40 protein-coding genes and 1 tRNA gene are annotated in these 43,248 nt (G+C 59.7%); 23 read left to right on the plus strand and 18 right to left on the minus strand.

The window, feature by feature from the left end:
• Positions 1-421: 421 nt before the first annotated feature.
• From AEAC466_RS42560 to lgt, 4 genes are all read right to left on the minus strand, one after another.
• Positions 422-1,357: a ribose-phosphate pyrophosphokinase gene (locus tag AEAC466_RS42560; RefSeq protein ID WP_023460122.1), complete on the minus strand. Its 936-nt coding sequence runs from the start codon at positions 1,355-1,357 to the stop codon at positions 422-424.
• A 123-nt stretch (positions 1,358-1,480) separates the two neighbouring features.
• Positions 1,481-2,257, minus strand: coding sequence for a peptidoglycan editing factor PgeF (gene pgeF, locus AEAC466_RS42565; protein WP_023460123.1), 777 nt, complete (start codon positions 2,255-2,257; stop codon positions 1,481-1,483).
• A 155-nt stretch (positions 2,258-2,412) separates the two neighbouring features.
• A complete protein-coding gene (locus AEAC466_RS42570) occupies positions 2,413-3,483 on the minus strand; it encodes a class I SAM-dependent methyltransferase (protein ID WP_023460124.1) in 1,071 nt (356 codons plus the stop codon).
• A gap of 1 nt (position 3,484) precedes the next feature.
• Positions 3,485-4,372, minus strand: coding sequence for a prolipoprotein diacylglyceryl transferase (lgt, locus tag AEAC466_RS42575; RefSeq protein WP_155913895.1), 888 nt, complete (start codon positions 4,370-4,372; stop codon positions 3,485-3,487).
• Between the two features lie 196 nt (positions 4,373-4,568).
• Between lgt and AEAC466_RS42580 the strand changes: the two genes are divergently transcribed.
• The 3 genes from AEAC466_RS42580 (at position 4,569) to proC (ending at position 6,252) form a co-directional block, all read left to right on the plus strand.
• Positions 4,569-4,832 (plus strand): accessory factor UbiK family protein, encoded by a 264-nt coding sequence (locus AEAC466_RS42580; protein ID WP_023460126.1) that lies wholly within the window; start codon positions 4,569-4,571, stop codon positions 4,830-4,832.
• Positions 4,833-4,855: 23 nt separating this feature from the next.
• Positions 4,856-5,383 (plus strand): YbjN domain-containing protein, encoded by a 528-nt coding sequence (locus AEAC466_RS42585; RefSeq protein WP_023460127.1) that lies wholly within the window; start codon positions 4,856-4,858, stop codon positions 5,381-5,383.
• A 65-nt stretch (positions 5,384-5,448) separates the two neighbouring features.
• A complete protein-coding gene (gene proC / locus AEAC466_RS42590) occupies positions 5,449-6,252 on the plus strand; it encodes a pyrroline-5-carboxylate reductase (protein ID WP_023460128.1) in 804 nt (267 codons plus the stop codon).
• 7 nt (positions 6,253-6,259) lie between these two features.
• On the opposite strand, the gene AEAC466_RS42595 is transcribed toward proC, so the two are convergent.
• Positions 6,260-7,234 (minus strand): phytase, encoded by a 975-nt coding sequence (locus AEAC466_RS42595; protein ID WP_023460129.1) that lies wholly within the window; start codon positions 7,232-7,234, stop codon positions 6,260-6,262.
• 243 nt (positions 7,235-7,477) lie between these two features.
• Between AEAC466_RS42595 and AEAC466_RS42600 the strand changes: the two genes are divergently transcribed.
• The gene (locus AEAC466_RS42600) at positions 7,478-9,994 is read left to right on the plus strand and encodes a TonB-dependent receptor (RefSeq protein ID WP_023460130.1); all 2,517 of its coding nucleotides are present in this window, start codon (positions 7,478-7,480) and stop codon (positions 9,992-9,994) included.
• Positions 9,995-10,137: 143 nt separating this feature from the next.
• A complete protein-coding gene (locus AEAC466_RS42605) occupies positions 10,138-11,766 on the plus strand; it encodes an NAD(P)/FAD-dependent oxidoreductase (protein WP_023460131.1) in 1,629 nt (542 codons plus the stop codon).
• 12 nt (positions 11,767-11,778) lie between these two features.
• Here the strand turns inward: AEAC466_RS42605 and AEAC466_RS42610 are convergent, their stop codons facing one another.
• Both AEAC466_RS42610 and AEAC466_RS42615 read right to left on the minus strand, forming a co-directional pair.
• On the minus strand, positions 11,779-13,137 hold the full coding sequence (locus tag AEAC466_RS42610) for an ATP-binding protein (RefSeq protein ID WP_023460132.1): 1,359 nt from the start codon (positions 13,135-13,137) through the stop codon (positions 11,779-11,781).
• A gap of 11 nt (positions 13,138-13,148) precedes the next feature.
• Entirely contained in the window at positions 13,149-13,862 is a 714-nt protein-coding gene (locus AEAC466_RS42615; RefSeq protein ID WP_023460133.1) for a response regulator, read from the minus strand.
• A gap of 184 nt (positions 13,863-14,046) precedes the next feature.
• Here AEAC466_RS42615 and AEAC466_RS42620 point away from each other — a divergent pair, with 184 nt between their 5' ends.
• The 4 genes from AEAC466_RS42620 (at position 14,047) to AEAC466_RS42630 (ending at position 19,746) form a co-directional block, all read left to right on the plus strand.
• Entirely contained in the window at positions 14,047-15,657 is a 1,611-nt protein-coding gene (locus AEAC466_RS42620; RefSeq protein WP_023460134.1) for a tetratricopeptide repeat-containing sulfotransferase family protein, read from the plus strand.
• A 139-nt stretch (positions 15,658-15,796) separates the two neighbouring features.
• Positions 15,797-18,010: a TonB-dependent receptor gene (locus AEAC466_RS42625; RefSeq protein WP_023460135.1), complete on the plus strand. Its 2,214-nt coding sequence runs from the start codon at positions 15,797-15,799 to the stop codon at positions 18,008-18,010.
• A complete protein-coding gene (locus tag AEAC466_RS45080) occupies positions 17,976-18,323 on the plus strand; it encodes a TonB-dependent receptor (protein ID WP_235074370.1) in 348 nt (115 codons plus the stop codon). Before AEAC466_RS42625 ends, AEAC466_RS45080 begins: the two co-directional genes overlap by 35 nt.
• Positions 18,324-18,459: 136 nt before the next feature.
• Positions 18,460-19,746 (plus strand): NupC/NupG family nucleoside CNT transporter, encoded by a 1,287-nt coding sequence (locus tag AEAC466_RS42630; protein WP_023460138.1) that lies wholly within the window; start codon positions 18,460-18,462, stop codon positions 19,744-19,746.
• A 77-nt stretch (positions 19,747-19,823) separates the two neighbouring features.
• Here the strand turns inward: AEAC466_RS42630 and AEAC466_RS42635 are convergent, their stop codons facing one another.
• A complete protein-coding gene (locus AEAC466_RS42635; protein ID WP_023460139.1) occupies positions 19,824-20,276 on the minus strand; it encodes a PaaI family thioesterase in 453 nt (150 codons plus the stop codon).
• 25 nt (positions 20,277-20,301) lie between these two features.
• Between AEAC466_RS42635 and AEAC466_RS42640 the strand changes: the two genes are divergently transcribed.
• The 5 genes from AEAC466_RS42640 (at position 20,302) to AEAC466_RS44020 (ending at position 24,302) form a co-directional block, all read left to right on the plus strand.
• Positions 20,302-20,550: a DUF3253 domain-containing protein gene (locus AEAC466_RS42640; RefSeq protein ID WP_023460140.1), complete on the plus strand. Its 249-nt coding sequence runs from the start codon at positions 20,302-20,304 to the stop codon at positions 20,548-20,550.
• Between the two features lie 127 nt (positions 20,551-20,677).
• Positions 20,678-21,844, plus strand: a complete 1,167-nt coding sequence (locus AEAC466_RS42645; RefSeq protein WP_023460141.1) for an MlaE family ABC transporter permease — start codon at positions 20,678-20,680, stop codon at positions 21,842-21,844.
• A complete protein-coding gene (locus tag AEAC466_RS42650; RefSeq protein WP_023460142.1) occupies positions 21,844-22,644 on the plus strand; it encodes an ABC transporter ATP-binding protein in 801 nt (266 codons plus the stop codon). The genes AEAC466_RS42645 and AEAC466_RS42650 overlap by 1 nt, the downstream gene beginning before the upstream one ends.
• A gap of 3 nt (positions 22,645-22,647) precedes the next feature.
• Positions 22,648-23,583, plus strand: a complete 936-nt coding sequence (locus tag AEAC466_RS42655) for an MlaD family protein (RefSeq protein ID WP_023460143.1) — start codon at positions 22,648-22,650, stop codon at positions 23,581-23,583.
• An 8-nt stretch (positions 23,584-23,591) separates the two neighbouring features.
• Positions 23,592-24,302, plus strand: coding sequence for an ABC-type transport auxiliary lipoprotein family protein (locus AEAC466_RS44020; protein ID WP_162148982.1), 711 nt, complete (start codon positions 23,592-23,594; stop codon positions 24,300-24,302).
• Positions 24,303-24,367: 65 nt separating this feature from the next.
• Here the strand turns inward: AEAC466_RS44020 and AEAC466_RS42660 are convergent, their stop codons facing one another.
• The 6 genes from AEAC466_RS42660 to AEAC466_RS42685 form a co-directional block, all read right to left on the minus strand.
• Entirely contained in the window at positions 24,368-25,015 is a 648-nt protein-coding gene (locus tag AEAC466_RS42660; protein ID WP_023460145.1) for a 3-oxoacid CoA-transferase subunit B, read from the minus strand.
• 2 nt (positions 25,016-25,017) lie between these two features.
• A complete protein-coding gene (locus AEAC466_RS42665; protein WP_023460146.1) occupies positions 25,018-25,755 on the minus strand; it encodes a CoA transferase subunit A in 738 nt (245 codons plus the stop codon).
• An 87-nt stretch (positions 25,756-25,842) separates the two neighbouring features.
• Positions 25,843-27,066, minus strand: a complete 1,224-nt coding sequence (locus AEAC466_RS42670; protein WP_155913893.1) for an NAD(P)/FAD-dependent oxidoreductase — start codon at positions 27,064-27,066, stop codon at positions 25,843-25,845.
• Entirely contained in the window at positions 27,063-27,998 is a 936-nt protein-coding gene (locus tag AEAC466_RS42675; protein WP_023460148.1) for a bifunctional 5,10-methylenetetrahydrofolate dehydrogenase/5,10-methenyltetrahydrofolate cyclohydrolase, read from the minus strand. The genes AEAC466_RS42670 and AEAC466_RS42675 overlap by 4 nt, the downstream gene beginning before the upstream one ends.
• An 11-nt stretch (positions 27,999-28,009) precedes the next feature.
• Positions 28,010-28,837 carry an N-formylglutamate deformylase gene (gene hutG / locus AEAC466_RS42680; protein ID WP_023460149.1) on the minus strand — a complete coding sequence of 276 codons (828 nt, stop codon included), beginning with the start codon at positions 28,835-28,837 and terminating at the stop codon, positions 28,010-28,012.
• 32 nt (positions 28,838-28,869) lie between these two features.
• Positions 28,870-29,607 carry a class I SAM-dependent methyltransferase gene (locus AEAC466_RS42685; RefSeq protein ID WP_023460150.1) on the minus strand — a complete coding sequence of 246 codons (738 nt, stop codon included), beginning with the start codon at positions 29,605-29,607 and terminating at the stop codon, positions 28,870-28,872.
• A gap of 153 nt (positions 29,608-29,760) precedes the next feature.
• Here AEAC466_RS42685 and AEAC466_RS42690 point away from each other — a divergent pair, with 153 nt between their 5' ends.
• Positions 29,761-31,578 carry a monovalent cation:proton antiporter-2 (CPA2) family protein gene (locus AEAC466_RS42690; RefSeq protein ID WP_023460151.1) on the plus strand — a complete coding sequence of 606 codons (1,818 nt, stop codon included), beginning with the start codon at positions 29,761-29,763 and terminating at the stop codon, positions 31,576-31,578.
• 7 nt (positions 31,579-31,585) lie between these two features.
• Here the strand turns inward: AEAC466_RS42690 and AEAC466_RS42695 are convergent, their stop codons facing one another.
• Entirely contained in the window at positions 31,586-32,011 is a 426-nt protein-coding gene (locus tag AEAC466_RS42695; RefSeq protein ID WP_023460152.1) for a response regulator, read from the minus strand.
• Between the two features lie 86 nt (positions 32,012-32,097).
• Between AEAC466_RS42695 and AEAC466_RS42700 the strand changes: the two genes are divergently transcribed.
• Positions 32,098-33,153, plus strand: coding sequence for a glycoside hydrolase family 43 protein (locus AEAC466_RS42700; RefSeq protein WP_023460153.1), 1,056 nt, complete (start codon positions 32,098-32,100; stop codon positions 33,151-33,153).
• Positions 33,154-33,195: 42 nt separating this feature from the next.
• On the opposite strand, the gene AEAC466_RS42705 is transcribed toward AEAC466_RS42700, so the two are convergent.
• Together AEAC466_RS42705 and AEAC466_RS42710 are read right to left on the minus strand one after the other, a co-directional pair.
• Positions 33,196-33,270 (minus strand) — tRNA-Val (locus AEAC466_RS42705).
• Between the two features lie 62 nt (positions 33,271-33,332).
• A complete protein-coding gene (locus tag AEAC466_RS42710) occupies positions 33,333-34,016 on the minus strand; it encodes an HAD hydrolase-like protein (protein ID WP_023460154.1) in 684 nt (227 codons plus the stop codon).
• A gap of 100 nt (positions 34,017-34,116) precedes the next feature.
• On the opposite strand from AEAC466_RS42710, the gene glmU reads away from it, so the two are divergent.
• The 5 genes from glmU to AEAC466_RS42735 all read left to right on the plus strand — a co-directional run bounded on the left by glmU (position 34,117) and on the right by AEAC466_RS42735 (position 40,427).
• Positions 34,117-35,466, plus strand: a complete 1,350-nt coding sequence (gene glmU, locus AEAC466_RS42715; protein WP_023460155.1) for a bifunctional UDP-N-acetylglucosamine diphosphorylase/glucosamine-1-phosphate N-acetyltransferase GlmU — start codon at positions 34,117-34,119, stop codon at positions 35,464-35,466.
• The gene (gene rpiA / locus AEAC466_RS42720; protein ID WP_023460156.1) at positions 35,463-36,167 is read left to right on the plus strand and encodes a ribose-5-phosphate isomerase RpiA; all 705 of its coding nucleotides are present in this window, start codon (positions 35,463-35,465) and stop codon (positions 36,165-36,167) included. Before glmU ends, rpiA begins: the two co-directional genes overlap by 4 nt.
• A 60-nt stretch (positions 36,168-36,227) precedes the next feature.
• Positions 36,228-37,604: a glutathione-disulfide reductase gene (gene gorA / locus AEAC466_RS42725; protein WP_023460157.1), complete on the plus strand. Its 1,377-nt coding sequence runs from the start codon at positions 36,228-36,230 to the stop codon at positions 37,602-37,604.
• On the plus strand, positions 37,601-38,956 hold the full coding sequence (locus tag AEAC466_RS42730; RefSeq protein ID WP_023460158.1) for an O-antigen ligase family protein: 1,356 nt from the start codon (positions 37,601-37,603) through the stop codon (positions 38,954-38,956). Before gorA ends, AEAC466_RS42730 begins: the two co-directional genes overlap by 4 nt.
• 97 nt (positions 38,957-39,053) lie before the next feature.
• Positions 39,054-40,427: a class II 3-deoxy-7-phosphoheptulonate synthase gene (locus tag AEAC466_RS42735; RefSeq protein ID WP_023460159.1), complete on the plus strand. Its 1,374-nt coding sequence runs from the start codon at positions 39,054-39,056 to the stop codon at positions 40,425-40,427.
• Between the two features lie 38 nt (positions 40,428-40,465).
• On the opposite strand, the gene AEAC466_RS44025 is transcribed toward AEAC466_RS42735, so the two are convergent.
• Complete coding sequence (locus AEAC466_RS44025) at positions 40,466-40,801, minus strand: hypothetical protein (protein ID WP_023460160.1); 336 nt, start codon at positions 40,799-40,801, stop codon at positions 40,466-40,468.
• Positions 40,802-41,033: 232 nt separating this feature from the next.
• Between AEAC466_RS44025 and AEAC466_RS42740 the strand changes: the two genes are divergently transcribed.
• Complete coding sequence (locus tag AEAC466_RS42740) at positions 41,034-42,413, plus strand: MATE family efflux transporter (protein WP_031239604.1); 1,380 nt, start codon at positions 41,034-41,036, stop codon at positions 42,411-42,413.
• A 63-nt stretch (positions 42,414-42,476) separates the two neighbouring features.
• On the plus strand, positions 42,477-43,241 hold the full coding sequence (locus tag AEAC466_RS42745; protein ID WP_023460162.1) for an SDR family NAD(P)-dependent oxidoreductase: 765 nt from the start codon (positions 42,477-42,479) through the stop codon (positions 43,239-43,241).
• The last annotated feature ends 7 nt before the right edge of the window (positions 43,242-43,248 follow it).

The following is a 43,248-nucleotide window of genomic DNA, read 5'->3' on the forward strand; positions in this document are numbered from 1 at the left end:
GGCGGGGGCCGGTGCGGGCGCGGGCGGCGGCGGTGGCGGCGATGCGTCCGTCGCGCAGCTGGCGAGTGTGACGGCAAGGCTAAGGGCCAACAGGCTTGAGGCAAAGCCCTTGGTGATTGCCAACTTCATACGCAGGTTCCCCTATTCCAAGGTGCCGCCCCCATTATTACAGGGGGACGGTTGGTGATTTTCTGTTTTGAGACGAAAAGGCTATGAGCCCCTCAGAAGGCTTAAACCGTATGACGCAGTGTTCAACAGGAAAAACGCCGAAATTATGGCTGTTAGCCGCCAAAAGGGTTAATGCGGACTTCGGGCGGATTGGAATTTTTGTTAAAAATCAATGCGCTGCATGGTTAATTTGTGTCTTCGTGAGGCTTGACAAAGCAATAAAAACTTTTGGTGACCGATTCCCTTTGCGGGTTCAGTCAAACAGCTTCGATACGGATTCTTCGTTGGCGATCCGGCGGATAGCTTCGCCCATCAGAGGTGCGACGCCGACGACGCGCACCTTGGCATGGTTCAAAATGGTTTCCGAGGCTTCGATGGAGTCGGTAATGACCAATTCTTTCAGCACGGAATTGGCGACGCGTTCCATGGCGGCGCCAGACAGGACGCCGTGGCTGACATAGGCGGACACAGCGGTGGCGCCGCGATCCATCAAGGCCTTAGCGGCGTTGCACAGGGTGCCGGCGGAATCGACGATATCGTCGAACAGAATGCATTCACGACCGCTGACGTCGCCGATAATGTTCATGACTTCGGACTCCCCTGCGCGCGGACGGCGCTTGTCGACGATGGCCAGATCGGCGCCAAGACGGTCGGCCAGGGCGCGGGCGCGGACAACACCGCCGACGTCGGGCGATACGATCATCAGTTCGCCGGGGGTCTGGTAATTGGCGGCGATATCCTTGGCCATGAAGGGGATGGCGACCAGGTTATCGGTGGGAATATCGAAGAAGCCCTGAATCTGACCGGCATGGAGATCCATGGTCAGGACGCGGTGAGCACCGGCGCGCGTGATCAGGTTAGCGACCAGCTTGGCCGAAATAGGCGTCCGGCCTCCGGTCTTGCGGTCCTGCCGGGCATAGCCGAAATAGGGAATGACGGCGGTGATGCGCTTGGCCGAGGCCCGCGTCAGAGCATCGATGCAGATCAGCAATTCCATCAGATTGTCGTTGGCTGGAAAGCTGGTCGACTGAATGACGAAGACGTCTTCGCCGCGCACGTTTTCATCTATGGTGACGAAGATTTCGTTGTCGGCGAAGCGCTGTACGCGCGCCTTGGTCAGCGGCATGTCGAGATAGTCACCGATGTTCTGGGCCAGGGTCCGGTTGGAATTGGCGGAGAGGAGCTTCATGGTGATATTTCCCGGGGCTGCTGGCGGCGCGTGTACGAATGAGCGGGCTTTTAGCAGGTGAGAGCTAGGGTTCAAGGGGGAACTGTCTTGAAAGTGTAAAAAGACGTTCCCGCCTGAGTTTTGTCACGCGCGGATCATGATGCAGGAGATCAGGCGGCCGTAGTCGGGTTCGCCCAGTTTGAAGGCGCGGCGGTTCGAATAGAATTGCGAGGCATCGGCGCAGGTATCATGTCCGGTTGATGCCGTTTCGGCGCATCCGGCGCGTTTCAGGCGCATGACGCAATAGCCAGGCAGGTCGAACATGCGCTTGTCCATGTCGGCGGCGGCGGCGAAGAAGGGGCGAGCCTCGGGGTCATCCTTGACGATGGTGGCTTCGTAATCGGCGCCGACTTCGTAAGACGCCTGCTGAATGCAGGGGCCGACCACGGCCCGGATGCGTTCGGCCTTGGCGCCTTGCTGGCACATGGCCTTGATGGTCGATTCGATGATGCCGCCCATGGCGCCTTTCCAGCCGGCGTGGCACGAGCCGATGACGCGGCTTTGCGGATCGCAGAACAGGATCGGCGCGCAATCGGCCGACAGGGCCGACAGGACGATGCCGGCGCGGGCAGTGACCAGGCCGTCGGCCTGCGGACGCTCGCCTGTGAAGGGTTCATTGACTTTGACGGCGATGTTCGAATGGGTCTGGTGCAGGGACAAAAGATAGTTTTCCGGGCGGCCAAAGCTGGCTGCGACGCGGCGGCGGTTTTCCGCCACCTTCTCCTGATCGTCGTTCGAGCCCAGACCCAGATTGAGGGTGCCGTAAATGTCACCGGACGCCCCGCCATTGCGGGTGAAAAAGCCGTGTTGGATCTGAGCCAGATCGAGAAGGGGGTGCAGGATACGCGGAGGAAGGAACATGGGCAGGCCTGTAAATCAGAGCGGTCGCCACCCAAATCAGGCGGCGCGGGACAAGAAGAGCGTGTGCGGTTATAGACCCCCACTTGTGGCGGGGATGTGGCTGCGGTTCGGTTCTTCGATGGCAGGGGAGGCGCGTTTTGGCGCGTAAGGCCACTTTATCGGTCGGCGCGATCGGCTTCAAGCGCGAAGAGGTTAATGTTAACCGGAAAGGCCATGCCTAAGACCTTGAACAGGTCGCCCATCTGGTCGGGCGCCATCAGGCGATCGTATTGGCGTTGCAATTTCGCAGCCTGATCGGGGTTCTTTTCGGCCAGAGCGGCGTGGCGGGCGGCAATGCCCAGGCGTGACAGGAAAAGGCTTTGAGATATGATCGGGCTGACGGCCGCCCCGGCACGTGCGGCGGCGTTGGCAACGGCGGGAAAGTCGGCCCAGACCGTCAGGTCGTTTTCGCCCGGAGCGTCGAGCGGATCGCGCTTGCCGTGGCGATAAAGGGCCTGAAGCGTGTCGCCGGTTTCCGGCTGGTCGCGGCCATAATCGATAAGCAAAGCCGCGCCCGTTGCCGCCTTCAGCAGGAGGGCCAGTGTCTCGGCCAATCGGGTCTGGGCCGGGGAAATTTCGATAACCTGTCCCGGCTCAGCGGAAAGGGGGGGGGCGAAATCCTCACCGACCGGGACCAGTCCGAAGGCGAGGCGTCCCGCCTGAACGCCGACGCAGCGCTCGAACCAGGCCTCGTCACCGCGTACGAACTGGCGCGCAGGCAGGCAATCGAGCAGTTCATTGGCAATTACAAGCACAGGCAGGTCGTCATCGAGCCGGTCGAGCGACGGCACGAACTGCGCCTCCGGCACGGCCTTCGCCTGAAGGGCGCGCAAGGCCGGCGAAGGCTCAACCAAGGTGACGTGGGCGGCGTCGCGCAGCCCCGGCACACGCGCGGCGACCCGGAGGATATCGCTCATCAACGCGCCGTCGCCGCCGCCGATTTCGACCAACCGAAATGCGCCCGGCGCACCGAGCGCCTGCCACATCTGGGCGACCCAGACGCCGATCATTTCCCCGAACATCTGAGATACCAAAGGCGCGGTCAGAAAATCTCCGTCCGCACCGAGACGGACGTGACGCGTATAATAGCCGTCGATGGGATCGAGCAGGCAGCGCGCCATATAGTCGGCGACCGACATGGGGCCTTCCTGGGTGATCTGCTCGATCAGCCGTTCTTTCAGGGACACGTCAACCGTCCAGTTGCGGTGTTTCGGTGTCCGCGGGCGGCGGCGGGTTACGCAGGGCCAGCCAGATGAAGAAGGCTCCGCCGGCGACCATCAGCAGGGACAGGGATTGTCCCATGGTGATGACGTTCTTGAAGAAGGGCAGCATTTGCGCGTCCGGTTCGCGGAAGTTTTCGATGATGATGCGGAAAACGCCGTAGCCGGTGATGAATATGCCCATGATCAGTCCGGGACGTTTGAATTGGCGATAGACGTGGACCAGGACGAACAGGATGGCAAACAGCAATAGGCCCTCGGCAAAGGCCTCATACAACTGGCTGGGATGGCGCGGATACAGCCCCGCCGGACAGGGACCGCCATACTGTTGTTCGATATATTTGTTGCAGAAGATCATGCCCCATGGCGCATCCGTATGGCGTCCCCACAGTTCGCCATTAACGAAATTGGCGATGCGTCCGAAGAACAGGCCAATGGGCGCGGCGCAGGCCAGCAGGTCGCCGAGATTCAGCATGCGCGCCTGGTCAAATTTCTGCGACTTGCAATAGAGCACAGTCGCCAGGGTCACGCCGATAAAGCCGCCGTGGAAGGACATGCCCCCCTGCCAGATCTTGAACACATCAAGCGGACTTTTCCAGATGATCGACATGTCGTAGGCCAGCACATAGCCTATGCGGCCGCCCAGTATAATGCCGAGCGTGATCCACAGGATGAGGTCGTCGAGCTGCGCCGCATCGACCGGTGGCTGGCGCGGCGTCCATAGGGCCTGTTTTTTTACCAGCGAGCCGACATATAGCCAGCCAGCCACTATGCCGGCGACATAGGCGAGGGCGTACCAACGCACGGCAATGGGGCCGAGATGGATGAGGACGGGATCGATATCCGGCAGGTTGATCGGCATCAGCCAGTAATCTCCAAAGTCAATGTCGACGGAGAGGCGATGAATGGCGCCTCCCCAGGGCCCGTTTAGCAACTTCGCTGTGACTCGTCCCCACAAAAGAGAAGCGGCCTCGCCAGAATCATGAAAAGTTTGTCGGAATTGAGATGGAGGCCTATACTGCGTCTGTTTCATGCCCTACGGAGTGCCTGCCATGCAAAGCCAAAACCCCTTCCTCGATGAACTTGCCAAAATGACCACCGGCGCCATGTCTCTGGCCCAGGCCGCAGGCGAGGAAGCCAAGGCCGCCTTTCGCGCCCAGGGCGATCGCTTCGTGGCCGACATGGATTTGGTGCGTCGTGACGAACTGGAAGCGTTGCGCGCCGAAGTCGCCGAACTGCGCTCTGCCGTGGCCGCGCTTAGCGTCAAGCCGAAGGGCAAGGGCGTGAAGCCCGATGCCGAAGTACCGCAAGACTGACTACACAAAGAGATAGCTGACTTATGAATACCCCTCAAACCCTCGACAGCGATGCCGCCTTCGATCCCCTCGATATGGTGGAATCCATTCTGACTGAGGAGGGGCTGGAATTTGAACGCACGCCGGAAGGCGATCTGGGCTTTGCCCTGACCGGCGACTGGCGGACCTATGAAATGTGGTTTTCCTGGCGTCCGGAAGGCGAATGCCTGCAACTGTGCTGTTCGCTCGATGTCGAAGGCGGCACCGGCAAGGTTTTGCCGATCGAGCGTCTCGGCGGGCTTTACGAACTGATCGGGCTGGTCAATCAGCATGTCTGGTTCGGCCATTTCGAGGTCTTTCGCGATGCCGATACATTGGATGTCATTTTCCGTCATACGGTCGCGCTCAATCCCCTTGAGCGGACGTCGGTGGGCGCCAGTGCGCATATGATCAACAGCGCCGCCGAAGCCGTTGACCGTTTCTTCCCCGCCTTCGATTTTTGGTTCAAGGGCGCCTTAAGCGCCGGGGACGCGTTTGCGGCCTGTCTGTTCGAAACGGTCGGCGAAGCCTGATCCTGCCTTGTCAGAGGCGTACCTCATGACTACTTACCGCATATTGCCTATCTGAGGATTTCCACATGAGCTTAGCGAAACCGATCCTGCTTGTTGGCGCCGGAGCGCTGGGATCATCGATTTTGAAGGGGTTCCGCATCGCCGGACATGTGGCGCCGTCCGACATGATGATCCTGGACCTGAAGCCGGGCGATGAGGCGCAGGCCTATGCCGCGGACGGCGCGCGGCTCAATCCGCAGCCGGAGGTGTGGATCGAGGCGAAAACCATCATCCTGGCCGTCAAGCCGCAAGGCTGGCATGCGGTGGCCCAAATCCTTAACGGCAATATCGCCGATGATGCGGCCTTGATCTCGGTCATGGCCGGGGTGACGACGGCGCAACTGGGCCAGGCCTTCGCCGGTCATCCGATCGCGCGTGTCATGCCGACGACGGGCGTGGCGACGGGCAAGGGCGTAGCCAGTTTGTACGGTGCCTCCGATGCTGCCCTGGCGGCGGCGCGTGGCGTTTTCGCGCCCATGGCCCAGACGGTCGAATTCAGCGACGAAAGCCAGATCAATTCGGCGACCGCGGTATCGGGCTCAGGCCCGGCCTATGTCTATGCCTTTGTGCGGGCGCTGGAAAAGGCGGGCAAGGCGGCAGGGCTGTCGACCAGCCACGCCCGCGACCTGGCGCGCGGCACTTTGATTTCGGCGGCGCGCCTGCTCGATGAAACCGGTGAGGAACCGGACGCCCTGATTAAGAAGGTCGCCTCGCCCGGCGGTACGACCGAAGCGGCGCTCAATGTCCTGTGCAAACCCGGCGAAGGCCTGGATGAACTCATCCTGGCCTCCGTCGAAGCGGCGCACAAGCGATCCAAAGAACTGGGCTAGTCTCCGGTTATTCGATCTTTAGCGCGGCCTTGATCGAGTTCCAGTCGACAATCTTGAAGTTCTGGCGCTGACGGGTCGTTGCCGGCGTTTCGCCGTCCGTGTCCGAATCGTCTTGCATGACGACGACGCCATTGGCGTAGGGACCGACCGCGCCGCCTAGCGCCGCCACGCCGTCCGTACCGGTCACCGCATCGATTCCATTGCCGGGATAGACCGAAAAACGACCTTGATAGACCGGGGTGGCCCCTTCGACACGCCAGACGGCGAAAGCCGAATCGCCTTGTGATGAGGCGATCAGATAGGTTTTCGCGCCTTCACGCAGAAGCGTCAGGCCCTCAATATCGGCAACCAGCTTCTGAGACGGCAAGGACTCCACGGCTGTTCGGGCATTGCCGCTGGCCGGGTCGAGACCGTATTGCCATAGGGCGACATTTTCCTCGGCGATGTACAGACGTCCGCTAACGTCATCGGCAACACAACCCTCCGACTGGCTGCCCACCGCGAATTGCCGCACAACGGTCGCCTTCGGCAGGCCGTTTTCGACGGTCAGAACCGATTGCGTGACGTCGCCATCTTTTCCGACCATGATCAGGCTAAGGCGATTGTCCCGCGTGAGCCCCATGCAGAACCCGTAAGCCTCGCTCGCCGGTATCGCAACGAAGCCCCATGGGGCGGTTTGCAGGGCGGCAGTGTCGAGGGTGAAGAGGGCGGCACCTCCCTTTACACGGTCCGAAGCCGCGATGACGGTATCGGGCAGGCCCGCGATTTTCAGACCGCTGCGCAGATCGACATTGTTCATCGGCCCGACCGGCAGGAACTGCTTTTGCTTGCCGTCGATGTCGTACACGTAAAGGCCGGCTTTTTTGTCAGTGGCGTAGATCAGGGCGCGGCGTGAATCGTTCGGATCGACCCAGATTTCAGGGTCGTCGGCGCTGTCCAGATTAAGCGTAGCGACGGCCTGCGTTTCCGCTGCCGCAATCACCGGTGTTCCGGTTCCATTTATGAGTAATTTTGAGTCTGAAATTAATTCCGGATGTACAGTTGCGCATCCTGACAAGAGTGTTGCAGTTAAGGCAATGGATGAGGCTGTCACAAATCTGTTACATAATTTTGTCAAATACATCATAAGCTCCGACTATTAGCTATATTTCCGTGTGTATATCAAAGTCCATTGGCTTTGCACTTAATATTTCTTTGAAATGGGGTAGTTTCAGAAATGTATACGATGAAGTATTTGTTGACGGGCGTGGCTATGGCCCCGCTCGCCCTTAGTCTTGCCGGGGCCAGCCAGGCCCAGGAAGCAGCTGTGACGGCGGAAGCGCCTGTTGAGGTTGTGGTTTTCGGCACGCGTGCGGCCGAGCGGCAATCGCTCGACCAAAAACATGCGTCTCAGGTCACGCGGGAAGTGATCACCGCCAATGACGCCGGCAAGTTGCCGGACCAGAACGTCGCGGAAGTCGTCACCCGTATGCCGGGCGTCACGGTCGCGGACGATCAGGGGGAAGGGCGCTATGTCGTCATTCGCGGTCTCGATCCCTCGCTCGCCGCCGTGCGCATCAACGGTCAGGATGCTGCAGCACCCGAAAGCGATACACGTTCGGTCAAGCTGGATACGATTCCGACCGGCCTGATCGGCAGCGTCGAGGTCATCAAGGATCAGACCGCCGAATACGACGCCAGCGCCATTGCCGGCGCGGTCAACGTCAAGACCCTGTCGGCCTTCGACCGAAAGAAACCGTTCCTGACCGCGCGTTATTCGGCAGGCTATTTCGAACTAAACAAGAAGACGTCGTATGACGCCGACGTGTCGGCGGGCACGCGCTTTGGACCGAACCAGGCCTTCGGTATCGTGGCGGCGCTCAATTCGTCACGTCGTCCGCAGGCGTCGGACAATCTCCAGGGGACGGATGGCTGGAAAAACGGCGTGCCGGATGACTGGCGTCTGCGCGACTACTACGTCATTCGCAACCGCCAGGGCGCGGCGCTAAATTTCGACTATAAGCCCAGCGACGATCTCCATCTGTACGCCCGCACCTTGTTTTCACACTTTACCGACATGGAGCAGCGTCAGCAGTTCCGCGTCAATCTCGACGGCGCGACGATTTCGAACCCGGTCGGCAGCACGGCCAGCTTCGCTGCTGCCAAGGCAGCCGTTCGCGACGCCAAGTACCGTTTCGAGGATGAGCATATCTCGACCGTCAATCTGGGCGGGGAATTTACCGTCGGAGCGGGCAAGCTGGAGGTCGATGTGACGTCGTCCTCGGCGATCAAGGATGACGATCCGCGCTACAACTTCTCCTATCAGACCGGCAAGAAGGACGTGAAGGGGACCTATGACCTGTCGGACGTACTGTTCACCGTCACACCGAATGCTGCCGCCTATGACGCATCGAAGTACAAGGCCAAGGAAGCGGCGCTTGAGGCCGACCACGGTCGCGAAACCATGAACCAGGCATCGGTGGATTACACCTTGCCGACCACACTGTTCGGCGCGGACACAGTCGTCAAGACCGGCGTGAAATATTCGGAGCGCCATAAGCGCAGCGCGGTCGATTACCGTCTGTACACGGTTAGCGGCAACATGCTGCTGTCGGATTTTCAGTCGCAACCGGCTGGGCCGATCAACGGCAACGTCTTCGGTCCCACCGTCGATTTCCTGAAATCCCTGTCCTATGCCCAGACCAACAACCTGCTGGTGCTACAACAGGCTGACAGCGTGGCCGACGATCTGGGCGGCGACTATGATGTCCGCGAAAAGGTCACCGCGGGCTATGTTCAAGCTACGATCCGCAGCGGCAATCTGACCGTAACTCCGGGCCTTCGTGTCGAACACACCGCCGCCGACTATGCCGCCAAGGCGTTCGACGAGAATTCGCCCTTCGATACCCCGTTCAACAGCTTCGGCAAGAAGGACTATACCGACCTGTTTCCGTCCCTGGTCGGCCGTTACGATTTCAGCGGCAATACCCTGGCCCGTTTCGCTGCCACCACGGCAATCGGCCGCCCGAACTATGTCGACCTGGCGCCGCGCGTCAACATCAACCGCGACGACGATGCGCTGGACATCGGCAATCCGAACCTGAACCCACTGAAATCGGTCAATCTCGATGCCGGTTTCGAGCATTATTTTGGCCGCAAGGGCATGGTTTCGGTCGCCGTCTTCCACAAATCGATTGACGATCCGATCTTCGTTACAGGCCGCACGGCCAATAACGAACTGATCAATGGCACGGTCTATAATGGTGCGTCGATCACCCAGGCCGTCAATCTGAAGTCGGCCAACGTCAGTGGCGTCGAATTCAACTATGTCATGCAATTCGATAGCCTGCCTGCGCCGTTCGACGGCTTGGGCACGTCGCTCAATGTCACGGCACAGGATTCGAGCAGTGACGGTGCGCCCGGCCGCAGTGGTGATGTTCGCCTGATCTATACCTCCGACCTGACCGGCACCGCCGAGCTGACTTACGAAAAGCATGGTTGGACAGCCCGGGTCGCCTATTCCTATCGCTCAAAATACCTCGATACCCTGGGTGAAACCGCCGCCACGGACATCTACACCGCCGGCAATGGCAAGCTCGACCTCAAGGTCGGCTATGCCGTGACGCGCAATGTGCAGCTCTATGTCGAAGGCAAGAACCTCAACGAGTCGGTCTGGCGCCGGACGATGGGTGGTGGCACGCAACTGGTCGAAAATGAGTTCTACGGCCGCACCTGGCGTTTCGGCGTCGCGGCGAAGTTCTAGACTGCACGAAAGCCTGAACTGTCCCGGAGGGCTTTGAGTTTGCGCCCGCTTCGAAAGGAGCGGGCGCTTTTTTGACGTTCGTCCCGGATATAATCTCAGGGCGTCCGGTTGCGTGGCGATTTCATTGCCGCTAAAGCACGGCCATGCTGCGTATCACCGAATTGAAGTTACCGCTTGACCACGCGCCGGAAGCCCTGGCGGCCGCCATTCAGACGCGGCTCGGCATCGCGCCGGACGACCTGCTGTCGTTCACCGTCGCGCGCCGGGCGCATGATGCGCGACGCAAGTCAGCCATCCTGATGATCTATTCTGTCGATGTGACCGTCACGGACGAGCAGGGGGTACTGGACAGGCTGGCCGGCGATCCTGGTGTCAGGCTAAGCCCCGATACCGAATACCGATTTATCGGCACGCCGGTGCTGGATACGGACAGGCATCGTCCCGTCATTATCGGCGCTGGGCCATGCGGGCTTTTCGCCGCGCTCATCCTGGCCCAGATGGGCCTGCGTCCCATCATACTGGAACGCGGCAAGGTGGTGCGCGAACGTACCAAGGATACGTGGGGGCTATGGCGGCGCGGCGAACTCCACCCAGAATCGAACGTCCAGTTCGGTGAAGGCGGTGCCGGGACCTTTTCGGATGGCAAGCTATACAGCCAGATCAAGGATCCGCGCCATCTCAGCCGTAAGGTGCTGACCGAATTTGTCAAGGCCGGCGCGCCGCCAGAAATTCTGACCGAGGCGCACCCGCATATCGGCACGTTCCGGCTGGTGACCATGGTTGAACACATGCGTCGGACCATCGAATCGCTGGGTGGCGAATACCGCTGGGAAAAGCGTGTCGAGGATGTCGACGTTCATGTCGCGCCGGACGGCACCCGCAGCGTACGCGGTTTGCATCTGCACACCGGCGAATATCTCGAAGCGGATCGGGTCGTTCTGGCGGTCGGCCACAGCGCGCGCGATACCTTTTATATGCTGCATGATCGTGGCGTGTTCATCGAAGCCAAGCCCTTTTCCATCGGTGTGCGGATTGAGCACCCGCAATCCTGGATCGACATGGCGCGCTTTGGCGCCTGCGCCGGCCACCCCGATCTCGGTGCGGCGGCCTACAGCCTGTCGCATCACTGCGCCAATGGCCGGACGGTCTACAGTTTTTGCATGTGTCCCGGTGGGCGCGTGGTCGCCGCGGCGTCGGAACCGGGCCGCGTCGTCACCAACGGGATGAGCCAATATTCCCGCAAGGAATTCAACGCCAATGCCGGTTTTGTCGTCGGCATAGACCCGGAGCGTGACTATCCGGGCCATCCGCTTGCCGGGATTGAACTACAGCGCCGGCTGGAATCGCAGGCCTTCGTCGCCGGCGGATCGAACTACAAGGCGCCGGGGCAAAAGGTCGGAGACTTCCTCAAGGGCCAGGCCTCTACGGAATTCGGCGAAGTGCTGCCGTCGTACAAGCCGGGTGTGCATCTGACCGATCTGTCTGCCTGCCTGCCCGATTTCGCCGTCGCCGCCATGCGTGAGGCCTTGCCGGTCTTTGGGCGTCAGATTGCGCGCTACGATCATCCGGACGCGATCATGACCGGTGTCGAGACGCGGACGTCATCGCCCATTCGCATCACCCGTGGCAAGGACATGCAAAGCCTGAATACGGTTGGCCTGTATCCGGCTGGCGAAGGTGCTGGCTATGCCGGCGGTATCCTGTCGGCGGCGATAGATGGCATCAAGATCGCCGAGGCCGTAGCGCAGGCCTGGATGACGCCTGAGCAATGATCACGCCAATGATCACGCCTGGGCAATCGGCAGGCTGATACAGGCGCGCAGGCCACCCGATGGACTGCTATCCAGCGTCAGGTCGCCGCCGTGGCCGCGCACGATGTCGCGGGCGATGGCCAGGCCGAGACCGACGCCCTTGATGTTCTGGTTGCGCGCTTCGTCCAGACGGGAAAAGGGCTTGAACGCTTCTTCGCGTTTTTCCGGCGCGATGCCAGGACCATCGTCGTCGATAATGAGCAGCAGGCGTTGACCTTCGACGCGGGCGTGGAAGCGGACATGCTTGCCGTAGTGGAAACCATTCATGATAAGGTTCGTCACGGCGCGCTGGACCGCCAGTTCGCGAATGGTGACGCGCTGATCGGTCTCAAGCGGTTCGGTCTGTAATTTATGGCCGATGCGGGCAATGTTGTCGCTGATTGTGTCCATGAAATGCCGGACCGAGACGCTGTCGGTATTTTCCGACATTTCGCCACGCGCGAAGGCCAGGTATTCGTCGATCATATAGGCCATTTCTGACACATCCTGCTTCATCCGCTCGGTGGCGGTGTCCTGGGCGGCCATGGCCAGCTCCAGCTTCAGGCGGGTCAGCGGCGTGCGCAGATCATGACTGACAGAAGCGAGGAGAGTGGTGCGCTGTTCGATCTGGCGCTGTATGCGCGCCTTCATTTTCAGGAAGGCCTCGGCTGCGGCGCGGACTTCGGTAGCGCCATAGGGCTTGAATTTCGGGTCTTCCTCGCCACGGCCGAACCGTTCCGCCGCCTGGCTCAGCCGTTCTATGGCCCGTACCTGATTGCGGATGAACAACATGGCGATGGCGGTCAGAATACAGGTGGCGCCCAGCATCCAGAAGATGAAGATATAGCCGGTGGTGGCAAACGCGCGGTCCTTGGGCGCGACAATGCGTAATACGCCTTCCTTGACCTGTACGCGAATATCGACGAAGCCGGGGTAGCGGGTGGTGTCGAACCAGAAGGGCTCTTCGAGCTGATCGCCCAGGGCCTGGTTCATTGTACGGTTCAAGGCAAAAAAGATCGACGGGCGCTGGTTTGTCGGCAACTTCTCACCAGGCCTCAGCGAGATCGACAACTGCATCGAGGTGTCAGCCTGGGCTTTGATTTTATGCAGGTTCTTAGGGGTCGGGTCGTCTTCATAGGCGCGCACGGCCCAGGCGATGTCGCCGGCCAGTCCTTCCGACAGCTTGGCGGTGACGGTTTCCCAATGCTTGTCGAAAAACACCCAGGTGACGGCGATCTGCATGATGGCGATCGGCAACACGATGATCAGCAGGACGCGCGCCATAAGGGAGCGCGGCAACGCGCGCTTGACATAGGCAGGCCAGAATTTCAGTCGCGGCAGCTTGAAGGCCATTCGGGATGGCCTTAATCTGGCGCCAGCATATAGCCCTTGCCGCGCACGGTCTGGAGATAGCGCGGGTTCTTCGGATCCTGTTCAATCTTGCGGCGCAGGCGGGTGACCTGAACATCAACGGCGCGGCCGGTGGTGTCGACGCTGTCCTTGGCCAGGTCCATACGGTCCACCGGCACATTGGCGCGTTCGGCGAGATATTTGAGCAGTTGCGATTCCGCCTCGGTCAGGCGAACCAGGGCGCCGTTCTTGCTAAGTTCCGAGCGTTCCAGGTCGAAGCTGAAAGACCCCATGGTGATCGATTTCGGCAAGGCAGGTTTTACACCGGCGCGACGCAGTATCGCCTCGATACGCAGCAATAATTCCTGCGGTTCGAACGGCTTGGACAGATAGTCGTCGGCGCCGATCGACAGCCCCATGATGCGGTCGTCGGGCAGACCGCGCGCCGTCAGGATCAGGATGGGGACGTTGGAATTGCTGCGCACCCATTTCGACAGCGAAAAGCCGTCTTCGCCCGGCATCATGACGTCGAGGATCAGCAGGTCGAAGTCGAGCAACTGCAACATGCGTTTGGCGGCGTCGGCATGGGCGGCGGCGGTGACGCGAAATCCCTGTCGTGACAGGAACTCTTTCAGCAGGGTGCGGATGCGGTCATCGTCATCGACCACCAGCAAGTGACGGGTGGTGGCGTCATTCTGCGACGCGCTTTGCCCAGGGGCCAGGCTCATAGTGTCTGCTCTCTCACATGTTCAAGATACGACTCTTAAACAGAATTGCGGGTTTTAACAGATCACTATTCGTTGAGAAATGTAAAGTCGTCACAATTGCCGCGTGCCGACCGCTGCGTTCCGAATTTTTATCACTGCGTCTTTGCGCTGGACAGGGCGCCGATAGTGCTGAACTAATCGCGTTATGACCGATACTCCCGAACAGATCGCGATCCGGCACGGGCTGCAAAATCCCGACCTGATGAAGGCCGCGCTGGCGCTTTACGACAATCGCCTGGAAATCGCCGAGCCTATCCTGCGTACCCATCTGAAAGCCGATCCGTTCGACGTGGCCGCCATACGTATGCTGGCCGAGGTGGCGGCGCGTATCGGGCGCTACCGCGATTCCGAAAACCTGCTGCGCCGCGCCGTTGAGCTGGCGCCGGGGTTCGGCGCTGCCCGCGCCAATCTGGCCTCCGTCCTGTATAAGCAAAACCGCGCTGAAGAGGCGATAGCCGAGCTGGATCTTTTGCTGGCAGACGGGGGCAATGAGAATATCGGCTTGAGCAATCTCAAGGCGGCGGCGCTCAGCAAAATCGGTGGCTTCGACGAGGCGATCCGCCTGTACAAGGACGTGGTGGCGCGCGCACCGAGCCAGCCCAAGGTCTGGATGAGCCTGGGGCACATGCTGAAAACCGTGGGACGCCAAGACGAGGGCATTTCCGCCTATCGAACGGCGTTGGCGATCCAGCCGACACTGGGCGAAGTGTGGTGGAGCCTGGCTAACCTAAAGACGGTTCGGTTTTCATCCGACGACATGGCGGCCATGCAGGCGGCGCTGACCCAGCCGGACTTGAGCGATGAGGACCGGTTTCACCTCGATTTCGCCTTGGGCAAGGCGTTCGAAGATCAGAAAGCCCATGCCGAGGCGTTTGAGCATTACGCGCGCGGCAATGCCTTGCGCCGCCGGTCAATCGATTACAGCGCTGACGATATGACGGCATCGGTTGACCAAAGTATAGACCTGTTCACGCCGGATTTTTTTGCGGCCCGCGCTGGCTTGGGCAGCGACGCGCGCGATCCCATTTTTATCCTCGGCATGCCGCGTGCCGGCTCGACCCTGATCGAGCAGATACTCTCCAGTCATAGCCAGGTGGAGGGCACGTCCGAATTGCCCGACATTCCGGCCCTGGCGCGCGAAGGCCACGACTATCCCGCGCGCGTTGCCGATATTCCGCCGGAACGCCTCACGGCATTGGGGGAGAGCTATCTGTCGCGGACGCGTGTTCAGCGCAAGACCGACCGACCGATGTTCATCGACAAGCTGCCCAATAACTGGGCATTCGTCCCATTCATCCATCTCATCCTGCCCAATGCCATTATAATCGATGCGCGCCGCCACCCGCTCGGGTGCTGTTTTTCCAATTTCAAGCAGCATTTCGCACGCGGGCAGGGCTTTTCCTACAGCCTGGACGACATGGGGCGATACTATGCCGACTATGTGCGTCTGATGCATCATGTCGATACGGTTCTGCCTGGCCGCGTACATCGTGTCTTTTATGAGCGCATGGTCGAGGAGACCGAAACCGAGGTGCGCAAATTGTTGGCCCATTGCGGGCTCGGCTTCGAAGACGCTTGCCTGCGCTTCCATGAAACCGAGCGGGCTGTTCGCACGGCCTCTTCGGAACAGGTCCGCCAGCCGATTTTCAAGGCCGGCACCGAAGGCTGGCAAGGGTTCGAGCCGTGGCTGGACCCGCTAAAAGCCGCACTGGGTCCCGTCCTGGACCTCTATCCAGACATTCCTCAATCCTTTTAAAAAGTTGCCGCTGCGTAAGGTGGCGTGGCAATTGCGACACAATTGTGATCGCAATTTTGCATCGCAACAAATGTCCGTTGACGGACTTCGAACTCAGGAACAGTCTCGCCCCTATCTGCCGACAAACGGGGGTTACATCATGAATGCGCGTCGCCTAACCACTACCTTGCTGACGGGCACCATGCTCGCCACCATTCCCGCCTTTATTCCCGGTCTCGTTTCGGCTCAAACGGCAAAGCCCGACGAAACGGTCGAAGTCATTGTCACCGCCCAAAAGCGTGTCCAGCGCCTGCAGGACGTGCCTATCTCGATCCAGGTCCTGGGGACAAAGAAGCTGGATCAGCTCAATGTCGCCAACTTCTCCGACTTTGTCGCCCAATTGCCCAGCGTAACCTTCCAGAATAGCCCTTACCAAGGCAGCAGCGTCTATATTCGCGGCGTGGCATCTGGCGGTGACGGCAACCACTCCGGCCCTCAGCCCAGCGTCGGGGTTTATCTCGATGAACAGCCGGTGACGACGATCGGTGGCGCACTGGATGTCCATATCTACGACATCGCCCGCATCGAATCTCTGGCAGGGCCGCAAGGCACCCTGTATGGCGCCTCGTCCGAAGCGGGCACATTGCGCGTCATTACCAATAAGCCCGATACCAGCGGGTTTTACGGCCGTGTCGATGCTCAGGTGAATTCGGTCGCGCATGGCGGCATCGGCAATCAGCTCGAGGGCATGGTCAATATCCCGTTCGGCGACAAGATCGCGGCGCGCCTGGTCGGATGGAACACCCACACGGCGGGTTTTATCGACAATGTCCCGGGCACCCGCACCTTCATCGACGGTCCGACCGTCAACAACAATGCCTTTGTCAAGAACAACTATAACGATGCGGACATTTCCGGCGGTCGGGCGGCGCTCAAGGTCGACCTGGATGACAACTGGATTGTAACCGCCTCTATTATTGGTCAGGAAACCAAGGCCAATGGCAGTGCGGGTTACGACGCCAGTGTCGGCGATCTTAAGGTGCAGCACTTCTTGCCCGAATATTCCCGCGACCGCTTCAACCAGGCGGCCCTGACGGTTCAGGGCAAGATCGGCATTTTCGATGTCACCTATGCCGGGGCGTTTCTGGACCGCAAGCTGAGCACCTCAGCGGACTATACCGACTATGCCGAAGCCTATGACCGCATGTACTCAGATGTCGGCGGTGTGGCGGGCTATTTCTATTTCCACAACGAAGCCGGCGACCCTATTTCCACGCAACAGCAGATTATTGGTGAAGACCATTTCACCAAGAACAGCCACGAACTGCGCTTCCAAACGCCGCAGGATCAACGCCTGCGTTTCGTCGGTGGTCTCTATTACCAACGCCAGACGCACCTGATCCATCAGGATTATCAGGTCGCGGGGCTGGCGACGGACGTGTCGGTGACCGGCCATCCCGGCACCTTGTGGCTGACCCAGCAAATGCGGATCGATCGTGATAAGGCCGTTTTTGGCGAGCTCTCCTTCGATATTACGCCGACTCTGACATTTACGGCCGGGGCGCGCGGCTTCGAATATGATAACACGCTGATTGGCTTCTTTGGCTTTGGCGAAAACCCGGAATACGACCTGGGGCTTGGGCCGGCAAACGCGGCGGGCGCCAGCTCAGGCGAGAGACGCTGTTTCACGACCGGCAGCTTAGGCGACCCGAATCCGAAGGATGCACCCGGAACCAAGCTGCCGGCAGCCGTCCCGGGTAGCCCATGCACCAATCTCGGGGTCCAGCAGGCTGATGGCACCATCCTTCCCAAGGAGGCGAAAGGGCATGGCATCTCGCCGAAGCTCAATCTGACCTGGAAGATCACGCCGGACTACATGATTTACGGCACCTATTCCAAGGGCTTCCGTCCAGGGGGCATCAATCGCCGCGCCGATGTCCGGCCATATGCCGCCGACTATCTGACCAATTACGAATTCGGCTTCAAGACCAAGCTCCTCGATGGCGCTATGTACGTCAACGGGGCCATCTACGATCAGGAATGGAAAGGCTTCCAGTTCGCCTTCCTGGGCGCCAACAGCTTTACCGAAGTGCACAACGGTCCCAATGCCCGCATTCGCGGCCTGGAAGCTGACGTAACGTGGAATCCGCCGCAGATTATTGGCCTCAGCCTGTCGGCCAGCACCGCGCTCACCGACGCCAAGACGGTCAACAACCTGTGTTATGTCGACGGCGATTCCGCCGCCGACTGCTCCAGCGTCATCGACGGGACGCAGGACTTTGTCTCGGCACCGAAGGGCACGCGCCTGCCCATCACACCACAGTTCAAAATGGCCGCCAATGCCCGCTACACCTGGCAGGGTTGGCAAGTATAAGCCATACTGGCAGGTGGCGCTCACGCATCAGACCGACGCGTCGTCCGACATCCGTACGCGCATTCTGGAAACCCATACCGGCAACGACATCAATCCGGCGGCGGCATTGGGTAAACTGGCCGCCTTCACAAATGTCGACCTATCCTTTGGTGTCGATTGGGATAAGTGGACGGCGGAGCTATTCGTTAAGAATGCCACGGATGAACGCGACCAATTGGCCCGCTATCAGGAATGCGGCATGTGCGTGCAGCGGCCATATATCATCACCAATACGCCGCGCACCATCGGCGTTCGTCTCGGCTCGAAGTTCTAGGGCTTAATTTCACCATCAGGAACGGCGGGCTTCTTCGGAGGTCCGCCTTTTTTGTTTACAAATTCTTTATAATGCCGCTTGCCACCGCGCGGACGATATTGGATTAGTATCGTCTGTAATTTCAGGAGCGTCGCCTTTGCCATTTCATTACGGCCCCGAAAACCTGCAAAGCCTGCTTGGTATTGCTGTTATTCTGCTCGTTTGCTGGGGGCTTTCGGAAAACAAGAAACGGTTTCCTGTTTTCCTCGCGCTCGGCGCCATCGGTGTTCAGGTCGCGCTCATCCTGCTTCTGTTCGCTATTCCGCAATCCCGCGTCCTGCTGGACGGCATCAGTGCAGGCATGTCTGCCTTGTCGGACGCCACCAGCCACGGCATGCAGTTTGTCTTCGGCTATATGGGGGGCGGCACGCAACCCTACCAGGTGACAAATGAAGGGGCACTGTTCGTTTTCGCCCTGCGCGTTCTGCCGCTGATCCTGGTGATCGCCGCGCTTTCCGCTCTGTTGTGGCATCTCGGCGTCCTGAAGGTGATCATACGCGCCTTCGGGTTTGTGTTCGAAAAGCTGATCGGGCTGGGCGGCGCCTCCGCGCTTGGCGTATCGTCAAACATCTTTGTCGGCAATGTCGAAAGCCTGATCATCATCCGCGCCTATCTCGACAAGCTGACGCGGTCGGAAGTCTTCATGATGCTGGTGGTCGGCATGGCCAATGTCGCCGGATCGACCATGGTGGCCTATGTCCTCATCCTCAACGACGTCCTGCCGAACGCCGGCGGTCATATCCTGGCGGCGGCTATCGTTTCGGCACCGGCGGGTGTCCTGCTGGCGCGGATCATCGTGCCGGAAACCGTGGACCGCAAGGCGGAAAAGGTCGATTATTCGTCGTCGCTCAAATACGATAGCGCCGTTGACGCCGTGTCAAAAGGCACCGCCGACGGCATGATGGTCGCCATGAACATCGCGGCCATTCTGGTTGTGATGGTGTCGTTGGTGGCCCTGGTTAATATGGTGCTGGGCGGTTTGCCGAACTGGGGCGGACAGCCGGTCACGATCGAACGTATTCTTGGCGTTATCTTCACGCCTTTGGCCTGGCTGATCGGCATACCGTGGGCGGAAGCGTCCAAGGGCGGCTCGATCCTTGGCATCAAGATGGTGCTGACCGAATTCGTCGCCTTCCTGAAACTGGCGGCTATCCCCCTGGCAGACATGACGCCGCGAACGCGCATAATCCTGACCTATGCCACCTGCGGCTTTGCCAATATCGGCTCGGTCGGCATTTCCGCGGCCGGTTTCGGTGCACTTATGCCACAGCGCCGCCCGGAAATTCTGGGCCTGATCTGGAAAGCTCTGGTCGGGGGGTTCCTGGCCACCTGCCTGTCAGCTGCGGTCGTCGGCGCTTTGCCAAACGCGGTATACGGTCTGTAAGTCAGCCCTCACTGGCATAAAAACAGGCGGCGCCCGGACCGGACGCCGCCTGTTTTAGTATTGAATCCATCGTTGGCTCAGGCGTCCCCGGACGGCTGGGTCGGCTTGCGAGACAGGATGCCGGTAAAGCTCATCACGACCTTGTCGCCGACCTTCAGTTCACCGCGACCGAAGATGACGGTCTTGCCGGCACGGGTGATTTCACCGGTTGCCACGATGATGTCACCTTCGCGGCCCGGCGATTGAAACTGGGCATCCAGTTGCAGGGTGACGGCGGCGCCTTCGCCGAGATGGGGCAGGGCGAAAATGAACAGCGATGTGTCGGCCAGGGTCAGCAGGCAGCCGCCATGCACTGTGCCGCCGCCATTCAAATGATGCTTTTCCGCCTTGAAGGCCACTTTGACGTTGGCGGGATCCTCCGCCTGGTAGTAATAGGGGCCGATCAGACCGTTGAACCCTTCGCGGTTGGGCTCCATAACCCAGCCGGCGAAATCACCTTCGGTCACTGTTTCCAGTTTGCGCTCACTCATTTCAGAACTCCGGAGTCTTACACCCATGTCTCAGCTTATAGAGGACACGATTTTGGTGCTCTTATCGCAGGTGCGAGACGGAGAGTCCATAAGTCCCAATGACGTCGCCAAGACGATTGATCGTGAAAACTGGCAGCGCGAATTGCCGAAAATTCGCGCGGTTATCATCGGTCTGGCGCGTCAGGAAAAACTTCAGGTTCTGCGCAAGGGCAAGCCGATAGAGCCTGAGGGTTTCAAAGGCGTTTATCGCGTCCGGCTGCCGGTCGCGGAATAGATGCTTGCAAAAAGTGAACGGGAGTGTACGCTTTTTTTACGTTTACTATTGCCATTTTATCAATAAGCGGCATGTATGATCGGCAGTTGCTGACGCGATTGTGCGTAGATTTTATCTAAAAGACCCTATGTCCAAGGCCGCCGCCAAATCCATTCAGGCTGATTTTTCCGTCCAAGAGCCCGAAGGGGAGGGCTCAGCCGCTGTGCTGACTCTGACCGGTCATTGGGTCATAATGCGCCTGGAAGGGATAGCCGGCCGTTTGCGGGCTGCGATCAAGCGCTATGACAAGGTTCGGGTCGATAGCCATAAACTCGAGACGCTCGATACCGCCGGAGCCTTTGTCCTGCGTCAGGTTCTGGGCGATAAGCTGGATGGCGACGTATTCCCGCAGAATGAATCGTGGAACCGGCTTTATGGCCTGGTCGATACCTGCAAGGGCGATCTGGACACCTACCAGAAGGACAATCCGGAAAAGCGCCGGTTCTGGTTGCACCCCATCTATTTCATGCTGGTCTATCTGGGGCAGTTGATGAATCGCTTCTGGCGCGGCTTCATCAACCAATCGACCTTCATGGGTCATGTCATCACCTTGTGGATGGTTTCGATCGTGCGGCCATCACGCATACGCTGGGCCGCGCTGTTCAACCTGATGCAGCGGGCTGGGCTGGAAGCCTTGCCGATCGTCTTTGTTACGAACATGTTCGTGGGGGCGACCCTGGCGTTTTTGCTCGTGCTGACGTTGAAGCAATTCGGTGCCGCCGTCTTCGCCGTTGATATGGTGGCCATCGGCGTGTTGCGAGAATTCGGTCCGCTGATCGCGGCGGTTCTTGTCAGCGGCCGATCGGCGTCGGCATTTGCGGCTGAAATCGGCTCAATGAAGATGAACCAGGAAATCGATGCCATGCGTGTCCTGGGCATCGATCCCTATGAAGCGTTGGTTCTACCGCGCGTGGTGGCGCTGGTACTCATGATGCCGCTGGTGACCTTCGTCGGGATGGCCGCCGGCATGTTTGGCGGCGCCCTGGCCATCTGGGGCTCGCTCGGCAATGGCCCGGCCTTCTTCGTGCAGCGGCTTCATGACTATGTGCCGGTGGTCAATATGTTTGTCGGCATGGTCAAGACACCGTTCCTGGCCATCACCATTGCCGTCGTGGGCTGCCGTATGGGTATGACGGTCAAGGATGACGTCATCAGCCTGGGACGTCAGGTGACAACGGCGGTCGTCCAGTCCATTTTCCTGGTGTTCATGATCGACGCTGTTTTCGCCATGCTCTTCAACGGGTTTGTATTCTGATGAAGAGAAAAGTCCTACCACCGCTCGACAACGAAAGTGACGATCCGATCGTCATCACCGGCCTGAACAACCGCTTCGGGACCAATGTCATCCATGAAGACCTGAATTTGACCGTCAAGCGCGGCGAAATCCTCGCCATTGTGGGGGGCTCCGGATCGGGCAAGACCGTTCTGTTGCGCTCCATTCTGGGGTTGCAAAAGCCGACATCTGGCGACATCTGCCTGTTCGGTCACAAGCTGTACGAAGGCAGTGAGGCGCGTACCCGCCAGATTCTCGCCAAGACGGGCGTGCTGTTCCAGAGCGGCGCTCTGTTTTCGACCTTGAGCGTGGTCGAAAACATCATGGCGCCAATGATGGAGTTCACACGTCTTAGCCGCCGCGAGGCCCAGTCTATCGCCCTGTTGAAAATGTCACTGGCCGGCTTGCCGTTGCGCGCCGCCGACCTCATGCCTTCGGAATTGTCGGGCGGTATGATCAAGCGGGCCGCCCTGGCGCGCGCTTTGGCGCTCGATGCCCAACTGCTGTTCCTGGATGAACCGACCGCGGGTCTCGACCCCATCGGTGCCGCAGCGTTCGACACGCTGATCAAGGAACTGGCGCGCAGCATGGACCTGACGGTCTTTATGATCACCCACGATCTTGATAGTCTCTATGCCATCTGTGACGAAATCGCCGTGCTGGCCGACCGTCACGTGGCGGAAAAGGGGCCTGTCGAGCAACTGGAAAAATCCGATCACCCGTGGATTCACGAATATTTCCATGGTCCGCGTGGTCGTCTGAGCAAGAAAGAAAAGGCGTAGAACATGGAACGTCAAGCCCACTATGCGCTGGTTGGTCTGGCCACCTTTGCCCTGGCATTGGTGCTGCTGGTCTTTGCCTTCTGGTTCATCCAGTTCGACTTTAACAAGAGTTTCGGCACCTATGAGGTCGAATTCAACACGCCGGTCGATGGTCTCACCAAGGGCGCGGAAGTTCATTTCAACGGCATCAAGGTGGGGGAGGTGACCGGGCTTCGCCTCGGCAACGCCAATACTCACCAGGTTATCGCCACGGTGCAACTTGACGAAGGCACGCCCGTGCGTGTCGATTCCATTGCCTCACTTGAACCGCAGGGGATCACCGGTCTCTACTACATGCAGATTTCGCCGGGGTCGGCCAATGCGCCACTGTTGAAACACGAACCGAACGCGCCGCCGCCACTGATTCACTCTGAAGAAAGCGCGTTGTCGAAATTGCTTTCCGGCTCCGGTTCGGTGATCGAAAACACCTATGAAAGCCTGAACCGCGTCAACCGGCTTCTGTCGGACCAGAATATCAAGACCTTCTCAGACAGCCTTAAAAACCTTGAAGAAATAACCGCCATGCTCAAAGGGCGCGAACAACTGATCAACGATACGCATGAGGCCATTATAAGCGCCGGTCAGGCGGCCGACGCGGTGACCAAGTTGGCCAATTCGACCAACACGGTCGCGTCAGAACGCGTACCTCAGACGCTGGACCAGATAAATGCCGCAACCAAGAAGTTGGCGGATGCCGCCGACCATGTGTCTGCGGTGGCCGACTCTATCAAGGCGCCGGCTGACCAACTCAATTCCAGCACCATACCCGAGCTTGAAGAAAGCCTGCGCAATCTGAACGATGCCTCTGCGTCGGTTAAGTCGCTGGTCGATCAGGCACAGGCCAGTCCGCAAGGCTTAATCGCTCGCCCGGTCGCCAAGGAAAGAAAGGTGAACCAATGATTTCGGCCATGACTATACTAAAACCCAAGGGCTTGCCAAAGCGCCTCGGCGCCGTGGCGCTCGCGTGCGCGGCGCTGCTCCTGAGCGGCTGTGTCACCCTGCTGCCCAAAACCAAGCCGGCCCAACTATACCGTTTCGGTTACGATTCGGCCTTGGCGCCGGCCGCCCCGACCTCTGGCCCCGTCGCCGTGGGGGCCGCGCCCACGCCGATCATTTTTGGATCACTTAACCTGCCGCCCGACAGCGGCGGTGACCGTATCCTGACCGTCGAAGGCAATCAGGCCTCCTATGTCGCCGAAGCCCGCTGGACGGCGCCGGCCTCGGCGCTGCTTCATGACGCCATCGCCACCGGCTTCGCCCGCGCCGGTCACGGAGTCGGGTTGGAACCGCGCGGTCCAACCGCGGCGTTTTATCGCCTGGACGTGAGCGTACGTAAGTTCCAGACGGACTATACGCGCAACCGGCCGACCGTTTCGGTCGAACTGGATGCGCGGTTAATTCGCCTGTCGGATCGTATGGTTGTCGGCCAGAAGTTTATAAGCGCCGATGTCTCCGTCCATCGCAACGACATGGAAATGATGGCCGATGGCTATAATCAGGCTGTGACCCAGGTGGTCACGGGATTGATCGCTTTCAGCGAGTCGTCCGTCGCTGCCTTGCCGATTGCGCCGCAAAAAATGGCGCCTGCGACCAAGGGACAAAAGGTCGAGGGGCTTTAGGGCTCTTCTCATAAAAAAAAAGCGCCAGGCGGGATGCCTGGCGCTTTTTTTTTTAGCAGGATGCGTTACGCCGACAGCGCAACCTCATAGGCCGCTTCGGTGTTTTCGGCGATTTCTTCCAAGGTGACGTCAGGCGCCAGTTCAATCAGCCTCAGGCCCGAACCGTCCGGCTTGACCTCGAACACACCCAGATTGGTGATGATCAGATTGACGACCTTCGTGCCGGTGAGCGGAAGGGTGCACGCTTTCAACACCTTGGATTCGCCATACTTGTTGGCATGGTCCATGACGACCACGACGCGTTTGACGCCGGCCACAAGGTCCATAGCGCCACCCATACCCTTCACCAGTTTGCCGGGGATCATCCAGTTGGCGATGTCGCCGTTCTCCGCCACCTCCATGGCACCGAGAATGGTCAGGTTGATATGGCCGCCACGGATCATGGCGAACGAATCGGATGACGAGAAATAGCTGGTTTCGTCCAGTTCGGTGATGGTCTGCTTACCGGCATTGATCAGGTCGGCGTCGATTTCATCCTCATAAGGGAAGGGGCCCATGCCGAGCATACCGTTTTCCGATTGCAAGGTGACTGTCATGCCTTCGGGAATATGGTTGGCCACCAGGGTCGGAATGCCGATGCCAAGATTGACGTAGAAGCCGTCCTGCAATTCGGCGGCGGCGCGTTTGGCCAGATCGTCTCTATTCCAGGGCATGATCAGGCTCCTTCTCTGACGCGCACAGTGCGTTGTTCAATGCGTTTTTCGAATGTTCCCTGCACGATGCGATCGACATAGATGCCGGGGGTATGAATGTTGTCGGGATCGAGCGCCCCGACCGGTACGATTTCCTCGACCTCGGCGATACAGACCTTGCCGGCGGTCGCCATCATCGGGTTGAAATTGCGCGCCGTTTTGCGGAAGATCAGATTGCCGCGCGCGTCGCCTTTCCAGGCCTTGATGATAGACAGATCAGCCACCAGGCCGGTTTCCAGCACGTAGTCGCGGTCACCGAAACGCTTGATTTCTTTGCCATCGGCCACAATAGTGCCAACTCCGGTCGCGGTATAGAAGCCGGGGATTCCGGCCCCGCCGGCGCGGATGCGTTCAGCCAGGGTGCCTTGGGGGTTGAACTCCAGCTCCAGCTCGCCCGCCAGATATTGCCGCTCGAATTCCTTGTTTTCACCGACATAGGAGCTGATCATCTTGCGGATCTGATGCGTTGTCAGCAACTGCCCCAGCCCGAAGCCGTCGACACCGGCATTGTTGGAAATGACCGTCAGTCCCTTAACGCCTGAGTCGCGCAAGGCCGCGATCAGGTTTTCCGGAATGCCACACAGGCCGAATCCGCCGGACATGACCGTCATGCCGTCGAAGGCCAGGCCGTCCAGCGCCGACTTGGCGTCAGCATAGACTTTTGAATTTATGGGTGCGTTTTCTGGTGCGTTGTCTGGCATTTTTGCCTCTTTTGGTGAGGATAATTGCAAACGACTTAAGCCCAGTCCGTGACAAAAGTCACCCTCAAACTGTGCGGTGCGACATAGTTACCGTTGCAGATAGGTTTTCAGTGAGACCTCAGGGTCGGCCACCGCGTCATCCAGCACGATTTCCTTGGCGATCAATTGCTTGGCGGCCATGAAATCGGCGGGGCGACTGACGCATTCGGCGGTTTTTAAACGATTGCCGCTGTCGAGATGAAAGACGGAAAACGCACCGGATGCCGGGTCGCCACGCACTACCGCGCGGCAATCGGGCCGAAGCAGGCCGGCGATCTGAAGTTTGAACTCATACTGATCGGACCAGAACCACGGGGTTTCCACAACGGGCGGCTTGAAGCCGGTGATCGCGGCGGCGGCCTGCTTGGCCTGTTCCAGGGCGTTCGGCACGCTTTCCAGGCGGAAGCGCCCGTCATAATGCGGCAAAGTGCGCGATGTTACGTCACCGATGGCGAAGATATTGGCATCGCTAGTGCGCGCTTGTTCATCGACGACGATGCCGTTGGCGCAGGCCAGGCCGGCCACCTGGGCCAGATCGTCATTGGCCAGGGCGCCGATGCCGACCAGAAGCAGGTCGAAGGTGTGGGGGCGGCCGTCTTCCAGATGCACGATCTTCTGGTCACCGTCGCCTAGCGACAGTTCGGCAATACGCGCTTCGGTAAAAATGCCGACGCCGCGTCCCATATGCATTTCGGTGAAGAAGGCCGACAGGGCCTGCGATGCGACGCGGGCCAGGATGCGGCTTTCGCGTTCGAACACAGTCACCTCGCACCCCAAGTGGCGCGCCGAGGCCGCGACTTCAAGCCCGACATAGCCTGCACCGATCAAGCCGATGCGATGACCGGGCCGAAGGGCGTTTTTGAGCGCTTCGGCATCGTCCAGTGTCCGCAGCAGGTGGTGCGGCACCCGTTCCGCGCCGGGGACGGGAAAGGGACGTGCCTTTGAGCCGGTCGCCAGAATTAGCTGATCGTAGGGCAGGGCGACGCCGCCGGCCAGCATGACCGTCTGGCTGTCGCGATCGATGGCGACCGCATGTGTATTGACGCGCGCATCGATAGTCTGATCGGCATAGAATGTGTCGCCGCGCAAATAGAGATCGTCCAGTGACGCCTCGCCCTTGAGCCAGGCCTTGGACAGGGGCGGCCGTTGATAGGGCAGGTACGGCTCGGCGCCGATCAGGGTAATCTGTCCGGCATGGCCGTATTGACGCAAGAAGCCCGCAGCCGCGCCACCCGCGTGGCCGGCGCCAATAATGACCACGCCACCCATCACACGCCGTCCGGTATGGGGAAGTGATTTTGCAGGCAGAACGCCTTGATGGTGTTGTTGAGCAGGCAGGCGATGGTCATCGGCCCGACGCCTTTCGGCACCGGCGTGATGGCCAGGGCATGTACCTTCGCGCCATCGAAGTCGACGTCGCCGACCAGCTTGCCCTTGGGGCCATCGGGCGTTGCGACCTCGATGCGGTTGATGCCGACGTCGATGACATAGGCGCCATCCTTGACCCAATCGCCGGCGATGAAGCGGGGACGTCCGACCGCCGCCACCAGAATGTCGGCGGCGCGGCACACCTCGGCCAGGTCTCGGGTCTTGGAGTGGGCAATGGTGACGGTGCAGTCTTCGGCCAGCAGCAATTGCGCCATCGGCTTTCCCACTATGTTGGAACGGCCGACGATCACCGCATTCTTGCCCGCCAAGGTATCGCCATGCGCCTTGGCGGCGTCTTTCAGCAGCATCAGCGAACCGAGCGGCGTGCACGGCACAATGCCATCAAGCCCGACGGCCAGCTTTCCAGCGTTGGAGACATGAAAACCGTCAACGTCCTTGTCAGGATTGATGGCGTCGATCACTTTGAGCGACGACATGTGTTTCGGCAGCGGTAGCTGGACCAGAATGCCGTTGACGTCATTGTCGCGGTTCAGTTCGTCGATGAGGCGAAGCAGTTCCTCTTCCGACGTGGTGTCGGGCAGGCGGATGGTGCGCGATTCCATGCCGATGGCCAGGGTCATCTCGCCCTTCGACTTGACATAGACCTGGCTGGCGGGGTCTTCGCCGACGATGACCACGACCAGGCAAGGTGTCAGGCCGTGCGCCGCCTTGAGATTGGCGACATGGACGGCCAGACGCTCACGCAGAGCGGCCGCGTAGCCTGCGCCGTCGATGATGTTGCCTCGGTCGGCGGTCTTTTGGTGGAAAGCGATCATGGGGGCCTCGATTACAGGGACGCGACCAGCGATTCCACAAGCGGGCGCAGGGTCAGACTCAAGGGTTCGGCAATGCGGGCGTCATACAGGTGCGGCGTGCCGGAGTCTAGGTAAGTGTCCTGAACTATTTCAATTTGCAGGACCTGCGCCTCCGGGAAGAGCGCGCCGTAATGCCGGGTCGTGTAGCCGCCCTTGAAACGGCCGTCGAGCACGTGACTGTATCCGGTCACGCGACCGCGCCAGTCCGCCAGCGCACTTAAGGTCGCGCCGCGGAGGGTGATCCCTCCATTAGTCCCGAAATTGAGATCCGGCAGGCGGCCCTCGAACAGGCTGGGAATGACGGGGCGAATGGAATGGGCGTCGATCAGCAGAACCTTGCCGTGACGGGCAATTGCGGCGGTCAGGCTTTGGCGCAACTGGTCGTGATAGGGCTGCCAGTAGCGGTCGCGCCGGTGGGTGATTTGGTCGGCTTCTGGTTCCTGACCTGGGGCATAGATCGGGTTACGGTCGAAATCTGTTGTCGGGCACAGGCCCGTCTCGAACTTTCCGGGGTAGAGGTTATGGCCTTCCGGATCGCGGTTCAGGTCGATGACATAGCGCGAATGGGTGGCGAAAAGCGTTGTGGCGCCCAAGTCGCGGGCGAAGTCGAACAGGCGATGGACATGAAAATCGGTTTCGCCCACGGCCAGTCCGGTCGGATTGAGACGGGCGGCGATATCCGGCGGAATATAGGTGCCGACGTGGGGCGCGGCGATAACGAGCGGAGACGTGCCTTCGTGGAAATCGAAGACGGGATGATCCGAAGGCGGAAGATCGCCATGACCGGTTGAAGCAGGCATGACGCCACTTGAACCTATGCCGCCCTTGGGTGTCAAGCCATATGACCGGCCTTGATCATCAGCGGCCAGCTTATCGTACGAACACGATCCGGATCGCCCCAGACGTCTCTGAGCACCGGTGCATAGGCGTCTATCGGATTAGCGCCGGTGGCCTTTGTCATGCGCGCCGTGGCCGACCAGCTACGGAAATAACCAAGCAGACGCTCAATCGTCCACTCCGCCGACAGGGTGAGGGACGGGACCGGGAGGGATGCGAATGGAAAGGCCAGATTGGCATAGCCGTTTTCGACGTGGTGACGTTCCGGCGTCCAGTAGGGGCCGACAATATCGTTGTGCAAATGGTCTATTGCCGCGGTCAACGCCGCATCGTCGCCGCGCGGAATGCCATAACTCCACACGGCGATGACGCCGCCGGGTTTGAGGACGCGCTGCACCTCATTGTAAAAGGCGTCCAGGTCGAACCAGTGGAGGGCTTGGGCCACGGTCACCAGATCGGCGGACGCCGAAGCCAGGCCGCTCATCGCGCCGACATGACGCGTAATGCGGGGGTGCGCAGGCATGGCCGCCAGTTGTTCAGCACTGACATCGGTGGCCTGAACATGGGTGAAGCGCTCGGCCAGGGCCAGCGACGCCTGTCCGCTGCCCGCGCCGGCATCCCAGGCCAAATCGTGCGACGGGCATTGTTGCGCCAGCCAGTCGAACAGGGCGTCGGGATAGGTCGGCCGCGCCTCTGCGTACTCAGTGGCGACCGAAGAAAACTGGCTGGTCATCCGTGATGCACCCTTACGTAGTGAGCCGACATGTGCGCGTTTCCGCAATGCCCATCTTTGCAGGTTTGCATATGCCTGACAATCGCCCTTGCCATACGGGACTTCGTGCCTAGATAGTGTCGTCTGGGATTCTGAGGCGAGGCAAGGTGACGCATGGACATACATCTTTTACTCAATGTGTTCGTCTTTCTGATCGCCGGTTGCGTGGTTGTGCCCCTGGCCGCGAGGTTCAAACTTGGGTCTGTGTTGGGCTATCTCATCGCGGGCGTTATCATCGGGCCGTTCGTCCTGGGTCTGATTGGCGAGGCGGAAAAGGTCATGCATTTCGCCGAATTCGGCGTCATCATGATGATGTTCCTGATCGGCATGGAGCTGGAGCCGGCCATTTTGTGGCGGTTGCGCCGCCAGATCGTCGGCTTGGGCGGATTGCAGGTCACCCTGACCGCATTGGCCCTGATGACGACCGGGATCCTGCTTGGGCATGGCTGGCAGGCCTCACTGGCCGTCGGCATGGCTTTGGCCCTGTCGTCCACCGCCCTGGTCATGCAGATGCTGCGGGAAAAGAACCTGACCCATTCGGTGGTGGGCGAAACCTCCTTCGCCATCCTGTTGTTTCAGGACATCGCCGTCATTCCGATCCTGATCATCATCCCCTTGCTGGCCTCCAGTCTCAATCTCGGCGGTTTGGCGACGGACGGTGGACATAGCGCCAGCCTGATCGCGCACTGGCCGGCCTGGCTCCAGCCTTTGGCCGTCATAGCGGTCATTGCGGGCGTTATTTTCAGCGGGAAATATCTGTCGCGCTATGTCTTCGGCGCCATCGCGCGCGCCAATCTACGCGAAGTCTTTACCGCCGCCTCGCTGGCCCTGGTCATCGGGGTCACCATACTGATGGAACTGGTCGGGGTTTCCCCGGCGCTCGGCGCCTTCATCGCGGGCGTGGTTCTGGCCAATTCCGAATATCGCCGTACGATCGAGACCGACATCGAACCCTTTAAGGGGTTGCTTCTGGGCCTGTTCTTCATTTCGGTCGGCATGGGCATGGACTTTACCGTGCTTATGGCTCACCCGGTCGGCCTGATCGCGGCCGTCGTGGCCGTCATGGTTATCAAGGGGATCGTCCTGTTCGGCCTGGGGCGGGTGTTCAAACTCGATAATGCGCCAGCACTTGGGCTTGCGTTCGGCCTTAGCCAGGGCGGGGAGTTCGCCTTCGTCCTGCTGCAACTGGTTGGCGGCCTGCGCATCATCGACCCAGAAGTACAGAAATTCCTGGTCCTGCTCGTCGCCTTGTCTATCGCGCTCACGCCCATCCTGATTGCCGCCTATGGCCGGTTCATCCAGCCAATGTTCATGAGCCAGATCCCTCAGCGCGACTATGACGTGATCGATGAGCACAATGGCGTCATCATCGCCGGCTTCGGCCGTTTCGGCCAGATCATCGGCCGCTTCATGGTGAGCCAGGGGCTTGAGATCACGGTTCTGGAAAAAAGCCCGGAACAGGTGGAACTGCTGCGGAAGTTCGGCTCAAAGGCCTATTTCGGTGACGCCACGCGGCTCGACCTTCTGCGCGCCGCCGGTGCGGAGGAGGCGCGGATGTTGATCGTCGCCGTTGATGACGCTGAAGCCGCCGTTGAAATCGTCAAGCTGGCCAAACAGCACTTCCCGGGCCTTATGGTCTATGCCCGCGCTCGAAACCGCCGCCATGCCTACGAACTGCATCGGGCAGGCGTCGACTATTATCATCGGGAAACGCTGGATTCCTCCCTGACCCTGGCGCGCGATGCCATGATCGCCCTGGGGCACGCCAAGACCGACATCGAACGCCGCGCCCGCAAGTTCCGCAATCACGACATCGAGACGCTCAAGCGGTCGTTCGAATTCTTCGAAAGCGAGCCCGACCTTATCAACTTCTCCAAGCTGTCGCGCGAGGAACTCGAAGGCATTCTGCGCGAGGACAAGCAGGACGCCTGACGCATCATCAGGGACGCAAGGCCGCTAGCTTGGCTTCCAGCGCCGCTGGATTGAATGGCTTGGCAACATAGTCATCCATGCCCACAGCTAAGCAGCGTTCGCGGTCGCCGGACAGGGCGTGGGCTGTGACGCCTATAATGGGCAGATGCGCCTTGCCCTCCTGCGCTTCGAAATCGCGTATGGCCATTGTGGCTTCAAACCCGTCCATGTCGTGCATCTGCACGTCCATCAGGCAGGCAATATAGGTATTCGCCTTGGCGAAATCGACCGCCTCCAGACCGTTGCTGGCGATGTCGTAGGCATAACCGAACTTTTCCAGGCAGGTCGCCACCACCAGCAAATTGGGTGCATAGTCTTCGACGAGAAGGACGCGCGGCGTTGCCGCGTCTTCGTGTTCAGATTGGGGTACGATTTTTATATGTTCAGACGCCATGGAATCGGGTGTGTTTCTTACCTTGGTGTTGAGGTAGACTCCCGGAACCGGCATAAAGGATCAATGAGTATTCGAGGGTTGAAAAAGTGTTTAAAAGCTTGAAACGCAAGGCGTTGTGCCGAGTTGTCGCTCTGTGTGCCGGCATATCGTCCGGCGCCCTGGCGGCCAATCCAATCGTACCTGGTTGGTATGCCGACCCCGAGATTCGCATATACGGCGACCAGTACTGGATTTTCCCGACCTGGTCAGCCGACGCGGATGCCCCCATGCCACCGACCCATTTCACCCCGGCCCAGATCCAGCAGCGCGCTAATCCCAAAATATGGGCGCCGTTTCTGCGCCAAACCTTTCTCGACGCCTTTTCATCGCCCGATCTCGTCCATTGGCAAAAACATGCCGATGTTCTTGATGTCGAAAATGTAAGCTGGGCGTCTTTTGCCGTCTGGGCGCCGTCATCCGTGGAAAAGGATGGGAAATACTACCTGTTCTTCGGTGCAAACGATGTGCACGAAGGTGAACTGGGCGGGATCGGTGTAGCCGTCGCCGACCAGCCGCAAGGTCCGTTCCGCGACCTGATCGGCAAGCCGTTGATCGGCGGTATTCACAATGGCGCGCAACCGATCGACCAGATGGTCTTTCGCGACGACGACGGCCAGTACTACATGTATTACGGCGGTTGGAAACATTGCAACGTCGTCAAGCTGAGCGCCGACTTCAAAAGCCTGGTGCCGTTTCCGGACGGCGACATGTACAAGGAGATCACGCCCGACCCCGACTATGTCGAGGGCTCCTTCATGATCAAGCGCAAGGGCATTTACTATCTGATGTGGTCGGAAGGCGACTGGACCGGACCGGATTACAGTGTCGCTTACGCCATGAGCCGTTCGCCGTTCGGCCCCTTCAAACGCGAAGGCAAGATATTGCAGCAGGATACGACCATCGCACGCGGCGCTGGGCATCATTCGGTGGTCAATATCCCAGGCACGGACGACTGGTACATCGTCTACCACCGCCGCCCGCTTGATACCAATGACGGCAATCATCGCCAGTTGGCCATAGATCACATGTATTTCGATGACACCGGCCACATCAAGCCGGTGGTGATGACCAATGAAGGCGTAAGTCCGCGCCCGCTTAAATAAGGCGGGCCGCAGGATTGGGCTAAATTCTCGATGGAAGGGTGGTGGTGGACGCGACAGGGATTGAACCTGTGACCCTTCGCGTGTGAAGCGAATGCTCTCCCGCTGAGCTACGCGTCCATTACCAGATCGGGAGCGGCGTCTTAGCGTGCGTCCGCGCCCCGTGCAAGCGCTTTTCTGTTTTATGCCCGTCTTGTAAGGCAGCGGGCGATGGCATCGGGCAGATCGCGATAGTGATCGAGCAGGGCGTCGGGCGTCAACTCGCTTAACGGGCGCTCGCTATAGCCGAAGGTGAAAAGGATGCACGGCACATCCGCGGCCCGGGCGGTCAGGAAGTCGGTTTCCGAATCGCCGACCATGATCGTGCGGGCCATGTCGCCCTGCATTTCATCGACGCAGGCGCGCAGATGCCCGGCGGCGGGCTTTTTGTTCGGTACGACGTCCGCCCCTTTGATTGAGCCGAAGCGGTGCGACAGGTTGAGCCGGCGGATCAGTTCGACCGCCAGGTAGTTGTGTTTGTTGGTACAGACGGCGAAGCGCGCCCCGGCGGCCTCAAGCACATCCAGCGCCGCTACCATGCCGTCATAGGGGCGGCTCAGTTCGTCGATATGCTGCTCATAGAGAGTCAGCAGACGCTGGAGCAGGGGCCTTTCCTGTTCGGCGGCGAGCGGCTGTCCCGCCAGTCCGAAGGCGCGGCGAAGCAATTCCATGGCGCCGCGGCCGATCATGGGCCGGGCCTCGTCCAGGTGAAACGGCTTCACGCCTTCCTCGATCAGCACCTTGTTCAGTGCGCCAATAATATCCGGAGCGGTGTCAACAAGCGTCCCGTCGAGATCGAAAGCAATGATATAGCCGTCCAGAGTCATTTTATCGCCGCATCCCTTTGCTTTGCCATAGAATAGCCGTTTCGCTTTGGCTCGCTTTGGGCTAAATCGGCCTGACAGGCAAACGAAAAAGAGTCGTGACATGGTTGATACGAAGCGCGCTGCGGTCATTCTGGCGGCGGGGCAGGGGACGCGAATGAAAAGTCCGCTGCCTAAGGTGCTCCACAAAATCGGGGGCCGGACCATGTTGGACCGCGCGATCGACGCTGCCTATGAGACCGGCTGCGAACGCGTTATTGTCGTTGTCGGCAACCATAGCCCCGAAGTACGCGCCGTGGCGACCCGGCGGGTTGGCGCGGAGAATATCGTCACGCAAGATCCGCCCATGGGCACGGGACATGCCGTCACTATGGCCCGCGATGCCTTGGCCACATTCGATGGCAAGGTGATCGTCACCTATGCCGACAGCCCGCTGATGGCCGCCAAGGTGCTTGAGCCGGTCTTCGCCCTGGATGCCGACATGGCTGTGCTGGGCTTCATCGCCGAAGACCCCGCCGCCTACGGCCGGCTGGTGCTGGACGGCGACAAGCTCAACGCCATTGTCGAGATGCGCGAATGCACGCCGGAGCAACTCAAGATCAAGGCGTGCAATTCCGGTGTCATCGCCTGTGACCGTGAGCGTCTGTTTTCTCTTCTCTCCGAAGTGAAGAACGACAATTCCAAGGGCGAATACTATCTGACCGACATTGTCGGGCTGGCGCGGGCGCGCGGGCTTCAGCCCCGCGTCACCTTTGCGCTGGAAAACGAAGTCCTCGGCGCCAACAGCCAGTCGGAACTGGCCGTTATTGAAACCGTCTGGCAGGAGGGCATGCGCAAGGGCTTCATGGACAACGGCGTACACATGCCCGCGCCGCAGACCGTATTCTTTTCGCACGACACCCGGATCGCACCGGGCGTTACCATTGAGCCGAACGTTGTATTCGGCGAAGGTGTCACCGTTTCCACCGGCGCGGTCATTCGCGCTTTCTCGCATCTTGAAGGGGCTACCGTCGGCGAGGGCGCCCTGATCGGTCCCTATGCCCGCCTGCGTCCCGGTGCGGACATCGGCCGTGAGGCGCACATCGGCAATTTCGTCGAGGTAAAGAATGTGACCATCGGCGATGGCGCCAAGGCCAACCACCTGAGCTATCTCGGCGACGGCAGCGTTGGCGCGGGATCGAATATCGGCGCAGGAACGATCTTTTGTAATTACGACGGCTATTTCAAATACAAGACGACGATAGGCGAGGCGGCCTTTATCGGCTCCAATACGTCTCTGGTCGCCCCGGTGACCATCGGCGATGGCGCCATGACCGGGTCGGGTTCGGTCATTACCGAAGATGTCGCGCCTGGCGCCCTGGCCTTCGAGCGGGCGCAGCAGATTGAAAAAGACGGCTGGGCCACGGCATTCCGTGAACGCAAGGCGGCAGAAAAGGCAGCGGCAAAAAAATGACCCCCGAAGAACAAAAGAAACAGGTCGGCGATGCCGCCGCCGCCTATGTCAAGGACGGCATGAAGGTGGGGCTCGGCACCGGATCGACGGCCGCGTGGTTCGTCAAGGCGGTGGCCGAGCAGGTCAAGGCCGGCATGAATTTGACCCTGGTCTCCACCTCTGTTCAGACGACGCAGTTGGCGCAGAGCCTGGGGCTGGTCATAAAGGACATCAATGATGTCGGCACGCTGGATCTGTGCGTCGATGGCGCCGATGAGGTCGGCCCGGGCCTGGCCCTGATCAAGGGCGGCGGCGCGGCTCTGTTGCGGGAAAAACTGACCTGGGAGCAGGCGAAATCCTGCATCGTCATTGCCGACGATGCCAAGGTCGTCGATGTGCTCGGCCGGTTTGCCCTGCCGATCGAGGTCGAGCCGTTCGCCTGGAAGGGCACGGTCAACCGTATTTCCGACGTGCTGACCGAATTCGACATCGCCATGATGCCCAAGGTGCGCAAGACGGGACCGAATGCGGATTCGCCCTACTGGATTACCGATGGCGGCAATCTTATCTTCGACGTGGCTTGCGGAGCGATACACGAACCGGTCGGTCTGGCGCATGAACTGAAGTCGTTGACGGGGGTGGTCGATCACGGCCTGTTCCTTGATCTGGCGGACGTGGCGCTGATCGGCGGGCCCGACGGTGTGAAGGTCCTGCATCCCTAAGGCCCGCTTGGGGCGTCTCTTCAATTGCATGAAGGCCCTGCGTCTTCTGAAAGTATCGATATGGACAAGTATGACTACGACCTTTTCGTCATCGGTGCCGGCTCCGGCGGCGTGCGTGCGGCGCGGCTGGCGGCGCAACTGGGCCTGAAGGTCGGCGTGGCCGAGGAGGATCGTCCCGGCGGCACCTGCGTTCTGCGTGGCTGCGTGCCAAAAAAATTCATGGTCTATGCCTCGGAGTTTTCCGAGCAGGTTCATTACGCGCATGGTTTCGGCTGGACCAAGGCAGAAGCCGGCCCCTTCGACTGGCAGGTCTTTCGCGATACCAACAATGCCGAATTGGACCGGCTGTCGCAGATATATACCGCCAACCTGGTCAAGGCGGGCGCGGAGGTCATTCCTGCCCACGCCGCCTTCAAGGATGAGCATCATCTTGTCCTGACCAGCAAGCAGGGTGGTGAGCGGATTGTGTCGGCCAAGACCATCCTGATCGCCACCGGCGGCTGGCCGTTCCTGCCGCAACATTGTCCGGGCGTTCTGGAACACGGCCTGACCTCGAACGAGATGTTCAACCTGCCTGAATTGCCCAAGACTCTGGCTATTGTTGGCGGGGGTTACATCGCCGTTGAATTTGCGGGTGTCATGCATGGGCTGGGCGTCGATGTAACGCTCTTCTACCGCGGCCAAAAGATTTTGCGTGGCTTCGATGACGATGTCCGCGATCATTTGGCCAACGAAATGGCGCTGCGGGGGATCAAGGTCCGCACCCAGATCGATCCTGTCGCTCTGAAAAAGACCGATGCGGGCATGGAAATTTCGCTGAACGACGGCACGACGGCTATGGCCGATCAGGTGTTGTACGCTTCTGGGCGCAAGCCGAAAACCGAAGGGCTGAACCTGGACGCTATTGGTATAACGCCGGACTCGCACGGCGCCATTCCGGTTGATCGCTTTTCGCGCACCACCCATCCGCATATCTATGCCATCGGGGATGTCACCAATCGCCTGAACCTGACACCTGTCGCCATTCGCGAAGCCATCGCCTTTGTCGAGACGGCGTTCAAGGACAATGAGACGGCCTACGACTACGAAAACATCCCGACGGCCGTCTTTTCCCAGCCCCAGATCGGTACGGTCGGCATGACCGAGGCCCAGGCGCAGGAAGCGGGCATTGCCTACGATATCTATCAAACGCGCTTCCGGTCTATGAAGACGGCCTTCATCAAGGGCGAAAGCCGCATTTTCCAGAAACTGATCGTCGATCAGAAGACCGATGTCGTTCTGGGCGTCCACATTGTCGGTGGCGAAGCCGGTGAATTGATTCAACTGGCCGGGGTCGCCGTCAAGGCGCAACTGAAAAAGGCGCAGTGGGATGCCACCTGCGCCGTTCACCCGACAGCGGCGGAAGAATTGGTAACCTTGAAAGATAAACGCGCATGACCGACCGGCTGGGGCTTCTGAATGCTGAGCAAAACAAGAGCCCGCTGCGGCGGCTGCGCGATGGCTATACGACCTGGGTGCTGTTTGCTGGCCTGACGGCGTTCGCTGTCTGGGCCTATTATGCCGCGACCGGGTTGCCGTCGCTGCTGGCGCTGATCGGTGTACTCTCTTTAGGGCACCTGTTCCTGTCGCACGGCTCATGGAAGGCGTTCGGCGTCTTTGCCGCCCTGACCGCCGCCATGCTGCTGCTGGCCGTGCTGCGCTCCGACATGGTCGAAGCGATGGCGCGCGGCGCCGATATCGGTACTGCCTATGCCGCGTCGAAACGGTATTTCGAAGCCCCCATCGTCATCTGGTTTCTCGCTTGGGCCGCCATGTTCGCGGCGCGATCGCAGGACGAGGCGCGAGCGGCGCGCATATTCCATTGGTTCGTATATGTGCTCCTGGTTCTCAGCGTCGTTCAGATGATTGAGGCCGTGTCTAATTTCGGCCTGCGTCAGAGCCTGAGCAACCAGTTCTTCCATAGTCGGGACCGGATGCTCATTGTCGGTTTTTCGAACACCAACTGCGCCTTGCTGATGATGTTTTGGCCGTTGGCCATGGTTCAGGCGGCCCGCCACCGACCGGCAATTATTATTTTCGCGGCTATTGCCGTGGTTGCCGCCGGCATCACCAGTGACACCAACGCTCACCTGCTGGCCATGTTCGCGTCGGTGGCTGTCTTTTATGGGGTGAAGTATTGGCCGCGTGCCTTGAAAGCGTTCAAGCCTGAGCGTGTACTGGCGGTGCTTACCCTGGTGCCGATGCTGGCCTTTCCGGCCATCATCTATGCCTTGATGAAAAGCGGACTGGCCGTGAAGATAAAAACCGACCTGCTGCCGTCATGGGCGGCGCGGATTGACATCTGGAGCTACGCCGTTGCCCGCTCGCTGGAAAAACCCATCTGGGGGTGGGGCTATGAAGCCTCGCGTCAATTCGAGCCCATGATCCCCAATCACCCGCACGATATGGCGTTGCAGGCCTGGCTCGAACTGGGGATACCGGGGCTGCTTATCCTCGCTGCCTTCTGGTTCTGGCTGTTCTGGAATCTGAAAGTGACAGGTGAGATGACTGACGTACCGCAGGAAACTGGACTTCGCGCCCTTGACGAAGAGGTTGCGCCTGTGTCCACCGGCAATCTCTCCGCGCGTTTCCAGCCTTACCTTTTGGCCCAAGCCACCATGTTCCTGGTCATAAGCACGATCAGCTATGGTCTGTGGCGGTCCTGGTTCTATTGCCTGGGCGCCTTTGCCGTTATGGCCGCTGTTTTGGCTGTGCGCGCCGCGACACACAGTATAAAGTTACGAAATTAACTACAAGCATCAGACTTTACACGGTAAATTCTTTTCCTATATAGGTCTCTTCTGGTTTCCGGTTGAGTTGAAACCGGCAGTGAGTGTAAATACAGCTATGAAAAAGATTTGGTCCCCGAAAGATTGGCGTGAACTTCCGGCCCTGCATATTCCGAGCGACTATCCGGATAGCCAGGCCCTGGCCGCCGTCGAAAGCGAACTGTCGCACTTGCCGCCGCTGGTATTCGCCGGTGAAGCCCGCCGCCTGACCTCGGCTCTGGGCCAGGTTGCGCAGGGCGAAGCCTTCTTGTTGCAAGGCGGGGATTGTGCGGAATCCTTCAAGGAGTTTTCCGCCGACAATATTCGCGATAGCTTCCGCCTGATCCTTCAGATGGCGGTCATCCTGACCTTTGCCGGCGGTAAACCGGTGGTCAAGGTGGGCCGTATCGCCGGCCAGTTCGGCAAGCCGAGGTCTTCGGCAATCGAAACCATCGATGGTGTGACGCTCCCCAGCTATCGTGGCGACAATATCAATGGCATGGAATTCACGCCGGACGCGCGCATTCCCGATCCGTCGCGGCTGGTGAAGGCCTATCATCAGTCTTCGGCCACGCTGAACCTGCTGCGCGCCTTCGCTCAGGGCGGTTACGCCGACCTGTACAATATTCACAAGTGGACGCTGGGCTTCGTATCCGGCTCGCCTCAGGGCGAACGGTATCGCGCCCTGGCCGACAAGATTTCTGAAACGCTCAGCTTCATGTCGGCCATAGGCATCAAGCCGGAAAGCCAGCCGGAAATCCGCCAGGTCGATTTCTTCACGTCGCACGAAGCTTTGCTGCTCAATTACGAGCAGGCCATGACGCGCGTCGATTCCACCTCCGGTGACTGGTACGACACGTCGGCCCACATGCTGTGGATAGGTGAGCGCACCCGTCAGCTTGACGGTGCCCACGTCAACTACATGAAGGGCATCAAGAATCCGATTGGCGTAAAGGCCGGTCCGACGCTGGAACCCGACGATCTGCTCCGCCTGATCGACACGCTCAATCCGGAAGCTATTCCTGGCCGCCTAACCCTGATCGGTCGCTTCGGTTCGGACAAGATCGCTGAGCGTCTGCCTAAGCTTATGGCGGCGACGCGTAAGCATGGCGTACCTGTCGTTTGGTCCATCGACCCGATGCACGGCAATGTCGTCAAGGCCGCCAATGGCTACAAGACGCGACCCTTCGATCGCATCCTGTCGGAAGTGCGTTCCTTCGTCGATATCGCCAATGCCGAGGGCGTCCATCCGGGTGGTATGCACCTGGAAATGACCGGGCAGAATGTGACCGAATGTACAGGAGGGGCTTTCGCGCTTAGCGAGGAAGACCTGCGTGACCGGTATCATACCCATTGCGATCCGCGCCTCAACGCCGACCAGGCGCTGGAGCTTAGTTTCCTGGTGGCCGAACGGCTGCACAGTTTGAAAATGGCGGCATCTAAGGCGGCTTAGAACGAAAAAAGGCCCGGGCGCATGTCCGGGCTTTTTTGCTATACGACGACGTTGATCGCCGTGCCGGTACCATTTGCCTTTTCCTGGCGTTGCCGCGCCTGTTCCTGAAGTTCCTGCATCATCTGTTTCTGGATGGCTGCGCGTTCTTCAGGCGATTTAGCCGCCAATTTTTCCTTGGTCAGGCCGTGGCTGTTAAGCCACGTATATTGCATCTTCTCCGCTGGCGACATCTTGAGGAATTTCATCAAACTGGCTTCGGCGCTGTCGGACGAAGACGGCGCGATCTGACTGAGCGGGTCGGTAGAGGTCTGGGACTTCGTGGCGGTGGATGTGCCGTAACTGGCGGGCAGGGCGTAGGACGAAGCGATCTGCATGTGTAAATCTCCGGAGGAGGAAGGGGCGGTTCTTCTGAACCTCAGGGATGGCGTATGCGTCGCAATAGGCGTGCCACACCACAACCCTAGGGCGGATAAGGCTTTGCACGTGTTATCGGCTTGTTGAGGGCAGTTTTTACACGGCAAGCGTGTCCGAAGCGGTCAAAAAATGCCGCCTTCATATCCCCGCCAAGCATTGAGCGTGATCACAAAGTCGGCTATTGAGCCCGGCATGAAGCGACTGATTGCACGAATTGAACCTCAAACGAGGGCGGCGTTTGCCGCCCTTTTTGCGCTGTCGTGGCCGGTCATCGCCTCACGCGTCGGCGTCATGCTCATGGCGCTGATGGACACCATAGTGGTTGGCCAGCACAGTTCGGCCGAATTGGGGTATCTCACCTTATCCCAATCCCTTTATTGGGTGCCTGCCTTGACATCCATGGGGCTGCTCATGGGCGTCCAGGTCAAGACTTCGCACTTTCTGGGCTCCGGCGATCTGCATCGGATCGGCGCGGTATTCCAACGCGGCATGGGTTATGCGTTGACTCTGGGCATCGGTTTTATGCTTGTCTTGCTGGTGGGCGGGGCGCCTTTCCTTGGCCTGATCGTCAAACCGGACATGGTCGAAGGCGCGCGCGTGCCATTGATCATATTCGCTTGCTCCATGCCGCTTTTCTTGCCCGGCGCGGTCGGCACGCAGTTTCTCGAAGCCCTCGGACGGACGCGTGATACTCTGATCGCCACCCTGATTGCCAATGCGCTTAATGTCGTGCTGCTGCTTCTGCTCGTGCCGGGGCGCGTCACGATATTCGGCATCCATTTCGAAGGGGCGATCGGGGCAGCGACGGCCACCCTGACGGCGCGCGCCCTGCAATCGATCGGCTTGCTCATCCATATCCTGCGCCTCAAGGAGACGCGCCCGTTCGACCTGATGGGGCGCCAGGCGCCAGACCATCACGGCGCGGTGGAACAACGCCATGTCGGTTACGCCACGGGTGCGGCCTATTTCATCGAAGTGGCGGCCTTCGCCGGCATGACCATGTTTGCCGGTCACATCGGTGAAATCGAGGTGGCCAGCTGGACCGTCGTACTCAACTACGCCAGCGTCGTCTTCATGGTGCCCATGGGACTGTCGGCAGGATGTTCGGTTCTGGTCGGTCGCGCCTTCGGGGCCGGGGACCTTGACGCCCTGGCGCGAACCGGCCGCGTCAGCTTCATATCCGCAGCCCTGTTCATGGCGGCCGTGGTTGTGTTCACGGCGCTACTTTCCGGCGTCATCGCGCGGTTCTACAGTCACGATGAGGCCCTGCTGCCGACCATTCAGGCGGGCCTTCTGTTGTCGTGCCTGTTCTTCATTCCCGATGGCCTGCAGGTCGTGGCGGCGCAGGCATTGCGGGCGCGCAAGGACGTGCTGGCGCCGACGATCATCCACTATGTCTCCTATGGCGCCATCATGTTGCCCTTGGGGTTCGTTTTTTGTCTGGCCCTTGGCTGGGGCGTGGCCGGGCTAATCTGGGCCGTCGTGGTCGCCTCGCTCATTTCGGGGACGTTCCAGACGGCGCGCTTTCTCTGGCTCGACAGACGGGCTGTTGTAAACTCGACAACCGCATAGAAGCGCTTTAAAAAATACAGCTTCATATGGATGATAAACCAAGTCACGGTGAGGACACGCAGGATGCTTGATGATCTACAGGGAAAATGCGTGCTGATTACCGGCGCCAGCACGGGCATAGGCGCCGCTGCGGCCAAGGGATTTGCGCGTCTGGGCGCCAAGGTGGTTGTCCATTACAATAGCAGCGAAGCCGAAGCGCAAAAGGTGGTCGATCTGATTTCGGCCGATGGCGGTGAGGCGCACCTGATGCAGGCCGATCTGATGACGCGTGAAAACGCGGGGCCACTGGTCGATGCCGCCGCGCGTAAACTGGGCGGTCTGGATATATTGGTCAACAATGCCGGATCGCTGATGACCCGGACCTTGTTTCTCGATTGGGATGCCGCCCTCTATGAGCGTGTCATGAACCTTAATGTGCGATCCGTCATCGAAGGCAGTCAGGCGGCGGTGCCGCACATGCAGGCGCGCGGCGGCGGGGCCATTGTCAACCTGGGCTCCATTGCGGGCAATAATGGAGGCGGACCGGGTTCGGGATTGTATGCCGGGGCCAAGGCCTTCGTGCACAATGTCACGCGTCATATGGCAAGCGATCTCGCCAAACTCAATATCCGGGTCAATGCCATTGCGCCGGGCGTTATTGCAACGCCGTTTCACGACCTCACGCCCCCTGAGCGCATGGAGGCCATGCGCAACACAATACCCATGCAGCGCATCGGGACACCGGAAGAGTGTGTTGGGGCCATCGTCTTCCTGGCGTCGAACAGCATGAGCGCCTATGTCACTGGCCAGATCGTGCACATCAACGGCGGACAATTGATGCCCGCCTGATCGCCTT

It is taken from the genome of Asticcacaulis sp. AC466, assembly GCF_000495815.1.
Classification (GTDB): Bacteria; Pseudomonadota; Alphaproteobacteria; order Caulobacterales; family Caulobacteraceae; genus Asticcacaulis.

What these genes read in the sequence shown, in the direction of transcription:
- AEAC466_RS44020 (WP_162148982.1), top strand. Translation starts at nt 23,592, where the DNA reads ATGACTATACTAAAACCCAAGGGCTTGCCAAAGCGCCTCGGCGCCGTG.
- rpiA (WP_023460156.1), top strand. Translation starts at nt 35,463, where the DNA reads ATGACCCCCGAAGAACAAAAGAAACAGGTCGGCGATGCCGCCGCCGCC.
- AEAC466_RS42710 (WP_023460154.1), bottom strand. Translation starts at nt 34,016, where the DNA reads ATGACTCTGGACGGCTATATCATTGCTTTCGATCTCGACGGGACGCTT.
- AEAC466_RS42675 (WP_023460148.1), bottom strand. Translation starts at nt 27,998, where the DNA reads ATGATCGCTTTCCACCAAAAGACCGCCGACCGAGGCAACATCATCGAC.
- AEAC466_RS42645 (WP_023460141.1), top strand. Translation starts at nt 20,678, where the DNA reads ATGTCCAAGGCCGCCGCCAAATCCATTCAGGCTGATTTTTCCGTCCAA.
- AEAC466_RS42650 (WP_023460142.1), top strand. Translation starts at nt 21,844, where the DNA reads ATGAAGAGAAAAGTCCTACCACCGCTCGACAACGAAAGTGACGATCCG.
- AEAC466_RS42600 (WP_023460130.1), top strand. Translation starts at nt 7,478, where the DNA reads ATGAAGTATTTGTTGACGGGCGTGGCTATGGCCCCGCTCGCCCTTAGT.
- AEAC466_RS42605 (WP_023460131.1), top strand. Translation starts at nt 10,138, where the DNA reads ATGCTGCGTATCACCGAATTGAAGTTACCGCTTGACCACGCGCCGGAA.
- AEAC466_RS42620 (WP_023460134.1), top strand. Translation starts at nt 14,047, where the DNA reads ATGACCGATACTCCCGAACAGATCGCGATCCGGCACGGGCTGCAAAAT.
- AEAC466_RS42615 (WP_023460133.1), bottom strand. Translation starts at nt 13,862, where the DNA reads ATGAGCCTGGCCCCTGGGCAAAGCGCGTCGCAGAATGACGCCACCACC.
- AEAC466_RS42685 (WP_023460150.1), bottom strand. Translation starts at nt 29,607, where the DNA reads ATGACCAGCCAGTTTTCTTCGGTCGCCACTGAGTACGCAGAGGCGCGG.
- AEAC466_RS42730 (WP_023460158.1), top strand. Translation starts at nt 37,601, where the DNA reads ATGACCGACCGGCTGGGGCTTCTGAATGCTGAGCAAAACAAGAGCCCG.
- AEAC466_RS42610 (WP_023460132.1), bottom strand. Translation starts at nt 13,137, where the DNA reads ATGGCCTTCAAGCTGCCGCGACTGAAATTCTGGCCTGCCTATGTCAAG.
- pgeF (WP_023460123.1), bottom strand. Translation starts at nt 2,257, where the DNA reads ATGTTCCTTCCTCCGCGTATCCTGCACCCCCTTCTCGATCTGGCTCAG.
- AEAC466_RS42585 (WP_023460127.1), top strand. Translation starts at nt 4,856, where the DNA reads ATGAATACCCCTCAAACCCTCGACAGCGATGCCGCCTTCGATCCCCTC.
- AEAC466_RS42655 (WP_023460143.1), top strand. Translation starts at nt 22,648, where the DNA reads ATGGAACGTCAAGCCCACTATGCGCTGGTTGGTCTGGCCACCTTTGCC.
- glmU (WP_023460155.1), top strand. Translation starts at nt 34,117, where the DNA reads ATGGTTGATACGAAGCGCGCTGCGGTCATTCTGGCGGCGGGGCAGGGG.
- proC (WP_023460128.1), top strand. Translation starts at nt 5,449, where the DNA reads ATGAGCTTAGCGAAACCGATCCTGCTTGTTGGCGCCGGAGCGCTGGGA.
- AEAC466_RS42740 (WP_031239604.1), top strand. Translation starts at nt 41,034, where the DNA reads ATGAAGCGACTGATTGCACGAATTGAACCTCAAACGAGGGCGGCGTTT.
- AEAC466_RS44025 (WP_023460160.1), bottom strand. Translation starts at nt 40,801, where the DNA reads ATGCAGATCGCTTCGTCCTACGCCCTGCCCGCCAGTTACGGCACATCC.
- AEAC466_RS42695 (WP_023460152.1), bottom strand. Translation starts at nt 32,011, where the DNA reads ATGGCGTCTGAACATATAAAAATCGTACCCCAATCTGAACACGAAGAC.
- AEAC466_RS45080 (WP_235074370.1), top strand. Translation starts at nt 17,976, where the DNA reads ATGCCCGCTACACCTGGCAGGGTTGGCAAGTATAAGCCATACTGGCAG.
- AEAC466_RS42625 (WP_023460135.1), top strand. Translation starts at nt 15,797, where the DNA reads ATGAATGCGCGTCGCCTAACCACTACCTTGCTGACGGGCACCATGCTC.
- AEAC466_RS42665 (WP_023460146.1), bottom strand. Translation starts at nt 25,755, where the DNA reads ATGCCAGACAACGCACCAGAAAACGCACCCATAAATTCAAAAGTCTAT.
- gorA (WP_023460157.1), top strand. Translation starts at nt 36,228, where the DNA reads ATGGACAAGTATGACTACGACCTTTTCGTCATCGGTGCCGGCTCCGGC.
- AEAC466_RS42635 (WP_023460139.1), bottom strand. Translation starts at nt 20,276, where the DNA reads ATGAGTGAGCGCAAACTGGAAACAGTGACCGAAGGTGATTTCGCCGGC.
- AEAC466_RS42560 (WP_023460122.1), bottom strand. Translation starts at nt 1,357, where the DNA reads ATGAAGCTCCTCTCCGCCAATTCCAACCGGACCCTGGCCCAGAACATC.
- AEAC466_RS42660 (WP_023460145.1), bottom strand. Translation starts at nt 25,015, where the DNA reads ATGCCCTGGAATAGAGACGATCTGGCCAAACGCGCCGCCGCCGAATTG.
- hutG (WP_023460149.1), bottom strand. Translation starts at nt 28,837, where the DNA reads ATGCCTGCTTCAACCGGTCATGGCGATCTTCCGCCTTCGGATCATCCC.
- AEAC466_RS42640 (WP_023460140.1), top strand. Translation starts at nt 20,302, where the DNA reads ATGTCTCAGCTTATAGAGGACACGATTTTGGTGCTCTTATCGCAGGTG.
- AEAC466_RS42745 (WP_023460162.1), top strand. Translation starts at nt 42,477, where the DNA reads ATGCTTGATGATCTACAGGGAAAATGCGTGCTGATTACCGGCGCCAGC.
- AEAC466_RS42580 (WP_023460126.1), top strand. Translation starts at nt 4,569, where the DNA reads ATGCAAAGCCAAAACCCCTTCCTCGATGAACTTGCCAAAATGACCACC.
- AEAC466_RS42735 (WP_023460159.1), top strand. Translation starts at nt 39,054, where the DNA reads ATGAAAAAGATTTGGTCCCCGAAAGATTGGCGTGAACTTCCGGCCCTG.
- AEAC466_RS42690 (WP_023460151.1), top strand. Translation starts at nt 29,761, where the DNA reads ATGGACATACATCTTTTACTCAATGTGTTCGTCTTTCTGATCGCCGGT.